This window comes from Mangrovibacterium diazotrophicum (assembly GCF_003610535.1).
Taxonomy (GTDB): Bacteria; Bacteroidota; Bacteroidia; order Bacteroidales; family Prolixibacteraceae; genus Mangrovibacterium; species Mangrovibacterium diazotrophicum.
In genome coordinates, this window is the sequence record NZ_RAPN01000001.1 from 576,716 (window position 1) to 634,386 (window position 57,671).

The following is a 57,671-nucleotide window of genomic DNA, read 5'->3' on the forward strand; positions in this document are numbered from 1 at the left end:
ACCGTCCTCCGGCTTCAAACTCAAACAACTTAAACGTGTTCGAAAAGCCGTCTGGCCCCCACCAGCGAGCCAATCGATCAGGTTCGCTTATCGCATCGAAGACCTGCCCTGGTGACGCTGAAATCTCGCGTGATGTCTGGAATGTTTTCATCTTGTTTTGTTTTCTTATAGAATACAAACCGCTACAATTCTGTTTTGCCTCCGTCAGTTTCTGTCCAAACCGTGGTTTTATTACTTCTTATAATTCCCCTTTTTGTAGTTTTTCATCAGCTTCCCGAAATCCTTATCCTTTTTGCGTTTTTCGGCCACCGTCGATTCAAAGTGCTGCTGTTCCCGCGTCATTCTCAGGTAATTTTCATACGAAGCCTGATCAATCGCTCCAGTTTCCAAAGCCGCCAATACCGCACAACCGGTCTCCGTGGTGTGCGAGCAGTCCTTAAAACGGCATTCTTCGGAAAGCTCCAGAATTGTTCCGAATGTTAATTCAATTCCGCCAACCGAATCCGCCATGCCCACCTCGCGCATTCCCGGATTATCTATGATAATTCCGCCGCTTTCGAGAACCTTTAACTCGCGGTGAGTAGTCACGTGTTTCCCGCGGTTCGTATGCTCGCTGATCACGTCGGTTTGCATCAGTTGCTGACCAAGCAACGTGTTTAAAAGTGTGGACTTTCCAACGCCAGAAGAGCCCAACAAACAATAGGTCTTCCCTTGGTCCAGCATCTGCTTTAATTCATCAATCCCCTGTTTCGATTCATTGCTGATTGTTAAAATTGGAACGTCTTTAACTCTTTTCCGAACGCTTTCCAATAATTCTACCGAAGCTGCGGCCTCAATCAAATCAATTTTGCCCAGGATGACGATCGGCTCAACATTTGAGTTGTGGCAAATCGCCAGATAACGTTCAATCCGATTAATGCTGAAATCACGGTCGACAGCCAGCACAATAAAAGCTTTGTCAATATTGGTTGCAATAATTTGCTTCTCCCCTTTTTTACCGACTGCCTGCCGCTCGATCACCGACTTTCGCGGCAAAACAGCATGAATCAGTGCTTTGTCGTCGTCGTACTCCGATACAGCCACCCAATCGCCAACAGCCGGAAAATCGGCCCGGCTTTGAGCCGAAAAGCGCAAATTACCGAGTATTTCAGCGTCGTATTCGGTCTCAGCTGTCTTCACTACATAGCGCTCCTTGTGCTCGGCAATTACCCGTCCAATGGTGAAAGTACCCAAACCATGTTCGGTTCGGTAATGCTCCAAGTCGCTGGTGTATCCTAAATCTTCAAGGGTCATCTTTCTATTTATTTCGGAGTAATTTTCACCATTTATTTCAACACTAAAATCCCATCAACTGCCGCACGTAATCGGCATTTTCTCTGGTGGTCAGATTTTCGAGTAAGAGCAACGCAACATTCATCGCTGTCGACGGATTCCAGGAAGTGATCAGCTGATCGTCCATGACGATAGGTTGATGAAGAACATTGACGCCAAAGCTGCTCAAAGCTTCCCTGCGAACAGGGTTGTTGTAGGTCGTTCCTTTTTTGCCAGCCAGCACACCACTTTTACCCAGAGGCAACGCCCCAACACATATCGAGGCAATGATTTTATTCTCGGCCTCAAACTTTCGGATCAAATCCAGAAACCGCTCGTCGTAAGCATCGTTGTAAAAACCGTAAACCTCAAATCCGCCGGGCACAGCCAGCGCATCGAATTGGCAGACATCAATTTCATCAATCACATAATCGACGCCAAAGCGCTGACTAAAGGAACTTTTAATCTCTTTTCGCAAAGCGCCCGTATACAATTTTGTGGTGCCGTCACCTTCTTCCAGGTTCCACCCCATCACGTCGATAAACACACTGGCTTCAAAAACTTCAAATCCCTCGGCTAGTAGTAAGAGTATATTTTTCATATCGGATCTTATTTCCATTCGTTTCGTGAATCATCCATCAAAACTAAGCCTCATCTTGGGTCTTTCCAATACCACCATTTCAGTTTTTCAGGCTCTTGCTCATTTCCTGGTGTTTCGGCAAAATAAACGGCACAACGGAAGACATAAAGCAGACAGCGATCCTGAACTACACCCGCATAGCGGTTCGATAAATCATAAAGCACTTCGGGATCTTTGCCCACCAAATCCGCGACCTTCAAAATCCCAATATTCCAAAGATCATCAGCAATTGATTTCCCGACACCGGGGATGGTTTTTAGTTCTTTTATCGACTGTTCTTTATTCATTGTCGTTTCCATTTCAAATTTCCTACCCACTTAAAATACAATATCAATATCTAAACCGTTGAAATAAGCCGTTGGAGAGTGAGAAGACAGGACGACTCCGTACTTCAGTTTCAGGGGAACAATATATTCCAGCGGAATCCGCAACCAGGTGGGCAAGTTATAATAATTGATGTTTAGCAGCGATCCAAACTGAACGCCAATTGAAGGCGTAAAAACAAATTCAGTTGCCCCGTCTACAAATTGAACACCGGCTTCGGTATAGTTCGACAAGCCCAAAAATCGTTTTTCGCCTACCCAAATATCGAGGTTATTACGAAGCCCCGCCTTCACCTGTTGTGCAAAATAGGGCGAAAAAGTGTCGTCTTTATATGCTTTTATATCCCCCAGGCTATAAGCCAGCGTGTAGCCCATCCAGTAATCAACGGTTCCTCTTTTACCGCCACGCTCATTATGCGTGTAAATACTCACCGGATTACCAAAATTCACCCTGAAATCCACCCCTTCGTAGTATCGTCCATGAAAAGCAGGCCCGTTGAAACCGATGATAAAAGAATTGGCAATGCGACTGCGTACAAAATTGCGGTAATACGGCGTTTGTCCGGCTTTCTGCATGCTATCGGTAATGGTAATACTGTCGGGAAACAAGGTATTCAAATCCGAATTAAAGGGAATCGGGACCAACTTCAATGCAGGAGTAGCCGCAATCAGGAAATCCGGCTGAAGCTTTTTGTCATCGGGAATAAGATTGTAAAAAGGAATGTGATTTTCATTCGAATAACTTTGCTCAAAGGCATTCCAAACATCCGACAGCGACAGGTGCACTGCCTTGATAATACGGTCGGCCTCATCAGTATATTCCTGGTGTTTGATCGCCAATAAACTGGTGTCCTTTTCCCAGGCATCGTGCGTGTGATTGAACGCTTTATCGCCATAAGCACGCCAGATATCGGCCTCGCGGTTAACAACCGTGCAACCTTCGTCATTATAAAAATCGTGCAAAGCCTTGTTGTTGGTAATGGAGGCAAATGAGGTACGCCGCACCACGAGGTGGCCTGCCGCGAAGCAATCTTCCAGAAAATGGTCGGCAAAGCCATTGAACAGAAATGCATAAAACAGCAGAACCTTCGCTTCTTCCGGATTGGTTTTGGCTAACCGGCCGCTTTGCTCTGCCAAATCAATGGCAACCGCATGCAAAGATACATACATATTAATGGCGTTGGTTCCATTCAATTCTTTAAAGATCGACCGCACTAATGACGGATTTTGACACTGTCGGATAAACTCCTTGTTGAAATGCCGCAATTGCTGCTGGAAGGTTTTATCGTATTCGTAAAAGTGCCCTAAGTTGACGGCTGCCTGCAGCGCATAGGCAAAGTCGGTGTGCGTCAGCTTTCCGTCGGGGGCGGAGGTGTAGCCCATATCCATGTACTGGTTGTGCAACAACAAAATCTGTTGCATGACCGAATTCTTTAGCCTCAGTTGCTTTTCCAGCAATAAGGGATTGGAGCAATGGTCACCACTCAGGCCGTTTAACACACCATACGAAATTTGCTGGCCTCCTTTGACCGACAAATCGGTGAAATACCAGACTGCTTCTTCGTCTTCCTGTATATTTAAAAATTGGAAAAACAGCGCCGTATTTCGTTGGTTCGAAACATCTGCCAACAAGCGGGAGAAAGCGACATCGCCAATATCCTTGTGTTCGGAATAGTTATAAGCAAACAGATTGCCGGTCCAGAAAAAAGCAATAAAGCCCCAAATTATCTTTCGCATAATCGATCATTTCTTTAAAGTTACAATCAATCAAGGCAACTACCGGCATGCATTAGAAAAAGATTAAAGCCCTTTGTACTTTAAAATGCTTCCCCGATCCTGAAATAAACGCCCCAATCATCCTGTCCTTTGGCCAGGTCGAGCCCAACCCGAATGCCGGTTTTCTCCAACAATACATATCTGAACCCCAGCCCTGCTCCCGGCAAAATCTTTCCGTTGTCACCATCGTTCACGCTGTCCAAAATCGAGGCAATTCCACCAAAACCAACAAAACCTACTTTATTAAATGGATTCCAGCGGTATTCAGCCTGCAAGGCCAATTGGTTGTTTCCCCTGTATTTTCCCTGGGTATACCCGCGGACATCGGTTCCGCCAATTACAAATTGCTGGTTAAACGACAAGTCGCCGATACCTACTCCACCATAAAAGCGGACAGCCAATACGTCGTTAAAAGATCGAACCGAAAAATATTGATTGTACTGCAGATCGATATTTCGCGACACAAAGTCGTTCCCCATCCACTCCGGGAAAGTGGTGAACTGAATCTTTGAATTGGACCCGCTAAATGGATTATATACGTTATTCCTCGAATCCAGTATCAGCTGAGCACCAACCGACTGTAATGCCGCTTCCAGATCGACAGGCGTATCCGCAAAATTTGTTTGAAAATCAACGTAGGTGTAACTCAAGCCCCCGTACAAATGCTCAACTATTTTCCGGTTAATAATGAACACGAAGAAATTGGCACGGGTATCGTACGGAATCCACCAATTCAACAGGTTCAGGAAAAACTGAAAGTTTAAGGTTCCCGTTCCAACCCCGGTTGAAATCCGCCAGGTATCTTCTTTCAGATAGAACATACCAAACGCTCCTGCCCCCCAACTTTCGTTTGCTGAATACAATCCAAGCGCACCAATCGTCGATAGCGGTGATAGCGTATCGTTTCTTAGTGGATTCAGCTGGATCATCGGAACAACACCTGTTATCATTCCTATTGACCGATTATAATTTACATACGGTAGGGGTATAAATTTGAAGTTATAACCGGAATGATCCAGTCGTTCTTTCTTTTCTTTTACGATTTGCTTTTCATCGTCGACAACTTCTTGGGCCACGACTGAAATAGACAATAACAGCAGGAGTGTTAGGCTAAGAATCTGTTTCATATTCTAATTTTAATCCAGAGAAGGACAACTCATTAGGTGGGTATCCCGGGGTTTCTTCTATTAAAGATAATTAGAAATGATGAAAATAGCAGCACACCAAACTGAATACAATTATTTTTTAATGGAACGCTAACTGCTGCACTTTAAGGTGTCGCAAAAATTCGAATGAATCAAAGCCAAAATCTTCAATTACGGCTATTTACGGGGCTTCAAAAAGAAGAGGGTAATCATCATCAGGGCAGCTACAAACTCGCAGCCGATACTGGTAAACATCAAAACCGACACATAAAGCATGTTATCGTGTGACAGGAAAGCAAATGCGCCGTCCATATAAACCAATCCAAAAATGATCAGCAAAATGCCAATGCCGATATATTCGCCTTTCCTGTTCTTGCTATTACGCCTGTTAGCCCGGATTACTTTGACGTAGGCTGCAATAAATACCAGCCGTATCGCAATGGCGAGTGAGATCCCAATTGTTGCTGATGTCGGATTTGCTCCAGGGGTCGTATCCTTGAGAATGCCCTGAATGACGGGAAACATCAGCAAAATTGACAGCACGACCAAGCCAACTGAGATCACCAAAATTCGTTCATTCCGCTGCACGTTTTCCATAGCCAGCTATTTACTTGCAGGACACCAAAATTGAAAACGTTCCAATTCGGCCCTCCCCTTTTAGCATACGTTTGCAAAGCGCAGCTGTTGCCCCGAAAGAAAAATGATTTCAGTTTTGTTGCCGGTATTCCTGCGGCGTCATTCCGGTTTTATTCTTAAACAGCCGGCTAAAATAGTGCGGATAGTTAAACCCCAAACGGTAAGCAATCCCACTAACCGATTCAGACTCACTCAGCAAAATTGTTTTGGCTTTGTCGATGATGTAGTTGTTGATCTGATCCTTGGCGTTGTAACCGGTTTCCTTTTTCAACAAATCACTCAAATAATTGGCAGAAAGGTGCACTCTCTGTGCGAAATATTCAATGGTGGGCATTCCTGTTTCAGCCAGTTTTCCACTTTCATAATAATCGGCTAACAACATCTGAAACCTGCTGACCACATCGGAATGCTGCGCCGACCTGGTGTTGAACTGACGCTCGTAATACCGTGTAGCCAGGTTCAGCAAAAGCTCCAGAGAAGACGCAATAACCGTCTGGCTGTGATTGTCGATTCTTTCCGAGATTTCGCCCCGGACAAAGTTCATGCAGTCCGTAATTGTTTTCTGCTCTGCCGGCGATAAATGTAATGCCTCGTGCACGTCGTACGAAAAGAATTTGTAGCTGTCGATGGTCTTTCCAAGCGGCATATTTCGAATTAAGTCGGGATGAAAGAACAGCATCCATCCCTGGATTTCGTCTTTCTTTTGCGCTCTCAAAACCGATTGCACCTGGTTGGGAGCCGTAAAGAAAAGAACACCTTCGTCAAAATCATAAGTATTTCGCCCGTATTGCAGGCCACAGCTTTTATCTTTTAAGCCAATCGAATACAAATCGGTTAAGGTTCTCATTCCCACCAAACTCTCGGGAATCGCCCACTCCGATACATCGATAATGCTGATGAGCGGATGCGTAGGTTTATGAAATCCGCACAACTCGTGCAAATGGCTCACTGATTTGATATGTACGATTTCGTCCATCATGAATTACAGCTCAAGATAGGATTTAATTCTATTTAAACTGGCTCATAATCATCTTGTCGAACACGCGATCACCAAACCATTTCCGGATTGCCAAAGCCGGCTTAGCCATGTAACCTTTCACATAACGGGTTTTCGGCTTTGGATCGGTTGCTGCCTGCGCGATTGTTTTTCCCAGCACATCAACATCGGTCAGCCGATCTCCGGTGTAGTTGATCTCCATGCTGTCAGCCACCTGGTTGGCAAAAGCTGCATAAACGCCTTTACCCGACGTTTCTCTCAGGTTATCGGCCGCAATCGTTCCCCAAGGTGTTTTAATGCCTCCGGGTTCCACCACCACCACATCGATACCAAATGCTTTTAGTTCCAGCCGAAGACAATCGCTCCAGCCTTCAACAGCATGTTTAGTTGCATGATACCAGGCACCCATTGGAGTGTACATTTTTCCGCCCATCGACGAGATGTTGACGATTCGCCCGCTGTTACTCATGCGCATACTGGGCAACACCAGCTGGGTTAAACGAGCCATTCCAAACAGATTGACTTCGAATTGCCGGCGAGCCTCATTCAAGGGAACATCCTCCACCGCACCATACGATCCGTATCCAGCATTGTTGATGAGAATATCAATTTTACCGTCCTGATCTATAATGGCATTGACAGCTTCAACCATCGAACGCTCGCTCGTTAAATCCAGCGAAATGACATTGATGCCACTTTCCTTCAGATCTTCCATTTTTTCGGTTCTCCGCGCAGCTGCATAAACGTTGTAGCCTTGCTTGTTGAGAATATGCGCGGCCGATTTTCCCATCCCCGAGCTTGCTCCTGTAATCAATACAACTTGTTTCATAGCTTTCCTGTTTTTTTTTATCACAACAATACAAAAGTAGACTATCGGCTCCACCTATTTCAACACAAAAAAGGGATGCTAGAACACTTTTTACGAAACTGGATTGGTATTTAAATTTAAGCCCTGTTTTTGACTTGGAAGGAGTTTCGAAGAACATTACAGCCTAATCCCCTCAGCATGAAAGACTAGTCCGTTAGGTTCGAAATCTAGTTTTTCACTCGCAATACAACCGTCCCGGCAATTAAGTCGTGTAAAGCCCGCCGGCGGCTATTAAAGAGCATGGTGACAATTTCCAAAAATGACCATAGTACAACAATCCAGATCATGAACGCTGCCGATGTGGATAAAAGATCATCACTGCCGAGCCAACCGTTAGCAAAAAATAAGCCGAGAAATAAACTCAATGTGAGCGGTACGCTATCGCGAAGAAATGCCTGACGGAATCGAATAACTGTTTTTTCCGATTTGTCGAATACTTTGACACCAAGTAGCATCTTACCAATAGTTTGCCCCGATATACTGTGCAGCAAGATGCTGTAAGCAAAAGGCAACAACAAGTCGACTGCTGCGAACATGTTGTTGCCTATCGCCGATTCTGTTATCGCGAAGTACCCCAAAAGTGTTCCTGCCATTCTCAGCAGAAAACCGTCAACCGAATTTGCAGCAGCCCGGCGCCAAAAAGTTTGATAGCGATCATTCTCTATTTCGGAGGGAGCGATGCGGCTAATATCCTGTTTCAGGGTCGACTTTAACCGACGATATTCTTCTGCCACTTCACCTCTTTCCTCCAATATTTCAAGCGCGATCAACTTTAACGTGTCGTCCTGTTCCGGCCGTTCCAGAACAGCCATCAACTCAGCACTCGTCTTTTTACTGTAAATTTTATAGTAGAAGTTATCTTGACTCATTCCGTCGGGGTTTATTAATTCTCTTCGCGACAACAAATGTGTTAGCTATTGCGGCTCTTCAATGCGTTTTTAACAGCCTTGTTTGGCTTCACGCCATGGGCGGGGTCGGCACAATAATCCAGGAATATTTCCCGCGCATTTGCGCTCAGCTGTTCCGAGGATTTGTCTTCAAACTTTTCGGAAACGGCAGCACTTGTAAGGGCAGCCATGTACACACCGGATAAATTAAGGTCTTTCCCGCAGAAATCGACAAAATCTGGACCAATGCCAAACGTGTAATCCGGGGTTCCTTCCATCCAGCGCATGATAAACTGAAGGCATTGTACCTTGCCTAATTCGTTTGCCTCAAGGGCCTGTCCCAAAATATAATCAGCGCATTTGCCAACCTGCTCTTCTACCGATTTATAGTCTTCGGCTTTTACTAATTTGATATCAGCCAATTTTGAAAAATCCTGCGCAAAAGCCCCCATTTGCAGGCCTGCAAGCACAAATAAAAAGATGAAATTCTTCATGTTTCCGTTTTGTTAGGTTATTCAGTAAATATTGATTGAAAGTAATTTTCACCAGCTCCTGCACGCCCGCTTCACTTTCCCCACTCTAACCAACATCACCAACTGCAATTATTGCCAGTGCGCTGCGCTGTTCTAATTTACAAAAAATACACTCCGCCCTTCCTACTGACTATAATTTAGTTTCAGTCTAAACAAAACAAGCGATGTAACAGCCGGTTTCCGGCAAGTCTTTCCGAAACTGCAGGCCAATTCGTCGTATTTAATATTCATAAGGAGATTAGCCGGTGGTAGTTATTCTTCATCACTCTGCTGAAGCAGGAGATCAATCAGCTAATGAATCACGGGGTCTTTGTTTGATATTGTTCAAACTGAAAGCGAAGTATTTGTAATTGTTCTTTCGTGAGGTTGTGGTCGAAACCGATACAATAACCTTCGGCATCCAGGTACACGTCCATGTAGTTCGTCTGGATTTCATAATCGGCACCGTTGGGATGGTAAGTCAGCACGCTCGTAATAAGGTAAGAGGCTAGTTCTGTTCCCTTGCTATTTTCATCCAACAGAAAATTTGATGATTCGATATCGCCGGGAAGTACACGCACTCGGCTGTAATATTCGTAGACGAACACTTTTCCGCCATCTGAAAAGACAATCTCTTCTACCGGAATTCCCAGTCGAGCTTGTACCGTAATCTCGTCCTGCCCGACAATGCCGGATTTGATGGCTTTGTTGGCCAATCGGATCGTGGATGAACAGGAGACGAAACAAAACGACAAAATAAACAGCAATGCGACAGGCTTCACAATTAGCTGATTTTATGGTTTTCTAACGGTTTTTTACGATAAAAACAGCTAAAATGTTGGAAGGCCGGAATTAACAGCAGAAACCTGTTCAATCTAAAGATAGCTCTGAAATAACCTCTCTATTTGGTCGGTTGATAGCGTTTAAATTGCTCCCGAAGTAACTGCAATTGTTCTTTGGTTAGGTTATGTTCAAACCCAACGCAATTTCCCTGTTTGTCCAGGTACACTTCCAGGTAAGTCGTATATTTTCCGGATATGGCATTGCTTGAATCGTAAGTCAGCGTGCTTATAACATCGCCAATGTCCAAACCACTTTGGTGTCCAAATTCATCTACCCGGAAACTTTTTGATTTGACATTCGCGGGAGCTTTGTACCCACTTCGGCTATAATACTCGTACACCAATGTTTTTTCGCCATTTGGTTTCGAGATCGTTCTTACCGGATACCCAAGCCTCGAATTAATCGTGCTCTCGTTCTGCCCAACAATGCCATTACTGATGGCTTTATTTGCCAATTTAGTAGTTGTTGCGCAAGCCATAACACAAAACGAGCATACAAGCACCACCACGATATTTTTCACAACTAGTTGATTTTATGGTTTTCTATTCCATTTTCTACGGAAAAAGAAACGATAATGTTGGCCGATTGAATTCCTCAGCTGCAAAGCATCAATATCGCTTTACTCAACGGTATAACCGATGTAAAAATTGATTTCAGTTTGTGTGTTCTTCGCGAACTTGATATCCTTCGCTTCTTCAATCAATCTCTCCCACTCTTCATATTGATATTGACATTTTATGGTGTAAGTTCCCGGCGCCATTTTCAGCGAATAATACCCGGTTGTATCGTTGGTTGTTTGCAAATCCGTGTGTTCGCCCCAAACCGTAAATTCATTTTCACGATAATATTCTTCACCAGGCCAATCGACGTGATAAATATGCCCAAAGACCAGGGTTGAATCGAGGAGTGTGGTATCTGAACTGGTACCAACTTCTGTCCATCCATCAACAAATTGGCGGTTAAGACATGAACCGGTAATTATTAGTAGCACTACGAATGGCAATAACATTTTGATTTCTTTCATAAGCTAAGTCTTTTGAATAGTTACCAGCGTAAAAACATGGCTTAAAGGATTCCTATCTTAACCCGATCATTATTTTGCGTTTGCTCTTTCGGGACTTAATGACTTCCAGTTTCGCGATAAACTCTTCTTTAATGCCAATCACTTCCGAAAAATCAACTTCATTGTCGTCAACGAATAAGCTGTAGTTCTCTTTAAGCGCATCGTAGTCCGGCAAGTTGATTTTCTTCTTTGATTTTGCTTTCACCATCTTATCCAGCTTTGTCCACACATACACTTTGCTGTAAATCTTAACAACTCCCCCGGGAGATTCGGGAAACAAGTTGTTTTCCGCCGTAGTTTTGAACACTTGAATACAGGCGATATCATTCGGCTGCACAGTATTGAGATCCAAACTATCGGCCTTTACGCCGTCAATAAAAATCGTGGGGTTAATCGGCTTTGGGCCTTTATAAACGTTCTTGTTCGTGTTATAACTGATCTTGATATCGTTGTTTTCCGTCGGTTCAAAATCCGTGAACGTCCAACTGAATTGCTTGCCGGATATTTCACAATTGGCCGGTGTTTGCGACAAAACAGAATCCTGCTCAATGTCTTTCAGGTTGACAATAATCTCGGCTTTCCCGATTGTCCCTTCCCAACCGGCTCCGGTACTTAGCAGGTAGGTGAAAAACCGTTCATTGCTTTTGTAACGCATTCCACAGGGCAACGAATACTGCACCTCAATCGTCTTCGATTCTCCCTTCTCAAACTCACTATTCCATAAATACCAGTCCTTTTCATCGGGAGATCCGCTCCCCTCAGCGCCTCCGGAGGCAGAAGTAAACGCGATGGTTTTACCATTTTCCTTTACGGCAAAACGGTCTCCGTTCTGATGCTTTTCCATGCTGAAATGGTAGAAACGCATGTCGGGAAAACCAATCTGAAGTTTTTCCGGTTCTCCGAGGTTTCTCATGTAAAACACACAGGTCACAACCGAACTGTCGTTGTACAGGTCAATCTCGACTCTCTCCGATTCCATGCGAATCGAAGTCGCAGCTTTCGGGCTGATGCTTTTTGCTTTAATGGGGTTAGGTGCAATGTCGGCAAACAGGCTTGTTTGCAAACAAATTAGTGCCAAAATTGCCAGGATAATTTTCGTTGTTTTCATCGTTTTCAGGGTGTTTGTTTCACTTGGTTTCGGGTCAGTATTTCCATCATCAATCACGTCTAGTACAACTTCATAATAAATTGAGCAGGAAGCAGCTTTTACCTGCTCTCAACGTAACTGAATTTATTAAATTTCGATGGTAGCTGGTTCGTAATTGTCAGATCATTGGATGTAATGGTCGGCTCAATTCGTATCACTTTTGTTTTTTCGTCGATCTCGATCCGATGGGAACTTTTGAACTTAAACATGTCTACATGCAGTAGTTTGAAATCATAGGTCCCGCTACCCAGTTCCATAATGGCATATTCACTGGCACCAACCTGCCCCATCGGCTTTTCATCAATCCACAGATTTAGCCTCGCGGTATTGTCAACCTTATGCAGGATATCTGCTCCGTTGTAGATCAAGATCCTTCCATTTCCTAATTGATCAAGGTCCACCGTCTCCGTTTTATTTTCCTGATAATCGTAGCTTGAAGTGATCGGTTGTAAGGCGCAGGCATTAAACGCAAACGCCACTAAAACGACAAAAAAAACTCTAAGCGCGGTTTTCATATTTTGGTTGTTAGTTGTTGTTTTATTTCATTAATTCCAGATAGTTTTTCACAAAATAAGCCCAATCATCCAACCTGTCATAAAGTTGATCAGTCGAAGGAAACGGTATTAATATATCAGGGGCAATTCCAATGTTATCAAAAGGATGCTCGGGTAACCTTTGCGATCGCGTCATTGGAAATATCAAATCAAAGTTCCCTGAAGGGAATTTTTGTGAAACAGCATTTGAATAATCAAGTACACCAGCTGTGTTGTGGTTCCCAAACAGGGTAACTTTTTGGCTATTTTTTGCAGCCAGCAAAAATTGTTCTGCCGATGAAGCATTCCTTTCATTGATTATGATCCCAACCTTTTTCGGATTTAAATAAACACGTTTTGTTTGGTCTACTTTATCATCGTCAAACATCGATACAGTCACAAAACCACCTACATTCTTTTTCATAGCATCCAACAATGATTCAGTCCATCGAATGCCCTCCTCACCGTCTATAATTTCGCCAGCTTTTAAAGCTTCTTCAAAGAACTCTATGTTTCCTTTACTTGCGTACCATTCAACTCCCTTCGTTTCATACGGGTTTGTATAAATAAGCTCGGCCAGCTTTTGAAAATAATTGTCCTGTCCTCCACCGTTATTCCTTAGGTCAATAATTAAGTTAGGCCGGGACATTATTTCTTGCCAGTGCTGGGTTACAATGCTATTAGAGTAATCTGATTCAAAATCAGTAATGCGCAGATAGTATGTACTGTCACTCAAAGATGTTGCTACCGGATAGGTGTTTGTTCCGTTCGGATTTTTCGGGGTATAAGAATATAGAAAAGCTTTGTTTAATGTTTCGTTTGATGATTGTCGGACAAACCATGTATCTCCATTTATTTCCAATATTTTATTGTCAATATAGAGCGCCGCTTTGCCTTTGTGATTGTAAGAATATGCAGGATTCACAGAAGTTACGCAAAACTCATTATTTCCCAATTCTGAAAATTCAAACATCACCTGATTACCTTCAAAATTTGGATATCGAATAGCAATTCCGACATAGCTTCCATCATTTTCTTTTGTTACAGCTATTTTACCTCTAAAGCCAATCCAGATTCCTTCTATCGATTGACCGGAATTTGAAATACTGTCAATCGTGATATCATAATATTGTGCCTGTGTTTTTGCTTGTTCAACTGTACTTCGACTTATACTGCGTCTTTTAACTCTCAAATGATTGTCTTTAAACCAAAAAGTATAGAGCCCCAAACATTTTCCGCAGGAATCCGGATATTGAATAATTCGATTTCTCAGATCATGTTCCAAAGCTTTTAGATCTGCCAATGTTTCATCATTTACTTTATCCTTGTATCCGGGATAGTCATTTTTAATTTTTTCAACGAGGTAATCGAAATCGTTTAGGCATTCGTTTTCCTGTGCACTCCCGACTAGTGAAATGGCTATTACGAAACTTAAAAACAATACTTTTTTAATCACAGTGTGTTTGCTTAGAGTTGACTAAAACGGTTACCTACAAGTTGTCGCGTTTGATCGAGAGTCCGGGCGTCGAACCGCACACCCCCAACCATACCACCGTTCAACCGTTTGCTAACGCCTCCGGCCTTTTCAGAACTTTCCGAAAAAGTTGGAAATATCAAAATAGATACTCTTTGCTTCACCATCGGAAGTGATGATATCGATGATGTCGTAGGGTTTCTTTTGGTCATAAGTGAGTGACTGGCCTTGTGATTTGTATCCGGGATAGTTTTTCCGGAGCCATTCGTATTCCGCACCCACTCCTTTTGATTCACTCTTTTCAGTAATCACGATCGCTTTTTCAAAGGAAGATCCATCTCTTCCCGACGATATTGTCGTATTCTCCGGTGAAGGTGCATTGTTCGACAATTTATTTGTTGTCGAACAGGAAGCCATCGTTAAGGTGATTGCCAGTAAAATTAAAATCTTTCTCATTCTCGTTTGGGTTAATTGGTTTCTGATGGTGTCAAATTGGTTGGAGTTCGCATGCACATTGGTGCTAGCGGCTCGAACGATTAATTATTACCACACGTTTTTTATTTTTTTTCTTTCCATTCCATTGCTCTTTTTTCAAGATTCTCGAGACCGTATGGTTGTTTGTCAATATCGAATTCAGTTTCATATTTTCCCCATCCCATAAACACAAAGTATTTTGTCATGGCGTCGAAATGGGAATCAGCATAAAAAGAGTGGATAATTTTAGAGTCCGGTTCTAACAAACTTCTTGATTCTTCTCCTAAATCTCCAGAGAAACATAAAGAAGTTAATCCTTCTCTATATTGCCAAATATCATGTTTGATGCTTGTCATATTTCGTTCTTCAAAATTCTGACTAACGGTTGGTACATGTTGTCGGGGCGGATTTCCCTGTCTGCCGCCAGGCAGGGGAGAGCGTTCCTGTTCGAAGGACACGGAACTGCGATGCGAGAATCCCTGTCTGACTGCGCAGCCAGGCAGGCACAGTTGGCGTACCACAGAACCCCGCCCTGCAATATGTACTGTGTTATCTACATGGTTTTTCATTTTCAAATATTTCTTCATTGTATGCTCTTTGATAAAGTTCAGGCAATACTTCTCTGTCTTTTTTTCTGAGTCTGTTTGCCTTTTTAGTCGATACAAAGTCATAAATTACGAACGGTAATAGAATAACTTCGTAATTATTACATTCTTTTGTGATTTTTACTTTCTCCCACTCCATTCCAATCCACCCAATCAATAATTCATTGGTTTCATTAGAAACCTGAATTTCAAATTTTCCATTCTCATTTGTTGTTCCTAATTCGATTGAATCAGTAGATAAAATTTTTGCTTCGCGAATAATAAAAAACTCATCATATTTACTTTTACAATCACACGGCTCTGCACCAATAACTTTCCCAGTAATGGTTCTTGTTTGCCCAACTGAAGTTGATGTGCAAAACAAAAGTATAGTAATAAATAAAAGTGGATATTTCATATTTTTAAATTTTTGCCAACGGCTCGTGTATGGTGACGTAAGGGATTGCGGGCTTCAAACCTATCAAGTTACCATCCAAAATTGACGCGGGTGATACCGCTCGAAAACCTCTGAAACCCTTATGCACTATACACATTGTTATCGGCTTTTTTTCATCTTCGTATTAATTTTCAACAATAAAATATCGTTGTCATTTTCTGTTTCAAGTGCTAAATTTGATGAGAAAATTATCCTTTTTGAGAATCTCCCCAAACCAACAAGTTTATTATCAATTTGAGAGTATCTCATTTCCCAAATTTCTGTCATTCCCTCACCAGGCAACATGAATGCTTTATTTATTTTCCCTCTTTTATTTATTTTAGCAATAAATCCTTTTCCCTCTTGTAATGTATTTTCAAGCAAGTATTTTCCTATTTTAATATCATCGTAAAAATACCCTGCCAAGTAACAATTTCCTTTAGAGTCTATTGTTACAGATTGACCTAAATTACTACCTGTTGATTTGAATTTTTTAAACCAAACCAATTTAGAGTCACTTGAATATTTTATCAAATATGCATTTGAATGGCAATTAGGTTCAGGTAAGATGATTTTCCCTTCCACATATATTGAATCAATAAAATCTCCTGTTACATATATATTATCTAAATTATCAATTGCCATATCCCACACTCTATCAAAATGTCCACCTCCAAAAGATTTAATCCAAATTAACTTACCACTTTTACTGAATTTTGATACGAAAACATCATCATATTCATTTGCTACAATAGTTTTATCGTCAATCGTAATTTGATTTCGAATTTCTCCAGATAATACTATTTCTCCCTTACTATCTATCAAGACAGCTGAAGGACTATCATCATCATTTCCTCCAATATTTCTAGTCCAGAGGAAATCTCCATCTTTATTAAGTTTTGTTAAGAAAATATCTACCTGTCCATTTGATGTAAGTAAATTATCATCGAAATCTATGTTTTCAAAACGCCCAGAAAAAACAATATTATTTTCTTTATCAGTTGTTAACGTTTGGCTATCTGCAAAACTTTTATCTTGATATAATTTGTGCCATAATAAATCTCCATTTGTATTATATTTAACTAAAAAGATTCCACCTCCTCGATTATTTTCATATTCAATATTTTCAATAATTGTGGTTAGTCCAGCACCTCCTGTTAAAACAATATTATCTTCATTATCGACAACTACACAGTTTCCTGTTTGTCCCCATTTACCTCCTATAGTTTTAACCCAAAGAAAATTACCATCTTTATCTGATTTTGCTAAATAGCAATCACTATCAAAGGAAGATGATACAACAATATCCTTCCCAAAATTAGCTGTCCCTGAAAAATTACCAGTAGAGTAAATATTTCCTTTGCTATCAATAGCAACTGAAAATCCATTATCCCCTCTTTGGGTATCTCCCGCTTGCTTTATCCAATCAATTTGTGCCCAAATGGGACTAAATTGGATAGAACAAAATATGGTTAATATGTATACTATGTTTTTCATTTTTAAATTGCCGATAACGTTGAGTATAAGAAACGTAAGTGATTTCGAAGTACTTACCTATCAAGTTGCACCGAGCCAAATTTGCGTTTTGACACAAATTTAAAATATTTAATAAACCCGTCAAATCGCAGATTTGGCGGAGCTGATTAAATGCTCGAAAGTCCCGTAAACTACTGAGCCACTTATGTTTTTTATACATTGTTGTGCAAAGTTTTTATTTCATCAATGTCCTTTTTTATCTTGTCAAGTTCAATGATTTCGTCCTCAATCTGCACTTTACTTGTCGTCTTTTTCCAATACGGAAATAACCAAGTCATTGCTGTACCGATGTTATAAATTTCATTGTCCGCAAGAAGTAAGTCTGTCCGATGTTTATATGAAAAATCTCCCTTGTAAAATTTCGTGATTTGTTTCTTGCACGTCAAAAGGTTGAAAAAAAGGTCTACAACTTCGCTTAAATCATCATATTTTGGGTCGCAATGAATATGGGTCAATCCGTATCCGACTGTCAATTCACGACTGTCAGACATAATCCAAATGCCAGTGTCACCAATAGAAATATGGTTTTCTTCCTCAATTTCAGTCAGCTCATTTGGAAAAAGTCGAATCAATAATTCTTTTATCTTTTCAAATATCTTTTCGTGTTTTTCCATTCTGCTGTTTTACTTATTTAATTTTCATTTTATTTTCTGGCGTGAAGCGGGGGACTCGAACCCCCATAACCCTCAATCCTAAAAAGTCAGTTTAATTCCAGTTATATTCTAATCCGAAGCTTTGGCTCCATTCTTCACACGAGGGTTGCTTCACGAATAGTCATTTTCAATTTTTCCATAATTTCAGATTTTATTAATTCAACAATCAGAATTCCAATCGTTAAGAACAGAATCTTACTTAGGTCAAAAAGATAACTGGTCATAAATTCAACTTTTTCACTTAGGCTCTTATATTTTTTTCATATTTCTATCATTTGCTTTTTGTTGCTATCTGCATTTTCGAATGTTAGCAGGCTCTCTTTAAATTTTGCACAACGTCTGTATATATCCCCCTGTATTATATATCGCTTATAGCGACACTGTACAAAAGCCACGCCAATTGGGCGTTTCAGCGGCTTTTTCGGTCATTTCAATTGCCGCGCTCTTGCAAATAATGGATTGATTCATCGGGATAACAGGGCTTGGTTGTTGTTTTATTTTTTCGATTTTCAATTTAGCATATTCTAACTAAACATATACAAAACAAGCCACGAATTTATTAACAAAAGTTCAACCGTTGTGCACACAGCCAACTGGCTGCCAGTCTAAAAGTCCTCTTTCGTGCACACGAATCCATTAGTTGGCTTATACCGTGACTATTTTGTTACGCGCTCCCTGCGCGTGGTCTCCACAACCGCACAATCATATCGTGTGCCGATACACAATACCGCGAGAAAGGAATCGTATGATTGCAGTTTTTTTAATACATCGACGAAAAGGTGAAGATGTTTTGCCAACTACCAGCGCTAATGTCCGACGACAACCGAAATACTCCACCAAAGCCGTTGCGCGGACAAAATCGATTCATATCCTTTTTACCCGGGGCGTTACCCCGGGCTATTGCTTCACAGCCCTTCAGGCTGAACTCGCGACTGGCAGCCCCAACGGGGCATAAGCAATAGCCCCGTGCATCGCACGGGGTAGGAATATCGAAAAACGAGGATCGTCCGCGATCGGTGTAATACATCGCATTTTGATATTGCGGACGAAAAGGCGTATAGGCGAATCTGCTGCATTAAGACTATGAACTCGCTCGAAGCGCACGACTGCACGCAGTCCCGATGAATCGGGATGAACGAAAACACGGAAGTGCGACGCGTAAGCGTCAGGCATGGAGTGTTGATAGTGAACGGTGCGTAGCAATTGCCTCGGGCAGTCTTGATCTTTTGGTTCGTTTTGTATTAAGACAAAATGAACAGCCCGTCCGGCTGGAGGACATTTAAAAGGGGCAACGATGAGACTACCAACTTTGCAAAAATTCCACATTAATGTTTTTTGTTGTCTTCAGGCCAGACAGGCCGATACTTTTCCAATCAATGAAAAGTATCCAAAAATCTTGTCAAAACGAACCCTCGCCCGCCCGTCTGGCTGCGTTAGCCGGACAGGGGCGTTTTGACGGCCTGCGCACCGCTTCGAAAAACATTTGACAAATTGTCCGACAACAACCCAATCACTTCCCCTAGCCGGTACGCGGACAAAATCGATTCATATCCTTTTTACCCGGGGCGTTACCCCGGGCTATTGCTTCACAGCCCTTCAGGCTGAACTCGCGACTGGCAAGCCCCAACGGGGCATGAGCAACAGCCCCATGCATCGCACGGGGTAGGAATATCGGAAAAACGAGGGTCGTTCGCGATCGGTGTTCTGCATCGCGTTATGATATTGCGGACGAAAAGGTAAAGGTATTTTTCCTCGATTCCTCCGCTACCGCGCGACCATATAATGTGGCGATGCACGATACCACGCGAAAGGAATTACGCGTTTACAGGGTTAGTGTGCCAACACAATTTTTCCGTATTGGTATTTCATTTAAACCCTCAAGTTGTTCTCCATTTGTACCAATTCGTTAGAATCTTCTTCCAGGATACCAGGTCTCCACAACAATTCTGCAAGGGTTTGTCATCGGTTAAACTGTAAGAAAAACCAGCGCAGTTATCAATCATACCACCTAAAAGGAATAGTACATGCTTATGTTCCTCGGGAACACAGACAACGGTTAAAATTGAACCTTCAGATTTTAGCATCTCGTTTGCTTCATCAACTGAGATCTGATCTGTCAACAAATTATTGGCGATAATCTCCAATTTCTCGCGATTGTTATAGACATAGATTCTTTCTCTCAGTCCATTTACGCCCCAGATAATCGGCAACACCGACACGTAAAAAATAATTCCTGTCAGGATTGTCAGTATCTTTCCTTTTAATCCTTTTGCTGCAACCAGATATACTATAAATCCAATTAGTCCGACAATTCCTCCAAGCAGAAAAAGGATTAGCATGACAAATGGGTTACTTTGCCCCAATTTTGCAGAAAATGCTACAATCAAGATTAAAAGTCCGGGCGAGAAAAACAAGATTTTGCCAATCAGGGCGGCTATTGATCCATCTGGTTCCAGGATCTCCTGTTCGCTTTCTCTATTTTCTTTACCTGTATACATGATCATTTATTTAGCGACTATTAAACTTGATATCGAACCGTTGATTTAAAAGCATCAATTCCTGGTTCTTTGAATAGTTCAAGCGAATGCGCCGGTTGTCAACAAAGTCGATCACAAGCTGTTTGCGCCATTCCTGCATCTTCAGCTTTTCGATATCTTTCTTATCGAATTTCTCCGTCACAATTTTATCCACCAGGTTATAGTAAGTAAATGTTAAGGAGGATTCCTTATCGTCCCACGCGAGATCAATGAGCTGATAGATGTCGGCGTAACTGAATATCATTAACGCTTGAATAACAACAATCCAGATCAAAATAGCCCACGAAAAATCATAGCGCAGGTATGCAACAAGGCAATAAACAGCAACCGCAATGGCACACGATACAAGTGCCTTCAGATAGGTCTTCTTATTATACGTTCTAACCAAGGCTAAATCCCGGGTATATTCTGACTCAATTTTATTGTGCATCCGATTTGCATTAGTGAAGGCGTGATTAGTGGCAACGTTCTGTCCGGTCAGCGAGCACGATAACCAAGGCCATTCGTTCTATTTTTCGACTTTCAATTTAGCATATTCTAACTAAACATATACAAAAGGCTATGTTTACTTATCAACAAAAGTTCAACATGATCCGATGACTATCGAAACACTCCTCCCTGGCCCGGTGCGCGGACAAATTCCAATCTCATCTTTTTACCCGGGGCGTTACCCCGGGCTATTGCTTCACAGCCCTTCAGGCTGAACTCGAGACTGGCAAGCCCCAACGGGGCATAAGCAATAGCCCCGTGCATCGCACGGGGTGGAAATATCGAAAAAAGAGGATCGTCCGCGATCGGTGTAATACATCGCATTATGATTTTGCGGACGAAAAGGCGTATAGGCGAATCTGCTGCATTAAGACTATGAACTCGCTCGAAGCGCACGACTGCACGAAGTCCCGATGAATCGGGATGAACGAAAACACGGAAGTGCGACGCGTAAGCGTCAGGCATGGAGTGTTGACAGTGAACGGTGCGTAGCAATTGCCTCGGGCAGTCTTGATCTTTTGGTTCGTTTTGTATTAAGACAAAATGAACAGCCCGTCCGGCTGGAGGACATTTAAATGGGGCAACTATGAGACTACCAACTTTGCAAAAATACCATATTAATGTTCTTTGTTGTCTTCAGGCCAGACAGGCCGATACTTTTCCAATCAATGAAAAGTATCCAAAAATCTTGTCAAAACGAACCCTCGCCCGGGCGTTTTGACGGCCTGCGCACCGCTTCGAAAAACATTTGACAAATTGTCCGACAACAACCCAATCACTTCCCCTAGCCGGTACGCGGACAAATTCCAATCTCATCTTTTTACCCGGGGCGTTACCCCGGGCTATTGCTTCACTGCCCTTCAGGCTGAACATACGACCGGCTTCTTCAGCATCTCTGCGGTACTGTTTTTCAAAAACAAAAAGGGATGCCACCTCTAAAAAATGACATCCCTTCCCTTGTCAATCGACAAGATTTATTCCTTGTAAACCGTCACTCCTTCTTTGATGGTTTCCAAAACCTTCGTGTTTTTCACTTCGTCGATCGTGGTTTCGTCCAGGTCAAGTGGGTTTTTATCCAGAATGACCAGGTCGGCCAGCTTGCCTGCTTCCAGCGTCCCCTTACTGGCTTCTTCATGATATTGGTAGGCTACATTCGAGGTCAGCATCTGCAGCGCCTGGTAAACCGTAGCCCTTTCTTCGGCCCCCAAAATGCGGCCACTGCGGGTTTCGCGTTTCACGGCGGTCCAGATCGTCATAAACGGATCGAGCGGCGTCACCGAATAGTCGGTATGGTTGGTTGGGCGCAAACCTTTGCCGTAAGCCGTTGCAATGGGCGACAAATGCTCGGCAGCCTCCTGCCCGAAGTTTTTAATGTGCACATCGCCCCAATAAAAGGCGTGGTTGGTAAAGAACGAAGGCACCAGGCCCAGCGCGGCAATCTGATCCAATTGCGGATCGGTCACAAACTGGCAATGAATGGAGCACCAACGCAGATCCTTGCTCTTGTCGTAATTAATTTGCTGCATACCATCGATCATCTCCTGGATCGCTTCGCTGCCATTGGTATGCACATTCAACTGCAGGTTATTGTCGTAGCAAGTTTGCATCACCTTGAAGAAAACGTCTTTCGGCACAAACGACACACCATGCCAATCGGCTTCGCCGTTGGGACCGGGCGTCAAATAGTGCTGCATGGCCGTTCCACCCTGTGGTGAACCATCCAAAAGCACTTTGATACCTCCCAGCTTCAAGTGCTTGCTGTAGCTGCCAAAGCTGTCTTTCCCGACAATCTTTTCCATATCGATAAACAGCGGGTACGAAATAACATCGATAACCAGCAAACCGTCGGCGCTCGCTTTCTTCAACAGCTGCAAATCATCGAAAGTAGTAGCCCCCTCCTGCGCCGTGGTGTATCCCCATTTCGTATATTCTTCCTGCGCTTTGGCAAAGGTCTTCAGCAGCTCCCCGGCTGTTGGCTTCGGCATGCTTTCAAAAACCGGCATAAAAGCGTTCTCCATCAACAAACCCGAGGGTTTCCGCGAGTTGGGCATCCGCGAAATCACGCCGCCATCCGGATCTTTGGTCTCGGCTGTGATGTTGGCCGCTTCGAGTGCCTTGGAGTTGAGCAACGCGCCATGCGCCGAAACATGGATAATCAACACCGGATTATCGGGCACCACCTCATCCAGATCCAAACAGGTAGCTTCGCGATCTTCAAACATCGTTTGATCGTATCCGTAGCCCACCAGCCACTCGCCTTCTTTCAGCGGTTTCTTTTTTATGAAATCAGCAATCGTCGTTTTTAGTTCGGCAACACTGTTAACCTCCCCAACGGGCCGTGGCGACGCGTTCACCCAAGTCACCAGTTGCGTGGCATTGATGAAATGGCTGTGCGGATCGATAAAACCGGGCAAGAGCGTTTTGCCATCCAGGTTTCTCACTTCGGTTGAATCACCTTCATATTTTTGAGCGTCGATCTGCGAACCTACAAAAAGTATCTTGCCGTCTTTTACCGCCACGGCTTCGGCATACTGCGGCGAGTCTCCCGCCATGGTAACAATGGTTCCACCCCAATAAATGGTGTCGGCCGGGTTTTCAGGAGCCGATTTGCAACCAAACAAGGCTAGCAGTGAGGCATAGAAAAGTAATCTCTTTTTCATGATTTTATTTGATTTTTTAAGGTCATTTGTTCTGTGTTTACGGTGATCAACACGTGTCATTAGATGGAATCTTCCGGTTAGGAAATCGGGTTAAAAGACGCGAAACAGAACGCTTGTCCGGGTAAGACACAAGTCCTTGTCTATCTGCTCTGTTTCGCCATTCAAGTTAAGCCATTTAAATGAATTTAGCAGCTACAGAATGCTTTAATTTATCAATAAATTTTTGGTGATTTTTGTGCATGAACCGGTGATAAAACAGGCTGACATTTCAATCCGTTACCTACTTCTGATAATGTATTTCAGAAAAGACTGAAGTTAAACCTTCGCCAACGGGCGATTGCGACGCCAGGCCGATGCGAATTGGCAGATCGGAATTCAGGCGAAAATACCGGATATTCACCCAATTCTCTTCATCCAGCGAATACGAGAAGATGATTTGCTTTCCCTTCTTGCTTATCCGCATATACACCCAATTGTCGGGAATATAATCCGAATAAGCATCGTCCGAAATTTCATTGGTTACCACGGTTACCATCCTGTTTTTCGTGGGCGACTCATTTTCAAAACAAAACTTCGCCCAATAGGCTTCATCAATGTAAACAACCAACATGGCGGCGTCCCATTTCGAGCGATGTTCGGCAGATGACTTAGCCGAGAAGGTAAAATCGTCATCGGGGCTGAAAAGCAGTTTGGGCATGTTACTCACCCGGAAGTGGCCGCTCGGCGAATAAAACATGTTTGTTCCGGGAGCAGCGCTGATGGCTATAGTTTCGTTGTGAATTGCAAAACTGTCGGGTTCGATCACCCACTCCAATGGGCAGGGAATCCCATCCAATTCAATTGAGGCTGCTGCTGGTTGAGAAAAAACGCTTCGGGCAAGAACAGCGAACAAGGCAAATAAAAGGTATTTCATCGTTTTGGGGTTTTGTTGGGTTTTAGAAATAAAAAGGCCTTTAAAACACTGGTTTCAAAGGCCTATACAAGTTACTTTATTTTGAACCCAAATGAAATATCCGCCGTCAATTTTTCAAGAACAAGAGAAGCTGTTTTTCTATTTCAAATGCTGAATAAAAAACCCTGCTTGTGCCCGGCTTACCTGGTCGAAGAGTTCGCTAGGGTAAAACAGCAATCCGAAATGACCGCCTTCAATCTCCTGCAGTTCCTTGGGCTCGGGTGTCTGTTGATAGGCATAGCGGGCAACCTCGGGGTTGGCTCCCGGCATTTCGTCGTCGTAAGCCACCTGCATCAACACAGCCGCTTTAAGGTGCGGCACGCAAATAACCGAGCTGAATTTGACCGGAACCATCGGCACCACATAGGTGGCATGGTTCACCCACCCGGTATTGTGCCGCGCGCCGTATTCCATAAACCAGCGATAAGCTGTTAAAGGTTTCAACAGCGATGGAATGGTTTGCTGATCGAAGGACACCACCGGCATCGGTCCAATCGTGGTTTCCGGTACGCTGATGTCGCCTTCGTAAAAGGTTGTTTTTAGCTGTTGAAACAGGCTTCCATCCGGATCAGGAGGTGGCAACTCGCGCCCTAAGGCAGGAACCTGCACAACCACTGTCTTCACCCGTTGATCCATGGCCGCCACAAACAACGCAACATCGCCGCTCATGCTATCGCCCCACAGCCCAATCCGGGCGCTATCGAGCTCCGGCAAGCTTACACCATAGTCAATGGCATCGCGAAAACCCCGAGCCTGCGTCCAGCGGTTGATTTCCAGCCGCGGCTCACCATCGCTGATTCCCAGGTTGCGATGATCGTATAAAATAACAGCAAAACCAGCGTCGCGGAATACCTCTGCAAAGCGATCGGCAACCATGCCTTCAATGGTGGCCGAATAGCCGTGTGCCATGACGACAACCGGCAATTTCCCGGCGTCATTTTCGGGCAAATAGAGTCTCCCTCTCAGAGTAGCTCCTTCGGATTGAAATTCGATGGGTTGATACATGGGCTTTGTTTTTGGTGTTTCTGTATTGGGTTGACGTGAATCTTGTGCCGCCAAAGGATAGCCCACCAACAAGAGCGCAACAAGCATTATCGTCTTGAAGCTGGCACCGCTTCGGCCTGTATTTCGAGGGTTGGGCAATTCGATCATGTACTTTCCTGCAGATTGGTGTTTAGCTGAGCTTTTGTCCTGCCTTCTTCGCAAAAAGCAATATTGGATATACTCGCTTATTTGAAACAGAGTTACAACGCTGGTTTCTACGGTAGTCATTTGACAAAAAAAAGGCACCCTCTCGGATGCCCTTCATATTCACCTTTTAAAATACAGCATTATTCAACTGCTATCGTTACGTAGTTGATTTTTCCGTTGAACTTGTTCTCGCCAACCTTGTAGCGGCGGCTCACATTGGTTGCTTCGTCAAAACCAACGTCGGCGCCTTCATCGAGCGAGAACATGTTACCGTTGGTATTGTCGATGCGGGCCTCTCCTACTTTTTCGCCATCGATAAAGAGGGTTCCGTTTCCACCTTTCCCCATTCCGCCACCATCGTAGGCAAATTCAAATTCAATGGTGTGCTTACCAGCCGAAAGGGCTTTGCTACTGTTCACATCGTACTGTTTCAAACCGACCCAGTTGTAGGTAAAAACAGGCTTTCCTTTGTCAACCCAAAGACTGTAACCGCCAAACAAACCGCCCATGGCCAGGATAACACCGTTGGCTCCCGGTTTCACTTCCACCTCGGTCGTGAATTTGCTGCTGGTATTTTTAATGTTGATGAATGCATTCTCGAGCATACCGCTCATGCCTTCATACACAGTCAACGATTTCCGTCCGTTCATCAGGTCGGGGCGCCCTGCAGTTGCCGGGTCGAAACGCTCGATCGTACGGTCGTCGATTGGTAGCACGTGGTATTTTACCGCTTCATCCATAAACACCTGCTTGAGCTCTTCCACTTTTTCGGGGTTGTCAGCCGCTAAATCGGTACTCTCGCTGAAGTCTTCATTGACATTGTAGAGTTCCCATTTATCGTCAACCAATTTGCCGCGAGGACCGTCTTCCCAGGGTGCTTTGTGGACAGTCGAAGCCACCCAGCCATCCTGGTAGATCGCACGGTTACCGACGATCTCAAAATATTGTGTGTTATGGAATTCAGGCGTTTTCGGATCATCAAAAGTCTTCAGCATACTGAAACCTTCAATCGGCTTCTGCTCTACCCCGTTTACACTAACCGGTTCCGGCACATGTGCGGCTTCCAGAATCGTCGGCACAATGTCGATGGCATGACAGAACTGATCGCGAACCACGTCGGTCTGTTTCAATTTTCCCGGCCATACCATGATCAAACCATTTCGGGTTCCACCAAAGTTACCGGCTACCTGTTTGGTCCATTTAAAAGGTGTATTACCGGCCACAGCCCATCCGGCGGCAAAGTGACCATACGATTCGCGGGTACCCAGTTTATCCAGGTTTGCAGCCATCATGTCAATGTCTTCCGCAACACCGTTGAAGTAGGTATTTTCATTCAGCAGGCCATTGGCCATCCCTTCGGCACTGGCCCCGTTGTCACCTAAAATGTAGATGAAAAGCGTATTATCTGCTATCCCGAGATCCTCAATCGACTGATACAACCGACCAACCTGGTCGTCAACATGCTCACCAAAGGCAGCAAAGATTTCCATTTGGCGGGCAAATACTTTTTGCTCCGTTGGTGACAGTTTATCCCAATCTTTGATGTAATCGGGTTTGGGAGCCAGTTTGGTTCCTTCGGGCACAATACCCATTTTAATTTGACGGTCCAATGTTTTCTGACGGTAGGCATCCCAACCATCATCGAACTCGCCTTTGTATTTATCCAGGTACGATGCCGGCGGCTGGTGAGGCGCATGCGTAGCCCCTGGTGCGAAATACATAAAAAAAGGTTTATCGGGAGTTAATGATTTCTGAGCTTTCATCCACGATATGGCATGATCAGTCATATCCTCGGTAAAGTGGTAGTTTGGATCTTCTGAATCCACTTCCACTTTTGTAGTTCCGTCGTAGATTCCGGGGTAGAACTGGTTGGTTTCACCGCCCATAAAACCATAAAATTTTTCAAATCCTTTGTATACCGGCCAATGGGTGAACGGCCCCGATGGACTGATTTCCCAGGCTGCTGTTTCGTGGTTCTTTCCGAAGTGAGCCGTGTTGTAGCCATTTAGTTTCAGGATTTCGGCAACGGTTGCGCAGCTTTGCGGTGTTAGCCCCGTGTTTCCTTCAAAGGCCGTGGCAACTTCGGTAATCCCACCCATGTTGTTAGAATGGTGATTTCGTCCACTTAACAAAGCCGTACGCGTGGGCGAACAAAGCGCGGTGGTGTGGAAGCGATTAAAGCGAATCCCTTCGTCAGCGAGCTTATCAGCTGCCGGCATGCGAATAGCTCCACCAAATGAGCTACTTTGGCCAAAGCCCATATCATCAATCAAAACGATAACAACATTGGGTGCTCCATCGGGAGCTTTCACCGCCCAGGGTTTGGGTGCTGTGGCATCACGGGCATCCAGTGCCGTGATTACAGGAACCTCAGGCGGAGTCATTGGTAAATGTGTCCGGTCGAAGCCATCGGCACCAACTGCCGAACTTGTCTTGGCTTCTTCTTTGGGGGCTGGCTGGCAGGCAAACAAGAGCACTGCAAGCAACGGAACAGAAAAGAGGAAACAACTCCATCGTTTCACCAATTTCTGATTTAACTGAACAAGGAAAGGTTTTTTTGACATCATAACTTCGTATTTAGGATTGTTTCAGTAAAACTTTCAACCATTCCACGTAAAGCTATCTTCGCCTCGTCCTCTCCCAAAAAAGCACAGCAAAATTCCAGGGAAATTTGTTTGACTGGTTTGTCAATGAGTAGTCAAGTTACGACATCCTTGGTATAGTGTCAATACTATTGAACAAATAGCTACAACAAATTAAAACATTCAATATCAGACATGAATCAGGAATATAAAAAGAAAGGCACCTGTTAAGTGCCTTTCTTTTATCAATTGATTGGAATAATTTATTGTCGTGTATCTGATTGCAGGATGGCCTCGATGGCTTTATTGATATCCAACGAAGCTGAGGCTTGTCGCGGTGGGAAATCCTGGAAACTTTCCAGGTGCTCGGTCAGCGCGCCAATCGCAGGCTGGAACACCCAGGATTTATGCATAATCAATTCGAACGCGTAGATGTCGTCATATTTTTCAAAAGGGTCTTTTCGTAGATTGAAAAGTTGTGGCATTGTACGCGGCACCATGTTATCGAAATAACGTTGCTTTGTTGCAAAATGCATTTTCCACGGGCCAACACGCATGGCTGTCAGACTGGATTCGTAATAATAGAAGAAGTAGTTGCGGGCCGATTTGTCGGTTTTTCCTTCCCAGTAATCCAGGTTGTTAAAACCGTCGATATGTACTTTATAAGTCATATCCCCAAATTTCTTACCCTCCTTCAGTTCTTCGATAATATCGGTATCGCCCACTGCTGCCATCACCGTTGGCAAAACATCTTCATGAGCCGAGATGCCATTGCGAATCAAACCAGCAGGTATTTTTCCCGGCCACCGAACCATGAATGGTGCACGAACACCACCTTCATAAGTGGTCATTTTTTCACCGCGGAACATCGTTACACCGGCATCGGGCCAGGTACTTTGCTCTGGTCCGTTATCCGTTGTGTAAATCACGATGGTGTTATCGGCGATTCCCAATTCGTCCAGGTAGTCCAGAATTTCACCAACCTGTCCGTCATGCTCCATCAACCCCGAACCAAACAAGTCCATATCGGTACTAATTGGTGTGGCCAGATTGCGGTGTTCTTCTTTCAGGTGTGTGTAAACGTGCATGCGGCTGGTAGCATGCCAGATAAAGAACGGTTTACCAGCATCGTGTGCCCGTTTGATAAAATCTTCGGTTTTGGCAACCAAAGTATCGTCGAAACTTTCCATCATTTTCGAAGTCAGCGGGCCAAGGTCCTTCACTTTTTGTTTGCCTACAACGCCAAAGCGTGGATCTTCTGTTGAGTCATACTTATCAGATGCAAAAGACTGGATAATCCCGCGAGGGCCGTATTTGTTGTAGAACTCTTTGGTTTTCGGATAGTCAGCTTGCTCTTCTTCTTCCGACACGTTCAGGTGATACAGGTTTCCGTAGAACTCGTCGAAACCATGAACTGTCGGCAAGTGCTCGTTGCGGTCGCCCAGGTGGTTTTTACCAAACTGCCCGGTCATGTAGCCCATCGGCTTCAGCAACTCGGCCAGCGTTGGGTCTTCTTTTTTCAAACCAAGCGGGTTACCGGGTTGGCCGACGGTTGTTAGCCCCGTACGAACCGGTTTTTGGCCGGTAATAAAGGCCGCACGACCAGCAGTACAACTGGGCTGCGAATAGTGGTCCGTAAACAAGACGCCCTCTTTAGCGATGCGGTCGATATTTGGTGTTGGGTACTGTAGGCCTAAACTGTAACAACCTAGCGAGTTTGGGGCGACGTCATCAACCATGATGACCAAAATATTGGGTTTGTCTTGCGCAAAGCCGGTTAAGCTGAACGCTACAAGCAAAAGCCCGAAAAAAAGAATCGAGAAAGGTTTTCTGTAACTCATAACTTTGTGTTTATAATTTGTGAAAATCAAATTCTTCCTTGTTCCACGTACAAAGCAGTATGTTCTCCTCTCTTAACTTCCAATTCGAAAAACGGGGCGCAGCAATATTTCCCGGGAATTAGGAACAACAGGTTCGTTGTTCGCTAATCAATTTACAACATTCTTTTTACAGGACATATCGTTAAATAACGATTTTTTACTCTCTGTTTACGATTATTTAGCCGTATAGACGGCATAGCCATTTCAGGTTTTAATTGAATCCAGAAGAATAAAATACTTATTTTCTGTTGGTTATCGCGAATTTTTCATTTTAAATCCGAAACGATAATTATAGGAAAGCAGCAACGACTTTCGATTGCCGATGAAGCCCACTTCGCCGCGAAACTGGTGGTGCTTGTTTAGCTGGTATTGACCACCGACAATCATGTTCCACTTTTGCTTCGGACTTTTTCGGATTCGGTAGTGAATCATCCCCGAACCGTCGGCAGCTTCCAACTTATTCACAATGGGGGTCAGCGTTTTATCAGCCAGCAGTTTTTGTGCAATGGTGGCTTCATTATCGTACCAGTTCCAATAGGTATCTACAATTTCATCGCGCTTCTCCCAGGTTTCCGTCGGGATCACGCTGGCCAAAGGAATATTCCCTTCGGTGACTCCGCCCATATTTACGCGCATGGTACCGACCCACCAGGCCAGGTTCGAACCGGGCTTCTGCGACACCTTGAAGGCACGTCCCACCCGCATCGAAAATATTCCGGTCTTCACCGGTTCCTTAAAATTGCTCATGTTTGTCCACACCCAGTTGCCATCGAGCACAATGAAGTATTTCCCCAGTCCACCGGCTCCCGTAACACCAAATCCAAGGCTGGTTCCCTCCAGCTCAGCAACCGTTTTCATTTGGATAGGATAAGTCAACTCGACTGTGGTTTCGGCATAGGCTTTCCCGAATATTCCATAAACATCTAAAAAAGGCAACACCCAGAGATCGGGCCTAACATTGATCGACGTGGCCTTTGCATTCAAGGTTCCAAATTCAATGAGGTCGGTCAAATCAGTGACGGGTACGTCGGGTATCATTCCCTCGGAAAAGCCCACAGCCACCTCCGGAATAACAATATCCTGCTTGGCGGTGAAGAAATTGAACATCCCGCCCCAGGGATAAGGCATATCAAATCCTTTATCGTAGGCCTTATCGCCCAAAAGCGGGAATCGGTACGGATACTCCGTGTGGATCGTGTCACCTTTATGAAGGCTGGAATACTGGGCCGACACACACGTTGAAAAAAACAAAAGGAGTAGAAAAAGGACGATCCGATTCACCGGATGAAATACCCTTGCAGAATTAATTTTCACCATACTGCCGATTTTTTTCGTTCAAACGTTCCTACAAGTTATGACAAAAGCAGTTACCGGAATAGCACTCTCCGCCGATACTTGCTAACCGGTGTTTGTTCAAAACACCTCATTGATACCGAAATAGAAGCCACCGGCACCATATTTGCCAAACGCGTAGTCGATCGCCAGATTCGCCCGCGACTTCTTGTTGATCATCACGCGAAGTCCCGTTCCGTAGGCATAATCCAGGTATTTAAAAAGATTGATGTCGGCGCCGCGGTTACTGGCGGTTGTGGTATTCAGGAAGACGACGCCACCAAATGTTTCCTTATTTTTCTGAAGCGGGAAACGGTACTCCACCTCGCCGTACATCAGATCCTCCCCACGAAAACGCCCCTGTGTGTATGCCCTTCCCGACCGCCCAAACTGATCCCAGCCCAGCGCCGGCAAATCCATGTACGGCACTTCTCCCGAAGTCACAAACCAGCCGTAAGTCCAGAAACCAATCAGGTGACGCGGACGCTGTTCATCCAGGTGGAGGTAATCGCGGTATTCGAGCCAAAGCATGGTCGAGCTCTTGTCGCTGCCGAAAAATTTCGGGTTCACCCTCAAATTGACATAGGCGTAGCGGCCGCTATACGGATTCACGGCATTATCGCGGCTATCCAACAGCGCATTCAGAGAAAGCCCCGACACCGTGTATTTTTCGGCCGAGAAACCCTTATTCGTTTGATAGGCATAATGGCTGGTGACTGTCGGTTCTTCGGAGTCCAAATCCAGCAAATTATCTTCTATTTGGGAATGAATGTCGAGGTGATAGCCCAACCCCAGAAAGTAGCGGGTATCCTCAATCCGTTTCAGCACGGTCTCGTGGAAGCGCAAATAATGAAAGTCCATCATCTGCGCATCGGGAATGGCTTTCGAAAACTGTCCTTCAGCGTATTCAATTCCGGTGCCAACCGGTTTGCCCGATTGTGGCCCGGTTCCCAGTCCGTAGGTGGGTGCCGACGAAATAAAGTAGCGCCAGTCGCCCATCAGGTTCCAGCGGTCGCCATCCAGAAAAACATTGGTTTTTGCGGTAAACAGAAACTGATGTTTGGTGGTGTAAATTAACGTTCCCAAACCCGACGAAATACTGGTGCTATCCGGACTTCCCATAAACCAGCTAGCACCGGGAGCCACTCCCAGCAGCCAGCCATTCGTTGGATTATAGGCAATAGCCGGTAGCGGTATGATGGAAAGGTTCTTTTCCGACTTGTCCTTTTTCTTTTTTTCGGTGTTCTTGTCTTTCGCCCATGCAACAGCGGTTGCCAACAGCAAAAGTACCAGTAGCGGTAGTTTTTTCATAAGCGGATTTTTGGGTTTTGGGATGAACCGACAACGGATGGAGACCCCAAAAACCGCTGCCTTTTCGAATCGCTTCTTTAAAGGTATGGAATTCAATCCGAACCGGCTTTCAAAAAAAACAACATAATTTAATTGAAATGCCGTTTTTAGTTTGAAGCCGGAGAAACCCTTTCAAAAATCCGCTTGCAAATTTGATATGCTGAAACTACCGGTTAGCATCAATTGCCGCTAGCAGGCTTGGTGAAATGCTCCAAAAACATTTCGTTTACCGGAACTGCCAAACCGTGTTTTTTGCCCAGCGCCACAATTGTTCCGGCAAACAAATCCACCTCGGTTGGGCGTCCGGCTTTTACATCCTGCGCCATCGACGGGCTCTCGTCCGGGGACAGTGAATCGATAATCTTCAACCAATAGGCGATGTCGTCGCCGGAAATGCCTACACCTTCGCGCTGTCCCACTTCGATTACTTCCTCCATGGCGGCAAGCATCATTTCGCGGGGTTTTCCGGGTTGCTGAATGAGCTTATTCGTGGCATTGAAATAGCCGACAGTCTGGTTAACACCGACATTAATCATCAGCTTGCTCCACAATTTATCGTGCATCCGGTTGTTGATTTCGTAAGGCAAGTCCACCTGATCGAAAAAGCTTTTGACCCGCTCCACCTTTACTGAGTTTTCGGTCGCATTCAATTCGCCAAAACAGAGTATTCCTTTGCTTTTGTAGCTCATTTGGTTGCCCACTTTGGCAGCTGTCATTCCCTGTGCCACGCTGTAAAGCAAATGCTCTTTACCGTACACCGCGCCGATCTCTTCCTCGCTGACTACTCCGTTCAACACCGAAAGAATGATAGTATCCGGACCAACATGGCCTTTGACCATCCGGATGGCTTCCGGCAACGTAGTATATTTCACGGCGAAGATGATTAAGTCAGCCGGTTCAACTTTTTCCTCCGGTGTTACATAGTTAAAATCGCAGGCTTTCCCATTACAAAAAATGCCTTCGCTTTTGTAGCGGTCAACACGATCCGAATCTGCAATGATGCGCAAATCATCGGCCGGCATTTTCCGTAAAAAATGTTCGCCGTAAAGGATACCCAAAGCACCTAAGCCAATAATCGAAACTTTTTGAATTGGTTTATTCATTATCAAGATCTCCATTCCTATAAATTAGAAGTTCGGTGCAAGGAAAGTCGTTTGGATGACTGATTCAATCAGTTCGACCGTAAATTTAGCAAAATCGTAGGTTCGAGAGATACATCAGAAGCGATGACTAGCCCAATAAACACAGGCTTAATATTTGAATTGGCAGCTTCTTCCAAAAACAAGTCAGGGAATGGCATAAAACGCCCCAAACACCGCTAGAAGATTGTTAACTCATCAAAATGAATGTAGATTTTACCGGTGACCAGTTTGGTCGAGTCTGCACGTTCAATCTGATCCGACTTTCCCAGAAATTTCAGGGGCACCGAAAACTTACTGGTCTCGAAAGCGACTTCTGTCTCCGAAGGGAATTTATCTTCTAAATAAGTGTGATTTAAGGTGAAAATGCCGGCATCGCGGGTAGTCAGCACCACCTGGTCAATGCGCGGCTCGTTTTTATTGATTTGCAAATCAGCCGTTACCCAATCGCTTTTAGCATCTAGCGAAACCAACTTGTATAAATGCTCCTCGCCGCTTTCTCCCATGTCAATCCAATGAACTTCCAAGCTCAGCAAGTCGTTAAACTGGCGCATCAGCCCTTTCTTTGGTAACAGAATGAGTCCTTCCCCTTTTATCTTGGGTGCTTTCCCGTTCTCCCCTTTTATCTCGATGGTTTTATCGGGAGCCTTTATTCCGGGAACATCCACTCGAAGCGTCACCACTGCTTCAAAACCATTGGGCATTGCATAACGCTGCTTCAGCTGCTCCAACACATCCGGTTGTGCGAAGGCCGCTAAACTGCAGTTAAAAAGCAGAAATATAAATAGAAGATATTTGATCATTCGGTAATTTTTAGTCGGTTAAAACGCCAAATTGAAACCACGATACAAAGCAGGGAAAACAAGACCAACCAGGACGCCGCGAATACAATATTTGCCCAATCGGGCGTGGTGTAAAAGAACAGTTGCCATTGTGCCAGCTGATAAGTAATCAGGAAATTCTCCCAGCCGTGAAACAGCCCGGACGCCAGGGTTTGCAACAAGGTGCTGATGACGATCGCCCCCAAAGTAATGAGGATGGTAACCAGCGACCGCCGCGTAAAAAAGCTAACCGTAACTGAGAAAACAGCCAAAGCGCTCATTCCCAGAAATCCGAAGGCAAAAGCAGCCACAAAACGCCAGGGCAACACCGATTCTTCCAAAATCTGCAGGCCATTAAACAGCACAACAAGATCGCCACCACCAAACAACGAGAAGCTCGGCAGAACAGTAAGCAACGACCAAAACAGCACAAACAAAAACACAAAAGCGATGGCGGTAAGATGTTTTGCCAGCACGAGCGACGAGCGCCGGATTGGACGAGTTATAATCAGCCGAATCGTGCCGCTTTCCAGTTCCGAACTAAATAAATCGCCGGTAACGATAATTATTAAAATGGGCACATGAATCCAAAGCGTGTTCAGCGTAAAATAAATGACCAGCCAGGCATTCAGCAAACGACCTTCGAGAACGAAATTTGCTTTCAACGCTTGTAAAAGGTAATCGATCGCAACTTCGCCTTCGCTTTTTAGTCCCCAAAAAATGAGTAGAACAAGTACGCCAACCAGCGCCATGCTCAGGTATGTGCGAGGTTTGTAGAGCAATTTGTGCAGTTCAAAATTAAGCAGTCGCATCATTGGCTATTTCCATGTATTTATCGTGAAGAATACTTGAGCGTTCAATTTTGAAAGGAACCAATCCGGCAGCGGTTAGTTGAAGAAGCAACGACTCCGTCTCGGCAATTGTAGCATTAAGCTCCAATCTGTTATCCACCCGTCCCAATTGTCCAAAATCTGACGGCAATTGAGGCGGTAGTTCCCGAAAATGCATCCGAACATGCTGCCGATTGCTGTTCACCACATCCATGGTTCCTGACAACTGGACTTTCCCTTTATTCAGCAGCACAAAACGATCAGCAACGGTCTCCATATCAGCCAGCAGGTGCGTAGAAAGAACGATGCCTTTGCCCGCCTTTTTCAGGTCCAACAAAAGTTCCAACATCTGATCTTTTACTTCCGGATCGAGGCCGTTGAAGGGTTCATCCAGTATCAGAAACGGACGGTCGTCGGCCAAAATCTGGGCGATTCCCAAGCGCTGTTTCATGCCCCGCGAGTACTGTTGCACTTTTTTATGGGCATCCCGGCTCAAGCCAACCCGTTCGAGCAATTCGTCGACATGCGCTTTTGCACCGGTTAAGCCATTCAGCAGTTGCAGGTTTTTCCGGCCGCTCAGGTAGCCGTAAAAATCGGGTGACTCGAGCAAATAACTGCAATAATCCCGCAAGCCTGCAAAGTTGGCCAGCTTTCGGTCATCTACAAACACCTGTCCATGGTCAGCCCGAACCAAACCGGAGAGAATTCGGAAAGTAGAACTTTTGCCAGCGCCATTTGGTCCAATTAAGGCCGTAATCTCCCCAGATTCCAGTTGCAGTTCAACCCCATCCAGAATCTTTCGTCGTCCGTAGTGTAAATTGATGTTTTGTGCTTTGATAGTCGTCACCAGTGAAAATATTTGCTTGGATAATAATGAACGAAAAACGTGGTTGCCCAATACCCCTTGGTCAGCAACAAACCGGGCTTTTTTAAAATCGGTGTCGGTAGAATATGATACCAACGATAGCCCAGCTTTTTGAAATATTTTTGAGTTTGCTCTGCGTAACTCAATTGTTTCGCCGCTTCCCAAACGGCATCGCGCTGGCAACGCGAATGCGAAAACGGCCCCAGCAGTAAAGCTCGGAATCCGTGCAGATACAATAAATCTTTCACTTGCTTGTAGTTTTGATAGCGACTATAGGCGTCCAGTTGGGTGGTCACGACTAAAGTTGCAAAAAGCAAGGTCGGCAGAATATGCCAACTCCAATACCAATGTTCTGCCTGTAACAAACGTTTCAAAAAGACCGAGGTCAAAAATAAACTGATCAGGCAAAAGAGATGGAGCATCCGCCCGGCATTCAGAAAAGACAGGATCTTTCTGAATAAAACATACGAAATGGGGACACCAGGTTGTTCTTGCTTAAACATGGTAAATTTCGAATCGCTTTGGTTTAAGATCGCAGTAACTAAGTCTCGCAAAAAAAAGATAAACCATTTACCGCTCTTAAACAATAATTCCGCAGAGAACTATATCAGCCATTGTTCTTTTTGTCTCAATAATCTTTTCGTTGTTCAGTTACAAAACATTTATTGGAATGTGGCGGGTATAAAAAAACCCCTATCCTCGCGGACAGGGGCATCGATTGATTGCAGATCGGTAGTTTTAGCACGTGGGAAGGGACTAAAACGAGATCCAATCGATATCTTTCTTCAATAGATTCAAAGTTTCTTCTTCACGCGAACCGGCTTCCGGCTTGTAGTCGTAAGTCCACGATGCCATTGGCGGCATGCTCAGAAAAATCGACTCTGTTCGGCCGTTCGATTCCAACCCAAATTTGGTACCACGATCGTACAACAGGTTGAACTCGACGTACCGGCCTCTTCGCAGGTACTGCCACTTTTTTTCGCTCTCGGTGAACGCTTTATCGCGATTGGCGTTCAGCAACTGCACGTAAATACGCGGATATGCTAAAGCTAAGTCCTTGGTATAAGCAAACAACTGCTCAAAATCCGAATCGCTTGCAGCCGGCTTATGATCAAAAAAGATACCACCAACGCCTCTTGTTTCAGCACGATGTTTCAAATAAAAATAGTCGTCGGCCCATTTCTTAAAATTCGGATAATAATCGGCGTCGAAGCGATCGCAAACTGTTTTTAGTTCGCGGTGAAACCAAGTGGCTTCCTTTTTATCGACATAATGAGGAGTCAGATCGATACCGCCACCAAACCAGGCAACGCCCGAACTGAGTTCGAAATAACGGACATTCATGTGAGTGATTGGCGCATGCGGGTTTCTGGGATGAATGATCGACGAGATTCCACTGGCAAAATATTCCTGTCCCTCATCGATGTTCAATGCCTTGCGCATGCTCTCGCTCACCGGACCATTCACCGCAGAGAAGTTCACCGCTGCCTTTTCGATCGCGTGTCCGTCCTCGAAAACCATGGTAAAACCTTCGCCAATTTCCTTTGTCCAATGGTCGGTCATAAATTTGGAGCCACCATCTGCTTGCTCCAAAATACTACATATTTTTTGCTGTAAAGCACGGTAATCCGCTGCTACTTTGTCTTTTCTCATCGTCCTGTTTACACCTTTTTGCTGACTAGAACAGCCATTTCGCGACCTTGTTTAATCCGGTCCGCCATTCCAATACCATCACGCAGATTGCCAGCCAAATAAAGCCCCGGGAACTGATTCTCCAGTTTTTCCACCGCTTTCAACTTGGCTTCCGACTCAACGCCGTATTGCGGAATTGCATGCTGGTATCGGTTAATAACGATCAAATCCGGATTCCATTTTGTGAGCCCCAACATTTCTTTTAGTTCAGCCTCAACAACAGCCTTTAACTCGTCATCGCTTAATTTCACCATCTCCGGTTTACGTACTCCTCCCAAGAAAGTTGAAATCAGGGCCCCACCCTCCGGGGCACGTCCTTTCAGAAAAGATGACAGGAACAAAGCACCCAGCACGCGGCGATTCTCGCAAAACGGCACCAATCCACCAAAGGCCTTGAGTTCCGTTCCTTCCCATTGGCGAAATCCAACCGACACCTGTACAACCTTGGCATAAGGCAATTCGGTGATATCAGCCAGATCTTGTGCAGGTAAAAAAGGAAATATTTCAGGTAAGGCCCAGGCACCAATTGTTGAAATAACCCGATCGAACGGCAACTCCACCTGATTGCCGTATGATAGCGAATAGCCCGATTTGGCTTGTTTAATTTGAATATTATGTGCGTTTAGAATGACGTTCTCTGCTCCGATTTTCTGCACCAAAGCATCAATCAATGTTGAAAGTCCACCCTGCATGGAAAACACCTCGCGAGTCGCTTTCTTATCACGATCCGATTTGGGTTCTTTGGCTTTCTTCATGCTGCCGCCAATAAAACTGCCGTAGTTCTGCTCCAAATTGTAAAGTTTGGGCAAAGCGTATTTGGTAACCAGTTTTTCCGGGTCGCCCGAATAAATTCCGAGGATGAACGGATCAACAGCATATTTCAGAAAGCTTTTTCCCATCCGGCGACGTACAAGGTCGGCCAGCGATTCGTTGGGATCAGTTCCCGGTTTACGGAAAGGCTCTCCCAATAGACGAAGCTTGTCGCCAAAGGTAAACAGCGGTGTCGTTACGCCACCAATCAAGCCGGAAGGCAGTGCCACCCAGCGGCCTCCTTTCCAGATCCAGCGGTATTTGGCATCTTCATCTGCAATTTCCAACCGACAAAGATCACTCAATTCTTCAATCAACTCCGCGGCTTCGGGCGATCCCAAAACCCCGGTACTCGGGCCATTCTCATATACAAAGTCATCTTCGCGACAGGTCTGAATGACTCCGCCTGCACGATCAGCTTTTTCAAAAACCGTTACATCAACACCTTGTTTTCGCAAGTAATACGCCGTGGTTAAGCCCGTAAGTCCGGCTCCAATAACAGCAACTTTTTGACTCATCAGACTGATTTTGAAAATTTGCGATTCGGATCACCAACGTGGATATCGAAAATGGCGGCAATGTTCCGCAATACGAAGCGTCCCAGGTCGTAGATAATAATTTCGTCGTCGTTGTATTCGAGCAGATTGTCAGCTACAAACGGATCGAGTTTCTCATTACTGAAATTCAGCAGTTTTTTGATCTCTTTCGGATCCTGGTTAAAATAGGCCCCAATCTTCGTCCACGACAAATATTGATTACACATAATTTCGTTGATGATCTGGCGAATAACTTTCTCGGTCGGTGTCAGCGAATAGCCTTTCACCACAAGGAATTCACCTTTATCAATGTATTCGAGGTATTCTTTCACAGTGCGGGCATTTTGTGCATAAACGTTCTCCAACTGGCTAATTCCGGTTACGCCGAAAGCATAAACCTGCCCGGTCGTTTCGCGGGTACAATAGCCTTGGAAATTTCGGTGCAATGTGCGTGTTTGCAGAGCTTTGCTCATATCATCCTCAGGACGGGCATAGTGATCCAAACCGATCGGCACATAGCCCGCGGCTTTCATCTGCGCCCAGGAAGTTTCAAACATTTTCACTTTCTCATCAGCTGAAGGCAAACCATACTCTTCCAGCTTTTGCTGCGCTTTTTTCACCCAAGGCACGTGTGCGTAGGAAAATGTCACCAAACGATCCGGCGATATCTCAATCGCACGGGCAATTGTTTGAGAGAATGATTCACCGGTTTGAAACGGTAAACCATAAATAAAGTCGAGGTTGACAGACATGCCCGGATGCGATTTGATCATCTTAACAAGATCTTCAATTGGAATGACGGGCACTTCGCGATGCACTGCATTCAGCACATCCTCGCGAAAGTCCTGCACGCCCATACTAATGCGGTTAAACCCGAACGAAGCCAAATCGGCAATGTACATTTCATCCAGCGAAGCAGGGTTGCATTCAATGGCAATTTCCGGTTTGTCGATAAACTCGAACTCAGAAGTCAGAATGTCCATGATTTCGCCGATTTGTGACGACGGCAACGCGTTCGGCGTTCCTCCGCCCCAATGAATCTGCGAAACTTTCCGGCTTTTGTCCAGCAGTGGACGAATCATGCGAATTTCTTTTTTCAACGCATCAACATAACTACGCATGAGCTCACGATCGCGCGTGATGTGCGTGTTACAGCCACAATACAGGCAAAGCTGGGTGCAAAACGGAACGTGTATGTAAATGGATATATTCTCCGGTTTTTCCCCGTTCGATTGCTCCACCGCTTTCAGGTAATCGGCTGTGCCAAAAGAATCTTCAAAAAAGTTAGCAGGCGGATAACTGGTATACCGGGGCACCGGAACATTATATTTCTCAATCAGGTCGACAGGTATCTTCATAATTTGTCAAATTAAATAGGCTTAAATCTCCGCAAACGCATAAACAGCAAGCGAAATGCGGTAGTTAGGCTGTTCTGAATGGGCTTAAAAATAGGAAAAATAAAAGAGACAGGGAAAGACTTTACTGAAGATAAAAATTGAGATGAATCAAGCTTTTTAGCCCAAAATAAAAACTATTGCGGCACAGAATTATGAAGATCAAGACCGATGACAAACACTTATGATCCAAATACTGACGGGTTGTATCATTTTTATTGCGCCATTCGTCACAATAAGCAGACTCTAAAAGAGAGGCGGACTATTCAACAGAGAACATGTGCTTTCTAAATTATCAAAAAGTAGTGTATCCTAATGTTTGATTCTGAATTGACTTAGACCTTGAGCACAATACGGTACCTGGCTTTGCCCGCTTCGAGGTGAGCCATCGCTTCGTTTACCTTCTCGATCGGAAACTCTTCAACCATCGGGTAAATAGTGTGACGCACACAGAACTCGAGCATCGTTTTGGTCAAAGCCGGGCTGCCGATTGGACTACCTCCAACCGATTTCTCACCCATGATGAGCGAAAAGGCAGGAATTTCCATCGGTTCCAGCACTGCTCCAACCGTGTGAAGCTTTCCTTTTGGAGCCAGAGTTGACAAATAGGAATTCCAGTCCAGCTTCACGTTCGTCGTATTCAAAATGAAATTCAAGCTTCCGGCAATACTCTCCAGCTCTTTCGGGTCGCGGGAGTTAATGACTTTGGTGGCTCCCATCGCCAATATCTGTTCTTTCTTGTCTGGATTCGAACTAAAAGCGATGACTTCGCACCCCCACTTGTTTAAAAACTTCAGTGCCATGTGTCCCAACCCGCCAATGCCGATAACTCCAACTTTATCTGTTGGCTTGATACCAGCTATAATAATTGGATTGAAAACAGTGATACCACCACACAGTAACGGCCCGGCTTTTTGCAAATCAATTCCTTCAGGAAGTGAAATAGCCCAGGACCAGTGACAACGGACAAAATTGGCAAAACCGCCATGCCTTCCAACAATGGTACCTTCAAGACTTCCACAAAGGTGGTGGCTGCCATCCATACACTGTTTGCAATGCATGCAGGAGGAAGATGCCCAACCAAGACCGACGAAATCGCCAACTTTTAGACCTTTAACCTGAGAACCAACCTCTACAACTTCCCCTATAACTTCGTGACCGGGAACCAAAGGATATTGAGTCATGCCCCACTCGTTGTTCAGCATACTCAAATCAGAGTGGCAAATGCCGCAATAATGCACTTTAATATCGACCTCTTCACTACCAATATTCGGTAACTCGTAACTGAATGGGTTCAATTTTCCACCAACTTCACTTGCTGCATAAGCTTTAACTGTTGTCATAATAATCCTATTTAAGCGTTTCGAGAGTATTTCTTATAAAGTTATCGCAATAATCAATAAAACACAAAAGAGTCTTAATTTAAATTCTGACTTTATGTTTTGTATTTCAATGCTTTACAACAACGAAGATCAAATTATCATTCACGCGATTACATCCGACAGTAGCATTGCAAACCAACTCTCGCGCTGGTTGTTTTTTTAATGAATTCATTTTAACCTTGTAGGCAAACTAAAAAGATAAAGCTATGAGAATAGAATATGACGTGAAACTTGGGTTTAAAGATGTGATGTTCCGCCCCAAACGATCGACCTTAAAAAGTCGCTCGATGGTTAGTCTGGAGCGCACCTTTAAACTGATGCACAGCTCCGCAACTTGGACAGGCATCCCTATTATGGCAGCCAACATGGATACTGTCGGTACCTTTGAGATGGCTCTTGCCCTTCAGGACAAACAGCTTTTCACAGCTCTGCATAAACATTACACAATTGAGGAATGGAATTCGTTCCTCGCACAAGCGCCAACCGGGATCGAAAACTATATTGCGGTGAGTACCGGAACCGGAGCAACTGACGCGGACAAGGTCGCCGAAATTTTCAAACAAAACCCGCACTTAAAATTTATTTGCATTGATGTCGCAAACGGCTATTCCGAGCATTTCGTTCACTTTGTCAGCGAAATGAGACACAAGTTCCCGGACAAGATCATCATGGCAGGAAACGTTGTTACCGGCGAGATGGTTGAAGAGCTGTTGCTGGCTGGGGCCGACATTATTAAAGTTGGAATTGGACCGGGTTCGGTGTGTACAACACGCGTGAAAACGGGTGTTGGCTACCCGCAACTTTCTGCCATTATTGAATGCGCGGATGCAGCACACGGACTCGGCGGCCAGATCATCAGTGATGGAGGCTGCACAACTCCCGGGGACGTATCCAAAGCTTTTGGTGCCGGAGCCGATTTTGTGATGTTGGGTGGCATGCTGGCTGGTCACGACGAAAGTGGCGGCGAAACCATTGAACGAGGCGGAAAAAAGTATCGGCAGTTTTATGGCATGAGCTCGGCAACTGCCATGCAGAAACATGTTGGCGGTGTGGCCGATTATCGTGCCAGTGAAGGAAAGACCGTTGAAGTGCCCTACCGCGGACCTGTCAGCGAAACAGTTTTGGATATTTTAGGTGGAATCCGGAGTACCTGTACCTATGTGGGTGCAGCGACTCTAAAAGAACTGACCAAGCGGACGACTTTTATTCGGGTTGCAGAACAGGAAAACCGCGTGTACAAAGAATAGCTAACAACAATCTTCAAAATAAATCAGGCAGCAAAACGTAAAATTTGCTGCCTGATATTTTTAGTGTTTATGCTCTAAATAATGCTCTTTCAGGATGTCTTCCCCAAAGTCGTTTCCTTTCTCCCGCCATATGGAATGAATATGATTCCCATTTCTCTGAAACCCCATGTTGTCGTATTCAATTAGAAAATCGGGCGTATTGATGACATAGTAATGTGGTTTCCGGGACACGTAACTGCCAATCCACGCGAAATAGACGCTATCCAAACTTGTAGCATAAAACTTATCCAGATATTCGTGAGCTTTCTCGTGCTCCAGGTTATCGATATATTCCTCAATGATGTATTTCAGAAACTCCTGCTGCCTCGGATTCAAATCACTCGCTTTAATCCCCTCGTAAGTTGTTATCCTTTGCTCACTCTTCGGATTAGTAATGATATCGCCGGGAACATCTTTGCTTAACGTTGCAATAGCTTGTTGCTGCTCTGAAAGCGAATTAATCAATCGAAAACCATAATCTTCCTCTTTACTTAACACCCTAATTCCAGCGTATTTCGTTGTGTGAACTTCAGAAGGATCAGTTCCAAGGAAGAAAGGCGTGACTGAGAAATGCCCGTCAATGGCCGAACAATTCAGTGAAATATGATGTCCCTCCAGTTTAAATCCCCATGGCTCCGAATGCTCCGGTTTCCCCCAAACCGACACATAATAATTGGTATAGTCCCACTTCAGGTCTCTGATCTCGTTGATTACATCCTCATCAATTTCTTTGTTTCGGTAAGCTGATTCATAAATTACATTCAAAATATCATCCAACTGCATAATACCCGTGATCTTTAAATACCCTTGGGAACTTAGTAAAGTGGTCAGGATGCGATGAAATTGCAGCTTGCTTACCTCGGACAATTCTCCATACCGGATTCCAGGGCGTGAAGCAATACCAACCGGAAGGTTCGTCCATTTAGTTCGACTGGTATCGATGAAACTATAACTAATCTCCTGACGTTGTTCGTTGCTCAGGGTATTCAGAAATGTAGTCAACCGATCTCCAATATCCTTAACGGATTGTCCGTTTGATCCAACGGTAACAGATAAAATAGCTAATAGTCCAATGACCACTTTTTTCATGGGATTTGTTTTAAGATGAAAAGAAAAACGATAGGGAATGTATGAATGCTGTATTTATCACTCCCCATCGTTTTTTTTTTGCAGCACAGCTGCTATTTACCGCACCATCATTTCAAGCCGTCCAATTTTCAACTCTTTCCATTCTCTTGTTTTCAATCCTTCATGTACAGCTATTTGCGTCATCATATCCATCTCACCTCCCGAACCGTTCATGAAATCTGCCAACTGATTCATATCAGTGTAAAAGCTGTAAGCAATATGAGTGAAATAGGCTTCATTGCCAACCGGAAGAATTTCTCTAATCAATCCCCAGTGCCCTTTCCCACCATCGTTTACAATCTGTTGGTGCCACGGTTTAAAGATTTCGGACTCGGCTTTTTCATAGTTATCCTTGGTCTGCTTCATCAGATCCAGGGTAACAACCATGCCAACCTTCATTTTGAAATCATCATCTGTCTGGTCAACACCAACGAGCAGATTCTGGTACACCAGCTCCCGGGATTGAACCGTTTTATCCATCATTTCAGCCAGTTCTTCGTCGGTTTTGTCCGGATAGGCTTTCTTGGCGTAAGCCATCACATCCCACGAATTAACGGCATTGAGCATGTCCTTGAGGCTTTTAAAGATGGTTACGGTCAGATAGTTGGGCCCCTGTTTGGTTCCTGAGGGTAGCAAAGCCCACATGTCCCAGCCCACAATCGACTGATCAGCCACACGTTGCTGGTGAATGCCGGACCAGAAATCCTCAACGGCATAATAATCTCCCCATTGTCCAGGCTGAACTTTCATAAATTCAAATAACAAATACTCCTTGGCATCATTTTGTTGAGCACTTGCACTAAATGCCCACAATACCAAAAGTGCGAAGGTCAAGATTTTCTTCATAATTCTAATTTTAGGATTGATCAATTAACCGCCTCGATACAAAATCGAAGCCTAAATCATTAGCCGAAAGGCTAACCACATACTTAAGTTTGGGGTGGAAATAGAGAGAAGATCCGGCTGTACTACGGATTTATAATTGTTGCGGTGTCCACAGCCTGATAGAAATGAACAGATTTGCCGTCCTTCATCGTCCAGGTATGGGTGGCCTGCGCGTGAAATTTCTTGCCGGTGGCTTTGTAGGTTCCGTTATAGTAACCAACCATGACAATTTTGTCACCGCCATCAACGAACTCTCGAATCTCTAAATTGAAACCATCAATGTATTCGGGAATTTTGGCGAGTATCTTTTCAAGAACTGCATTTCGGCCAACAATTTTTCCATCACCTTCAACCATTGGCATTCCGGGGCATTCTTCCCAGACAATATCTTCAGCCCAAGTCGACAACACGGCCTCAATATTCCCCTCTGCAAAGTTTTGATATCCTTTCTTCAGAATTTCTAAATTTTTCATCGCTTCATTCTTTTAATTGAATTTTTCGGGGTGCTTTGATACAGTTTCAGCAGGCCTTTCAACACCTGCATCTATTCACTTTTAGAAGTTTGTCCGCCATGGTCACCAATCAAAACCCACTTGCCGTCTTTCTTCATCAGAATATCGGTCCACTTGCCGGAGCGTGCTTTGTTCTTACCTGTTTCGTTGTCTGTTACCACTTGCTCATAGAAATAGTCAACAAAAGCAAAGTCACCTTTCACCCAGATCGCCACGGGTGAGAGCGTGTAAAAAACAACTTTACCGCGTTGCATACCATATTCAATCCACTTACCGGTGCTCGCTTTATTTTGAGGAACTTTCGACTGATATTCCCAGCCCATGTAACTTTCGTCGAAATAAGCCAAAAAGGCCTGTGCATCTCCGCTTGACGATGCTTTCCAGTATTTTTCCACGCCAGCCCAAACATCTTGTTGCTCGGCAGTCCATTGCTGCGCGAAGCTGGTTACAGTTGCCATTAGCACGATAAATACGACAATCGAAATTGAACGATAGATTCTTTTCATAGTTCTTGGTTTTAAATGAATATATAAACCGAATGGCCAATTAAATTCCCAATTATAAAGAAGTTAAAAGCCACACTAATTTCAACTGTATCAGCTTGATTTCTGGAATTTTTCAGGGAAAGAGTGATTACTCGCTACTACGAACAAAGCAATCGAATTAGTTACATCTTATTTAGATTTATTCAAAATAAATTTCAAGGAAGGCTAATTGCTCTGAGCCGGATAACGAAAATTGAATTTGAAGTAATTTGCATTGGCTACAAAACGCACATTACTTCCCTTTTAGCTTCTCAACGTAGCTCCCTTTTACCTCGGTGATGTTTTGAATGAAAAAGAAGGCATTGGGATCGATTTTAGTAACGGCTTGTTTAATCCGATGAATCTCGAGCCGGGTAATAACGGTGACCACAATATCGCAATCATAATGAATATCAAACGAACCGGGCAGGTAGCCTCGTTCTCCCTTGTACACCGAAATTGGCTTACCAAAATCATTAACAATGAGTGATTTAATCGCCTGATCTTCCTTCGAAATGATACTCATGGCTGTAAATCCTTCAAAACCATCGACCACGTAATCCGATGTTTTCATGGCCGTGTAATAAACGAGGATTGAATACATGGCTGGCTCGATGCCGAATTTTATAGCCAATCCCAGGATGACCAGCGAGTTGAACAACATGATGATTTCGCTTGTCGTGAAACCAACTTTCCGGGTTGTGTAATGGGCGATGATTTCCAGGCCATCGACTACGCCACCGCCACGAATCACCAAGCCAATACCGAGCCCCATGAGGAAACCACCGAATACAGCGATCAACACTTTGTCTTTCGTGAATGCGGGGATATTAATGACCAGCAATAAAAGAGCCATTACCAAAATGGCTAATAGCGACTGCATGGCAAAAGTTTTACCAATTTTCTTGTAGCCAATAATCAGAAACGGAATGTTAATGGTGATGAGCAAGATTGAAATATGAATTTCAAAAACCTTGTTAAAAAGGATGGACACAGCTGTAACACCGCCGTCCAGAAAGTTGTTCGGAATCATAAAACCCTTCAACGCAATCACGGCTATCAAGTCGCCAAGCAAAGTAAAAACGATTGATGGAAGTGAGAAAATGGAACTCCAGTCTATTCCTTTTGATTTTGGCATATCTAATTTCTTTTCGTTTCACAATTAGTCGTTCCACGACCATTTATCCAATATTTGCTGCAAGTGCAACTGTTTAACGGGCTCCCTGTGTTCCCGTGCAAATGCTGTGTGGTACCGATGGGATTTCAGAAATTGCACCTGAAGACGGTCCCACTCTTCCCGATCCGACAGTTTGCCATTGGCCACAAGTTCATGAAAAAGTGTTTCTCCGGTTTCATAAAACGCGGTTGTTCCCAGGTAATCCAAATCAGAGTCACCGATGATCTTTTCCAAAACGGTAGTCGGCTGCTGGGGAATCTTCGTCGCTCGGATTATTCCGGCAATCACAGCGATCTCGTCATCTGAATAACCCAAACCGGGCAACGTTTCCTGAGCAATATCCACACTGTGTTCCTCGTGATTGTTGTAGCTACGAGTAAACCCTAAATCGTGAAAAAGTGCAGCTGTCCGCAGCAAATTAGCATCGGGCTCTCCGACACCCATTCGATCAATGTACTGCCCGCAAACTTCCAAAACGTTCAGGGTATGGTGCATGCCATGATAGCTTAAATTCTCCGGAATACATTGCTGGAAATTCTCCAGAATATAGTTCTTCAATTGATTGATATCCATATCTCAATATTCAGGCTGAAACAGTCAACCTCATTCTATAACTTCATAAATATTTACCGGCGCCAGCTTGTTTTTCAAATTCATTTCACCCACCTCGGTGCATTTAAAGAATTCCTTTACCTTTTCCCACGACTGTTCTGTGATGAGTATTTGCCCCGGTCCGGCCAGTGCTTGCAGGCGCTGTGCGATATTCACCGCATCGCCAATCACGGTATAGTCGAGACGCCGTAAGCTGGATGAACCAATATTTCCCGACACCATTTCCCCGAAATTAATTCCGATCGACACGTTTGGTTTGAAGTTCATTTGCCCGTTCAGAGCCGGCAAAGCCGCTATTTTGTTACGGACAGCCAAACAGGCGTCAATGGCACGATCAAGTTGATATTCTCCCCTAAAAACCGCCATAACCGCATCGCCAATAAACTTATCGACAAAGCCCCCATGTGCGATTATCTCTTTGACCATCAAATCGAAAAATTTATTCAGCAGCTCCACAACCGTGTCGGGCGCTTCGGTTTCGCTGACTGCAGTAAACGAACAAATATCAATGAAAGCCACCGCAGCCTCAACCGTTTCGTTTGCCATTAAGGTCGATTCAAACTCGCGGGATCCCATAAAATTGAGAACTGTCTCGTCCACATACATCTTCAGAATATTGTTTTCCTTGATGGCCCGTAGCGTTTCGCGCATTTGCTTAACAAACAAAATGGTCTTCTCCAGAGTCAGTTCGAGGTCGTTAAAATCAACCGGTTTGGTAATAAAGTCAAATGCGCCGCGATTCATCGCCGTTCGGATATTTTCCATGTCTCCGTATGCCGAAATAATGACTGACTTCAATATTGAATGCTGCTCACTGATTTTTGTCAACAGCGTCAGTCCATCCATCTCGGGCATGTTAATATCGCTTAGCACAATATCCACGTCCGAATGTTTCTGTAGCTGTTCGAGCGCATGCACCCCATTATTGGCGAATATAAACTCATACTCCTGCTCCCTTATTTTCTTCCGGAACTTTTGCTTTACCAAAGCTTCCAGATCCGCTTCGTCGTCAACTACCAATATTTTTGTCATGTCTCCAAACTTTTTATTTTGTTCTTCAATTCATTAAAATCCACCGGTTTGGTCAGAAAATCATCTGCACCAAGCTGCATCGCTTTGTTGTAATTATCTGAATCTCCGTAGGCAGTAATCATCATGACAACAGGTGGCGGTGTATGGTGATGTTTTTTTATACGTTCCAACAATTGCAGTCCGCTCATGCCGGGCATATTGATGTCAGAAAGGATTAAAATGGCTTCATGTTGGTACAACTCCATACACTTTAACGCTTCCTCGCCCGAATAGGCAAACACAAACTCAATCTCCCCGCTTTTGATTTCCCGTCTGAACCGTTGTTGAAACAAAGGTTGAACGTCCAATTCATCGTCAACTACCAGTATCTTTGTCATCATGCTATGGGTATTAATATTTTAAACTCTGTTCCGATTCCTTCTTTCGAGTCAACTGTTAAGCTGCCCCGATGTCCCTTGGTGATAATGTCGTAGCTCATACTTAAGCCCAGGCCTGTTCCCTGCCCTGCCGGTTTCGTGGTGAAAAACGGCTGATATATTTTATCGAGCACGTCCTTCGGAATACCGCTACCATTATCTGAGACCCCGATTTCAACCCTATCGCCACGCAAAGCAGTCGAGACCACCACCCGGGGCTGGTAATCGTATGGGTGATTTTTCCGTTTTTCGGACACGGCGTAAAAAGCATTGTTGATGAGGTTCAGCAACACCCGGCCAATATCCTGCGGAACGACATTCACCAATGGAAGGTTTTCATCAGCCTCTAACTTATAATCGGCGTTGAACGATTTATCCTTGGCACGCAAGCCGTGATAGGAAAGACGCAGGTACTCGTCGGCCAGTTTGTTAATGTCGCTTGGTTCTTTTTGACCACTGCTGCTGCGACTGTGCAAGAGCATTCCCTTCACAATCGCTTCAGCCCGCTTACCGTGATGATTGATTTTTAGCTCGTTATCTTTCAGATCCTGTATAATGGAACTTATTTCTTCTAGGTTTCCTTTTTCGACTTCCTCTTCCAGTTCGGTAATCAGTTCACCGTTCACTTCCGAGAAGTTATTGACAAAGTTGAGCGGATTCTGAATTTCATGCGCGATGCCGGCTGTAAGCTCACCCAGCGAAGCCATTTTTTCGGCCTGCACCAGCTGCTTTTGAGTGGCTTTAAGATTTTCGTGCGCCCGTTCCAAGTCGAGGTAGGCTGTTTTCAACTCGGCTGCTTTCTGAAGTTCTACTTCTTTTCGGGCATTTTCAACCTTTAATTCGGTTGTCCGTTTTTCCTGTTCAAGGGCTTTCTCCGATAGCTGTTCAACTTCCATAATCCGGTTTTCCAGATCAATCCTTGTCCTGGCCCGTTCGCGCGCGAGGTAAATAAGCATGGTAAGCGGTAAACTCAAGACACCGGAAAAAATCACGCTGTTTCCAAAAAACTTTGAAATTGAATTAGAAAAAATAGCGTCGGCTACGAACAATAGCAGCGATATAGAGAAAATTGAGACACCGGTTCCAATGACTATTGCGTTGCGTTTTTTCTGAACAATCGACTTAATGACCACCCTAAATCCTTCTACCAGTAGAAGCAAAATAAACGGTACCAACAGATAAGTAAAATCAAACTTCGCTCTTAGTGGTGTAATACTAACGATTGAAATAATTGTTCCTGAAAAGACAATCGGCCAAAACTGCCGGGGCATTTTTTTGTAAAAAACCGTGTAAAGGAAAAATACATAACTCGCCATGAGTAGCGGAACCAGCATAACAATAAGGAGCTGCATGATGTATGTTATTTCCGAAATCTGACGAGTAAAAAAAGCATATGCTATTATCCCGAATATGATGGTGGCCGAACCGGTGTACAAGGCGATGAAAAAGTTTTCCTTTCCCTTAAAATAAAAGAAAAACATCATGAGGTTCAGAATGGTGAACGCCAGAAAGAAAACCGGAAACGAAGTCAATAAAACAGCACTATCCATGAAGTCAGCGCGCGTTGATTCGCGAAGTTTTTCTTCGCCGCCAATGGCAAAATTGAAGCCGATATTTTTTGCGGGATTGCCATACCTTCTAAAATGCTTCAAGGCATTTTGATTGGAATAGCGAATAGCAATCACTTGAGTGGCGCAGGTGTCCAGAACACCAAAAAAGGGTTCGAAATTGGGATTATACAGCATTTCATTTATTGAATCATTACCGATTTGTCCATAGCTTTTAATCAGTTTACCATTCAGATAAATTTCCGAAGCGGCTGTCTGTCGCAAACTAAACCCCACCCTTTTGCTATACAAGGTTGAATCGATCTTAATTTCCCGGCGAAACCATCCAATTCCCTTCCATGGTGTTCCTTGTAAACTATCTGCGTAAAAAAAACTTCTCACCAGAGGCCATGAACCGTCATCAAAGGTTTTTGCCGCCCATGCCAAATCATCTCCTGCGTGATAGCTCCAATTGTCACTCAAACTAATTCCATATTTCAAAGTATCAAGCCTGTTATTCGAAATCATCCCTTCTGCCGGGATCAGGTCTGTCAACTGACTTCGAACAGCATAAACACGCTCAGGGAGATAATCTTGTGCCGATTTTTCGATGGTCTCTGCATCCAAAATCCCTTCATAAATATTGAAGGCATCGATTGATCCAAGCCAGGTTGGATTACTGTCATAACCACTTTTGCACAAGTAAGCGACCTGTTCTCCCAAATTTGACAGAATGTTGACGGGAAATGGCTCGTTTGACTGTGAGCCAACTAAAAGCCCATCAACATAAAGTTTCAATACCTGATCGTCAAATGTCGTTACAACATGATGAGGTTGTCCGTCATCCAAGGCATTGCATCTGACTGACGTGGAAGTCATCCAGGGGTTCGAATAGTTTTTACAGGCAATAACCGACCGTGTAAAACCCCGACTTTTTACCGATTGAAAAAAATAATTTGCTATCCGTTGGCCATCCGAGCGACCAAAAAAGGATAACATCGTGCTGATGTTATTGTCCTTTCCCGCAACGATATAGGCCTCGAATGACAGTGATGAATACGTATTTAATTTGATTAACTGAGCAGGAAGCTCAATATACTGGCCATTCGCACTGGTGATGTATTTCCCGTTTTCAATTTTACCGCCGTGCATTTGTCCGTCGGCATTACCTACCTGATCGTTCGCCGAACCATCGTCGAACGTGTAGGAATGCGTCAACACAGCCACTTGAGCCAGCAGTTCCGCGTTACTGAGACATACGATCAACACAATCGAAAACAACATTTTTATTGCTATAATTACTCTCATGCAACGGGTGTATTGAGGGTTATTCTGAATGTTGTTCCGACACTCTCAACTGACTCGACTTCTATCTCTCCGCCATGTGCCTTTACAATATCGTAGCTTAGACTCAACCCAAGCCCGGTTCCCTGCCCAGTTGGCTTGGTAGTGAAGAAGGGGTGAAAGATTTTTTCTTTGACCATTTCCGGAATACCTGGACCATTATCCATCACGCTGATTTCGATCTTGTCAGCCTTATGTTTTGTACGAACAATAACTTGCGGCTGGTAGTCCGCGAAGTGAAGTTTCGATTTTTCTGCAACTGCATAAAAAGCATTGTTGATCAGGTTCAACAACACGCGTCCGATATCCTGAGGAACGATCTCAATGTTAGGAATACTGTTATCTGCCTCCAACTCAAATTCAGCATTGAACGACTTGTCCTTTGCACGCAGCCCATGATAGGAAAGCCGCAGGTATTCATCCGCCAGCTTATTGATGTCGGTGGGTTCCTTTTTTCCTGATCCGGCACGACTGTGTTGTAGCATTCCCTTTACAATCGATTCGGCTCGCTTCCCGTGGTGATTTATTTTTTCAAGGTTCTTTACAACGTCTTCGATAATCGCTTTCACTTCTTCCATTTCACCATTTTCAATTTCCTCTTGCAACTCCTCCAGTAGTTCAGTACTTACCTCTGAAAAATTATTCACGAAGTTGAGCGGATTCTGAATCTCGTGAGCAATACCGGCAGTTAACTCTCCCAACGAAGCCATTTTTTCGGATTGAACTAATTGCGATTGTGCCGCCTTTAATTCATTCAGCGTAATTTCAATTTTATTTTTGGCTTCTTCCAGCTGCTTAAAATCTTCGTAACGGGCATAGGCGATAGAGAAAGCTTCGGACAAGGTTTTCACCAATTCAATGTTTTCGATTGATAAATGTTCCCTGTTACCCACGTACAACATTCCTTGTTTGAACGGCACAAAATGAAGGTCTAGCGATTCAGGTGCCGAAGCCGCACCCTGGTAGCTTTCAGCGGTTTCAATTTGTCCGATCTCCATCATCGATCGGGTCCACTCGACGAATTGCTCGCGATTCCAATGGGTATGGAAGATTAGTTTATCACGCCAGTGTTCAAGCGTATTGCGGGTTAATTCGTTCGCATCAAAAGCAAGGTTTAAAACAGCGAGAGCCTTGCCTTCCGGGGTCGACAAATACACTTCAAGTTTCTGCTTATTTTCATTAATGATAAAAACACCACAACGGATAAACGGAACTTCCAGCGCTTTCAACTCACGCCAGATTACCGGCGTAATTCGGTTCAGGTCTTCGGAAGTTCTCATACTGGCTATTTCTCCGCGTATTCGATCCAGAGATGCTTGTCTCAAGGCTTCTTTCGCTTGGATCTCCGCCTTTTGGATGTCGAGAAACCGAATATAAGCCTGCTCAAACACCTGGGCGAACCGTTTTAAAACTTCTTTTTCACTATCTGTGGGAACATATCCGGTATGCGAAGGAATAAGCAAGGCTGAATTCTTCGACCATGCAAAGCTCAGTGTATGGTGTTTTTGCACAAACATCCATTGCTTAAATTCTTCCGGGAAATACCGGTAATCGGAATTTTCAAAAGCGTATTCAAAGAAGCTGTTCTTTTCAGCGACCGAATAAGCCTTACTAAAAAATTCGTCGCCTCTAAGCTTTGAACTCCAGGAATCCTCAAAAATAACATGATCGAAATATGGAAGTAGGTAACTTCCGGAATAGGAAAAATCAGGTGCTGCTATCCAGTGCCTGACATCTTTTGAGTCTGGAAAATAGGTACAAATAATCACACCACCCGCATCAACTATAATCCCTAAATCGTTTAAACGATCGGCAACGGTCGTTACCACTTCCTGCAATTCATTACTTTTCCGCATAGACATTGTCCGTGAACGCACTCTTTCCAATGCCGCTTCAATCTGCGCTTCACGGGTCTGTGCTTCAGCTTTTATCAAATCCTGATACCGGCGGAAGGTGAGCGAGAATACTTTCGTAAACCGAAGAAAAATAGTCAGTTCCTCCTGAGAAATCGGTTTTAGAGTGTAAGCAAACAACATTCCTTCGCTGAAATTGAACGTATTAATTATCTGCCGCTCAGGATAGTTTTCGACCAAAGGGAAACGATACTCCGATTGTTGTTCGAGCAGATGGTAGTAACTACGAATTTGATCGTTACCCACCATCTCATAGGAATAGAAAGCTTGTTGTTGTTGCCAGCTTTCCATCGAGCCCGCAATCATTGGGTGAAATGAAAAATCCAGTTGACCGTTTATTACGTCCAACACTTGTTGGCTTTCGGGTGACAGTGGTGTTGACCAAATATCAAAAACTGATCCTTTAACATGAGTCGCGATTCCGCACCTCTCCATTTTGATTCCCAGCCGGCCCAGTTCGTTAAAAACAATGGCGGTAGCATCCGAAATATCCTCGCTGTTTCGCATCGCCATTGCTTTGGCACGCACCCGTTCCAGCGAAGCTTCGATTTGAGCTTCCCGAGCCTGTTTTTCTGCCCTTTGGAGATCAAGAAATCGGGTGTAGGTTTGTTTAAACTCCTTGGCAAAACGTATGAAAATATCGTGCGCGCTTTTATCATGCTCATAAGTGATAAACAGGAGATGGCCAATCTCGAAATAAGCTACATGGTCAATTTGTGAATCAGGAAGAGAAATTCCCGCCTTTTTTAAATCACGCAACGCATCTCCCAACGCCGGAAGAGATAACAGGTATTCGTAATGCGCAGCACACTCTTCTCCGTTGAATTCCTTTACATACAACTTTTCTCCGCTGTTGCGATGATCGAAATACTCTTTAAAAAAACTTTCACGGGGTGTTTTATAGAAAGGCAGGTATCCCTTTTCGTTGCTGAACCATTCGTAATCGCCCTCTTCATCGTCAGCATAAATATGAAAGGCGCACCCCCACGCTTTAATTCCCAAGTCTCGTACTTGTTTGGCCATCAAAAAAGCAGCATCACTTAATTCCTCACTTTTTTGCATCGCCATTGTTCGGGCGCGCACCCGTTCCAGCGCCGCCTCAATCTCAAGTTCCCGGTTTTGCCGTTGTAGCTCAGCCGTTTTTTCATCGACTAACCGCTGCAATTCCTCATTTTTCTTTTTCAACTCGTCCTTGTGCCAGGTATCGCCTTCCGTTTCAACGGCTTTCGATCCATGAACATGTGCAACTTTCCAGGTGTTCCCGTCAAACTCAAATACCGAGGTAAGCCGAAGCGGGATGACCTGCCTCGAGCCATCCAAATTCATCGATATTTCAAATTCGTCGGTATAAATCGCAGCATCTTCGTCGGGGCTAATTCTCCGATGGATCGGTTTTCGAAGAAATTCAATTTCAATGCCGGCACCTTGTTCCCGCTGATCAATAACCATTTGTCGAAACCGTCCAATATCCAAAAACTTTTCATCCAGGGTCGATCCAAATCCCTTCAAATCCTCAACTACAAAATCACTCATTCTTTCGATGGGAAAATCATAGGCGATTAAATTGATGTAATCGTCGAATGCTTGCTGGAGTTGCTTGGCTTTTGTCGGATTCATGGTCAAATCAGCTTTTAGGTAATTGAACGAAAAACTTAGTCCCCACTCCCTCTTCGGTTTCAACTTTTAGTTCCCCTCCATGCGCCTTCACAATATCGTAGCTCAAACTCAATCCAAGGCCGGTTCCCTGCCCGGTTGGTTTGGTTGTGAAAAAGGGTTGAAAGATCTTCGTCTTGACGGATTCCGGGATTCCGTTCCCGTTGTCTTGTACTTCAATTTCCAGATTATGGTTCGCCATCCGTAAACTGACAGTTACCGCCGGTTTGAATTCCGGGCTTTGCCGGGCTTTTTCAGCGACGGCATAAAAGGCATTATTCATCAAATTGAGCAGCACCCTGCCCAAATCCTGGGGTACCACTTCAATTTTCGGAATATCGTCCGCCGCTTCCAGTTTAAATTCGGCATTGAAGTTTTTGTCTTTTGCGCGCAGACCATGGTAAGACAAACGCAGATATTCATCTGCCAATGCGACCATATCAGTTAGTTCCTTTTTCTGATCCCCCATGCGCGAATGTTCCAGCATCCCGCGTACAATACTGGCCGCACGGGTTCCATGGTGGTTTATTTTTTCGAGGTTTTGGCGGATATCCGTCGCAATTGCTTTTACTTCGTCCAGATCGCCTTTTTCAAGTTCTTCATGCAGTTCCTCCATCAACTCGTTGCTAACCTCAGAGAAGTTGTTTACAAAATTCAGCGGGTTTTGAATCTCGTGCGCAATTCCGGCAGTCAATTCACCCAGCGATGCCATTTTCTCGGATTGAATTAATTGCGACTGAGTGGCCTTTAACTCGGCCATGGTCATTTCAATCTCGCGGGTGCGCTCCCTGACTTTCTCTTCGAGGTTTCCGTAAAGCCGCGCATTCTCAATCGATATGCCGATTTGCCCGGAAAGCATTTGGAGGAGTTCGATCCGGTTGGCATCAAAAACGCCTTTTAGCAAACTGTTTTCGAGGTACAGCAGACCACTTAACTGCCCCAGTGCCGTAATGGGCAAACACAGAATTGATGCTGATTTTTGCTGTTTGATGTAAGGATCATTTTTGAAACGATCCTCCTGCTGTGCATCGTGAATGACCACGCTTTCTTCGGTACGCCAGCAATAGTTCACGACCGCTATCGGCACAAAATTTTGCTGACTAACCGGCAACGATGGTAGAATCTCTATTCCTTCATTTCCGGAGATACCGACCGCCTCAACACAGAGTTTTTTGTCTTTCACCAGCAACAGGCAACCGCGCTCGGCACCCGCATTTTCAATGGTAATATGCATGAGCTTTTTCAACAGGCCATCATACTTCACTTCCTCGGCAATGCTCTGCGAAGCTTTGATAGCACTCGCCAAATCGAGTGCCGACTTAGTCGATCCTCCGGTGAAAGTTGAAGTTGCTGCTCCCCAAG

52 protein-coding genes (2 of these 52 running past the window's edge) are annotated in these 57,671 nt (G+C 44.4%); 1 reads left to right on the forward strand and 51 read right to left on the reverse strand.

Translation table 11 applies throughout. From position 1 onward, the window contains the following. The 40 genes from BC643_RS02495 to ahr form a co-directional block, all read right to left on the reverse strand. On the reverse strand, positions 1-151 hold the 5' portion of the coding sequence (locus BC643_RS02495; RefSeq protein WP_120271592.1) for an SRPBCC family protein. 272 nt of this gene lie to the left of the window's left edge; only the first 151 of its 423 coding nucleotides appear in the window; the start codon lies at positions 149-151; the stop codon falls past the left edge of the window. 80 nt (positions 152-231) lie between these two features. After that, on the reverse strand, positions 232-1,293 hold the full coding sequence (gene rsgA / locus BC643_RS02500; protein WP_120271593.1) for a ribosome small subunit-dependent GTPase A: 1,062 nt from the start codon (positions 1,291-1,293) through the stop codon (positions 232-234). A gap of 43 nt (positions 1,294-1,336) precedes the next feature. After that, a complete protein-coding gene (locus BC643_RS02505; protein WP_120274109.1) occupies positions 1,337-1,912 on the reverse strand; it encodes a DJ-1/PfpI family protein in 576 nt (191 codons plus the stop codon). 50 nt (positions 1,913-1,962) lie between these two features. Beyond that, complete coding sequence (locus BC643_RS02510; RefSeq protein WP_120274110.1) at positions 1,963-2,238, reverse strand: helix-hairpin-helix domain-containing protein; 276 nt, start codon at positions 2,236-2,238, stop codon at positions 1,963-1,965. 30 nt (positions 2,239-2,268) lie between these two features. Next, positions 2,269-4,011 (reverse strand): hypothetical protein, encoded by a 1,743-nt coding sequence (locus BC643_RS02515; RefSeq protein WP_120271594.1) that lies wholly within the window; start codon positions 4,009-4,011, stop codon positions 2,269-2,271. An 80-nt stretch (positions 4,012-4,091) separates the two neighbouring features. Next, positions 4,092-5,177, reverse strand: a complete 1,086-nt coding sequence (locus BC643_RS02520) for a BamA/TamA family outer membrane protein (protein WP_120271595.1) — start codon at positions 5,175-5,177, stop codon at positions 4,092-4,094. A 195-nt stretch (positions 5,178-5,372) separates the two neighbouring features. Next, complete coding sequence (locus BC643_RS02525) at positions 5,373-5,792, reverse strand: hypothetical protein (RefSeq protein ID WP_120271596.1); 420 nt, start codon at positions 5,790-5,792, stop codon at positions 5,373-5,375. Positions 5,793-5,901: 109 nt separating this feature from the next. Further along, entirely contained in the window at positions 5,902-6,810 is a 909-nt protein-coding gene (locus BC643_RS02530; RefSeq protein WP_120271597.1) for a helix-turn-helix domain-containing protein, read from the reverse strand. A gap of 28 nt (positions 6,811-6,838) precedes the next feature. Continuing rightward, on the reverse strand, positions 6,839-7,657 hold the full coding sequence (locus BC643_RS02535; protein ID WP_120271598.1) for an oxidoreductase: 819 nt from the start codon (positions 7,655-7,657) through the stop codon (positions 6,839-6,841). A 206-nt stretch (positions 7,658-7,863) separates the two neighbouring features. Then, positions 7,864-8,565 (reverse strand): RDD family protein, encoded by a 702-nt coding sequence (locus BC643_RS02540; RefSeq protein ID WP_120271599.1) that lies wholly within the window; start codon positions 8,563-8,565, stop codon positions 7,864-7,866. 41 nt (positions 8,566-8,606) lie between these two features. Then, a complete protein-coding gene (locus tag BC643_RS02545) occupies positions 8,607-9,077 on the reverse strand; it encodes a hypothetical protein (protein ID WP_120271600.1) in 471 nt (156 codons plus the stop codon). A gap of 338 nt (positions 9,078-9,415) precedes the next feature. Then, complete coding sequence (locus BC643_RS02550) at positions 9,416-9,877, reverse strand: hypothetical protein (protein WP_147377113.1); 462 nt, start codon at positions 9,875-9,877, stop codon at positions 9,416-9,418. Positions 9,878-9,996: 119 nt separating this feature from the next. Beyond that, on the reverse strand, positions 9,997-10,458 hold the full coding sequence (locus BC643_RS02555; RefSeq protein ID WP_147377114.1) for a hypothetical protein: 462 nt from the start codon (positions 10,456-10,458) through the stop codon (positions 9,997-9,999). 99 nt (positions 10,459-10,557) lie between these two features. Next, positions 10,558-10,962, reverse strand: coding sequence for a hypothetical protein (locus BC643_RS02560; protein ID WP_120271603.1), 405 nt, complete (start codon positions 10,960-10,962; stop codon positions 10,558-10,560). Between the two features lie 52 nt (positions 10,963-11,014). Then, a complete protein-coding gene (locus BC643_RS02565) occupies positions 11,015-12,109 on the reverse strand; it encodes a DUF4424 family protein (protein ID WP_147377115.1) in 1,095 nt (364 codons plus the stop codon). Between the two features lie 98 nt (positions 12,110-12,207). Beyond that, positions 12,208-12,663 (reverse strand): hypothetical protein, encoded by a 456-nt coding sequence (locus BC643_RS02570; protein WP_120271605.1) that lies wholly within the window; start codon positions 12,661-12,663, stop codon positions 12,208-12,210. Between the two features lie 22 nt (positions 12,664-12,685). Next, a complete protein-coding gene (locus BC643_RS02575; protein ID WP_120271606.1) occupies positions 12,686-14,137 on the reverse strand; it encodes a S41 family peptidase in 1,452 nt (483 codons plus the stop codon). Positions 14,138-14,266: 129 nt separating this feature from the next. Continuing rightward, the gene (locus tag BC643_RS02580; RefSeq protein WP_120271607.1) at positions 14,267-14,611 is read right to left on the reverse strand and encodes a putative periplasmic lipoprotein; all 345 of its coding nucleotides are present in this window, start codon (positions 14,609-14,611) and stop codon (positions 14,267-14,269) included. Positions 14,612-14,712: 101 nt separating this feature from the next. Continuing rightward, entirely contained in the window at positions 14,713-15,216 is a 504-nt protein-coding gene (locus BC643_RS23475) for a hypothetical protein (protein ID WP_211337953.1), read from the reverse strand. After that, entirely contained in the window at positions 15,179-15,631 is a 453-nt protein-coding gene (locus BC643_RS02590) for a hypothetical protein (protein WP_120271608.1), read from the reverse strand. The genes BC643_RS23475 and BC643_RS02590 overlap by 38 nt, the downstream gene beginning before the upstream one ends. A gap of 138 nt (positions 15,632-15,769) precedes the next feature. Then, the gene (locus BC643_RS02595; protein ID WP_120271609.1) at positions 15,770-17,146 is read right to left on the reverse strand and encodes an SBBP repeat-containing protein; all 1,377 of its coding nucleotides are present in this window, start codon (positions 17,144-17,146) and stop codon (positions 15,770-15,772) included. 191 nt (positions 17,147-17,337) lie between these two features. Further along, a complete protein-coding gene (locus BC643_RS02600; RefSeq protein WP_120271610.1) occupies positions 17,338-17,799 on the reverse strand; it encodes a hypothetical protein in 462 nt (153 codons plus the stop codon). A gap of 1,916 nt (positions 17,800-19,715) precedes the next feature. Then, positions 19,716-20,336 carry a DUF3810 domain-containing protein gene (locus tag BC643_RS02610; protein ID WP_147377116.1) on the reverse strand — a complete coding sequence of 207 codons (621 nt, stop codon included), beginning with the start codon at positions 20,334-20,336 and terminating at the stop codon, positions 19,716-19,718. A 10-nt stretch (positions 20,337-20,346) separates the two neighbouring features. Further along, positions 20,347-20,805, reverse strand: coding sequence for a hypothetical protein (locus BC643_RS02615; RefSeq protein WP_120271613.1), 459 nt, complete (start codon positions 20,803-20,805; stop codon positions 20,347-20,349). 1,033 nt (positions 20,806-21,838) lie between these two features. Continuing rightward, entirely contained in the window at positions 21,839-23,524 is a 1,686-nt protein-coding gene (locus BC643_RS02630; protein WP_170154429.1) for an amidohydrolase, read from the reverse strand. Between the two features lie 280 nt (positions 23,525-23,804). Beyond that, positions 23,805-24,437 carry a DUF1349 domain-containing protein gene (locus BC643_RS02635; RefSeq protein ID WP_120271617.1) on the reverse strand — a complete coding sequence of 211 codons (633 nt, stop codon included), beginning with the start codon at positions 24,435-24,437 and terminating at the stop codon, positions 23,805-23,807. A 138-nt stretch (positions 24,438-24,575) separates the two neighbouring features. Next, positions 24,576-25,628, reverse strand: a complete 1,053-nt coding sequence (locus BC643_RS02640; RefSeq protein WP_170154430.1) for an alpha/beta hydrolase — start codon at positions 25,626-25,628, stop codon at positions 24,576-24,578. A gap of 179 nt (positions 25,629-25,807) precedes the next feature. Continuing rightward, positions 25,808-28,234, reverse strand: coding sequence for an arylsulfatase (locus tag BC643_RS02645; protein ID WP_211337954.1), 2,427 nt, complete (start codon positions 28,232-28,234; stop codon positions 25,808-25,810). A 278-nt stretch (positions 28,235-28,512) separates the two neighbouring features. Next, entirely contained in the window at positions 28,513-30,090 is a 1,578-nt protein-coding gene (locus BC643_RS02650; protein ID WP_120271619.1) for an arylsulfatase, read from the reverse strand. 291 nt (positions 30,091-30,381) lie between these two features. Next, on the reverse strand, positions 30,382-31,446 hold the full coding sequence (locus BC643_RS02655; RefSeq protein WP_147377117.1) for a hypothetical protein: 1,065 nt from the start codon (positions 31,444-31,446) through the stop codon (positions 30,382-30,384). 96 nt (positions 31,447-31,542) lie between these two features. Continuing rightward, a complete protein-coding gene (locus BC643_RS02660; protein WP_120271621.1) occupies positions 31,543-32,772 on the reverse strand; it encodes a BamA/TamA family outer membrane protein in 1,230 nt (409 codons plus the stop codon). Between the two features lie 218 nt (positions 32,773-32,990). Continuing rightward, the gene (locus tag BC643_RS02665) at positions 32,991-33,929 is read right to left on the reverse strand and encodes a ketopantoate reductase family protein (RefSeq protein WP_211337955.1); all 939 of its coding nucleotides are present in this window, start codon (positions 33,927-33,929) and stop codon (positions 32,991-32,993) included. Positions 33,930-34,129: 200 nt separating this feature from the next. Further along, on the reverse strand, positions 34,130-34,753 hold the full coding sequence (locus BC643_RS02670) for a hypothetical protein (RefSeq protein WP_120271622.1): 624 nt from the start codon (positions 34,751-34,753) through the stop codon (positions 34,130-34,132). Then, positions 34,750-35,586 (reverse strand): ABC transporter permease, encoded by an 837-nt coding sequence (locus tag BC643_RS02675; RefSeq protein WP_120271623.1) that lies wholly within the window; start codon positions 35,584-35,586, stop codon positions 34,750-34,752. Before BC643_RS02675 ends, BC643_RS02670 begins: the two co-directional genes overlap by 4 nt. Further along, positions 35,570-36,448 carry an ABC transporter ATP-binding protein gene (locus BC643_RS02680; RefSeq protein ID WP_170154431.1) on the reverse strand — a complete coding sequence of 293 codons (879 nt, stop codon included), beginning with the start codon at positions 36,446-36,448 and terminating at the stop codon, positions 35,570-35,572. Before BC643_RS02680 ends, BC643_RS02675 begins: the two co-directional genes overlap by 17 nt. After that, on the reverse strand, positions 36,445-36,969 hold the full coding sequence (locus BC643_RS23365) for a hypothetical protein (protein WP_170154432.1): 525 nt from the start codon (positions 36,967-36,969) through the stop codon (positions 36,445-36,447). The genes BC643_RS02680 and BC643_RS23365 overlap by 4 nt, the downstream gene beginning before the upstream one ends. A 253-nt stretch (positions 36,970-37,222) precedes the next feature. Then, on the reverse strand, positions 37,223-38,119 hold the full coding sequence (gene hemF / locus BC643_RS02690) for an oxygen-dependent coproporphyrinogen oxidase (protein ID WP_120271626.1): 897 nt from the start codon (positions 38,117-38,119) through the stop codon (positions 37,223-37,225). A gap of 8 nt (positions 38,120-38,127) precedes the next feature. Further along, on the reverse strand, positions 38,128-39,486 hold the full coding sequence (hemG, locus tag BC643_RS02695; protein WP_211337956.1) for a protoporphyrinogen oxidase: 1,359 nt from the start codon (positions 39,484-39,486) through the stop codon (positions 38,128-38,130). Beyond that, positions 39,486-40,862 carry an oxygen-independent coproporphyrinogen III oxidase gene (gene hemN, locus BC643_RS02700; protein WP_120271628.1) on the reverse strand — a complete coding sequence of 459 codons (1,377 nt, stop codon included), beginning with the start codon at positions 40,860-40,862 and terminating at the stop codon, positions 39,486-39,488. Before hemN ends, hemG begins: the two co-directional genes overlap by 1 nt. 371 nt (positions 40,863-41,233) lie before the next feature. Continuing rightward, positions 41,234-42,241 (reverse strand): NADPH-dependent aldehyde reductase Ahr, encoded by a 1,008-nt coding sequence (gene ahr / locus BC643_RS02705; protein ID WP_120271629.1) that lies wholly within the window; start codon positions 42,239-42,241, stop codon positions 41,234-41,236. 245 nt (positions 42,242-42,486) lie between these two features. On the opposite strand from ahr, the gene BC643_RS02710 reads away from it, so the two are divergent. Next, entirely contained in the window at positions 42,487-43,527 is a 1,041-nt protein-coding gene (locus tag BC643_RS02710) for a GMP reductase (RefSeq protein ID WP_120271630.1), read from the forward strand. A gap of 60 nt (positions 43,528-43,587) precedes the next feature. On the opposite strand, the gene BC643_RS02715 is transcribed toward BC643_RS02710, so the two are convergent. From BC643_RS02715 to BC643_RS02765, 11 genes are all read right to left on the reverse strand, one after another. Further along, complete coding sequence (locus BC643_RS02715; RefSeq protein WP_120271631.1) at positions 43,588-44,655, reverse strand: DUF3500 domain-containing protein; 1,068 nt, start codon at positions 44,653-44,655, stop codon at positions 43,588-43,590. Between the two features lie 96 nt (positions 44,656-44,751). Continuing rightward, a complete protein-coding gene (locus BC643_RS02720; RefSeq protein ID WP_120271632.1) occupies positions 44,752-45,540 on the reverse strand; it encodes a hypothetical protein in 789 nt (262 codons plus the stop codon). Between the two features lie 122 nt (positions 45,541-45,662). Next, positions 45,663-46,052, reverse strand: coding sequence for a nuclear transport factor 2 family protein (locus BC643_RS02725; RefSeq protein WP_120271633.1), 390 nt, complete (start codon positions 46,050-46,052; stop codon positions 45,663-45,665). 71 nt (positions 46,053-46,123) lie between these two features. Further along, positions 46,124-46,597, reverse strand: a complete 474-nt coding sequence (locus BC643_RS02730) for a YybH family protein (protein WP_120271634.1) — start codon at positions 46,595-46,597, stop codon at positions 46,124-46,126. 271 nt (positions 46,598-46,868) lie between these two features. After that, positions 46,869-47,753: a YitT family protein gene (locus BC643_RS02735; RefSeq protein ID WP_120271635.1), complete on the reverse strand. Its 885-nt coding sequence runs from the start codon at positions 47,751-47,753 to the stop codon at positions 46,869-46,871. Positions 47,754-47,777: 24 nt separating this feature from the next. Continuing rightward, positions 47,778-48,365, reverse strand: coding sequence for an HD domain-containing protein (locus BC643_RS02740; RefSeq protein WP_120271636.1), 588 nt, complete (start codon positions 48,363-48,365; stop codon positions 47,778-47,780). Positions 48,366-48,395: 30 nt separating this feature from the next. After that, positions 48,396-49,436 (reverse strand): response regulator, encoded by a 1,041-nt coding sequence (locus BC643_RS02745; protein ID WP_120271637.1) that lies wholly within the window; start codon positions 49,434-49,436, stop codon positions 48,396-48,398. Continuing rightward, positions 49,433-49,816, reverse strand: coding sequence for a response regulator (locus BC643_RS02750; RefSeq protein WP_120271638.1), 384 nt, complete (start codon positions 49,814-49,816; stop codon positions 49,433-49,435). Before BC643_RS02750 ends, BC643_RS02745 begins: the two co-directional genes overlap by 4 nt. After that, on the reverse strand, positions 49,813-52,707 hold the full coding sequence (locus tag BC643_RS02755; protein ID WP_120271639.1) for an ATP-binding protein: 2,895 nt from the start codon (positions 52,705-52,707) through the stop codon (positions 49,813-49,815). The genes BC643_RS02750 and BC643_RS02755 overlap by 4 nt, the downstream gene beginning before the upstream one ends. Then, complete coding sequence (locus tag BC643_RS02760; RefSeq protein WP_120271640.1) at positions 52,704-56,273, reverse strand: ATP-binding protein; 3,570 nt, start codon at positions 56,271-56,273, stop codon at positions 52,704-52,706. Before BC643_RS02760 ends, BC643_RS02755 begins: the two co-directional genes overlap by 4 nt. A 7-nt stretch (positions 56,274-56,280) precedes the next feature. Then, positions 56,281-57,671 carry the 3' portion of a trifunctional serine/threonine-protein kinase/ATP-binding protein/sensor histidine kinase gene (locus BC643_RS02765; RefSeq protein WP_120271641.1) on the reverse strand. The gene runs 3,940 nt beyond the window's last position, so the window shows 1,391 of its 5,331 coding nt (coding positions 3,941-5,331); its start codon lies beyond the right edge, outside the window — the gene reads right to left on this strand; it ends in the stop codon at positions 56,281-56,283.

Coding starts and splice junctions, on each gene's coding strand:
- rsgA (WP_120271593.1), bottom strand. CDS start 1,293: ATGACCCTTGAAGATTTAGGATACACCAGCGACTTGGAGCATTACCGA.
- BC643_RS02505 (WP_120274109.1), bottom strand. CDS start 1,912: ATGAAAAATATACTCTTACTACTAGCCGAGGGATTTGAAGTTTTTGAA.
- BC643_RS02510 (WP_120274110.1), bottom strand. CDS start 2,238: ATGAATAAAGAACAGTCGATAAAAGAACTAAAAACCATCCCCGGTGTC.
- BC643_RS02515 (WP_120271594.1), bottom strand. CDS start 4,011: ATGCGAAAGATAATTTGGGGCTTTATTGCTTTTTTCTGGACCGGCAAT.
- BC643_RS02520 (WP_120271595.1), bottom strand. CDS start 5,177: ATGAAACAGATTCTTAGCCTAACACTCCTGCTGTTATTGTCTATTTCA.
- BC643_RS02525 (WP_120271596.1), bottom strand. CDS start 5,792: ATGGAAAACGTGCAGCGGAATGAACGAATTTTGGTGATCTCAGTTGGC.
- BC643_RS02530 (WP_120271597.1), bottom strand. CDS start 6,810: ATGATGGACGAAATCGTACATATCAAATCAGTGAGCCATTTGCACGAG.
- BC643_RS02535 (WP_120271598.1), bottom strand. CDS start 7,657: ATGAAACAAGTTGTATTGATTACAGGAGCAAGCTCGGGGATGGGAAAA.
- BC643_RS02540 (WP_120271599.1), bottom strand. CDS start 8,565: ATGAGTCAAGATAACTTCTACTATAAAATTTACAGTAAAAAGACGAGT.
- BC643_RS02545 (WP_120271600.1), bottom strand. CDS start 9,077: ATGAAGAATTTCATCTTTTTATTTGTGCTTGCAGGCCTGCAAATGGGG.
- BC643_RS02560 (WP_120271603.1), bottom strand. CDS start 10,962: ATGAAAGAAATCAAAATGTTATTGCCATTCGTAGTGCTACTAATAATT.
- BC643_RS02565 (WP_147377115.1), bottom strand. CDS start 12,109: ATGAAAACAACGAAAATTATCCTGGCAATTTTGGCACTAATTTGTTTG.
- BC643_RS02570 (WP_120271605.1), bottom strand. CDS start 12,663: ATGAAAACCGCGCTTAGAGTTTTTTTTGTCGTTTTAGTGGCGTTTGCG.
- BC643_RS02580 (WP_120271607.1), bottom strand. CDS start 14,611: ATGAGAAAGATTTTAATTTTACTGGCAATCACCTTAACGATGGCTTCC.
- BC643_RS23475 (WP_211337953.1), bottom strand. CDS start 15,216: ATGAAGAAATATTTGAAAATGAAAAACCATGTAGATAACACAGTACAT.
- BC643_RS02590 (WP_120271608.1), bottom strand. CDS start 15,631: ATGAAATATCCACTTTTATTTATTACTATACTTTTGTTTTGCACATCA.
- BC643_RS02595 (WP_120271609.1), bottom strand. CDS start 17,146: ATGAAAAACATAGTATACATATTAACCATATTTTGTTCTATCCAATTT.
- BC643_RS02600 (WP_120271610.1), bottom strand. CDS start 17,799: ATGGAAAAACACGAAAAGATATTTGAAAAGATAAAAGAATTATTGATT.
- BC643_RS02610 (WP_147377116.1), bottom strand. CDS start 20,336: ATGTATACAGGTAAAGAAAATAGAGAAAGCGAACAGGAGATCCTGGAA.
- BC643_RS02615 (WP_120271613.1), bottom strand. CDS start 20,805: ATGCACAATAAAATTGAGTCAGAATATACCCGGGATTTAGCCTTGGTT.
- BC643_RS02630 (WP_170154429.1), bottom strand. CDS start 23,524: ATGAAAAAGAGATTACTTTTCTATGCCTCACTGCTAGCCTTGTTTGGT.
- BC643_RS02635 (WP_120271617.1), bottom strand. CDS start 24,437: ATGAAATACCTTTTATTTGCCTTGTTCGCTGTTCTTGCCCGAAGCGTT.
- BC643_RS02640 (WP_170154430.1), bottom strand. CDS start 25,628: ATGATCGAATTGCCCAACCCTCGAAATACAGGCCGAAGCGGTGCCAGC.
- BC643_RS02645 (WP_211337954.1), bottom strand. CDS start 28,234: ATGATGTCAAAAAAACCTTTCCTTGTTCAGTTAAATCAGAAATTGGTG.
- BC643_RS02650 (WP_120271619.1), bottom strand. CDS start 30,090: ATGAGTTACAGAAAACCTTTCTCGATTCTTTTTTTCGGGCTTTTGCTT.
- BC643_RS02655 (WP_147377117.1), bottom strand. CDS start 31,446: ATGGTGAAAATTAATTCTGCAAGGGTATTTCATCCGGTGAATCGGATC.
- BC643_RS02660 (WP_120271621.1), bottom strand. CDS start 32,772: ATGAAAAAACTACCGCTACTGGTACTTTTGCTGTTGGCAACCGCTGTT.
- BC643_RS02665 (WP_211337955.1), bottom strand. CDS start 33,929: ATGGAGATCTTGATAATGAATAAACCAATTCAAAAAGTTTCGATTATT.
- BC643_RS02670 (WP_120271622.1), bottom strand. CDS start 34,753: ATGATCAAATATCTTCTATTTATATTTCTGCTTTTTAACTGCAGTTTA.
- BC643_RS02675 (WP_120271623.1), bottom strand. CDS start 35,586: ATGATGCGACTGCTTAATTTTGAACTGCACAAATTGCTCTACAAACCT.
- BC643_RS23365 (WP_170154432.1), bottom strand. CDS start 36,969: ATGTTTAAGCAAGAACAACCTGGTGTCCCCATTTCGTATGTTTTATTC.
- hemF (WP_120271626.1), bottom strand. CDS start 38,119: ATGAGAAAAGACAAAGTAGCAGCGGATTACCGTGCTTTACAGCAAAAA.
- hemG (WP_211337956.1), bottom strand. CDS start 39,486: ATGAGTCAAAAAGTTGCTGTTATTGGAGCCGGACTTACGGGCTTAACC.
- hemN (WP_120271628.1), bottom strand. CDS start 40,862: ATGAAGATACCTGTCGACCTGATTGAGAAATATAATGTTCCGGTGCCC.
- ahr (WP_120271629.1), bottom strand. CDS start 42,241: ATGACAACAGTTAAAGCTTATGCAGCAAGTGAAGTTGGTGGAAAATTG.
- BC643_RS02710 (WP_120271630.1), top strand. CDS start 42,487: ATGAGAATAGAATATGACGTGAAACTTGGGTTTAAAGATGTGATGTTC.
- BC643_RS02715 (WP_120271631.1), bottom strand. CDS start 44,655: ATGAAAAAAGTGGTCATTGGACTATTAGCTATTTTATCTGTTACCGTT.
- BC643_RS02720 (WP_120271632.1), bottom strand. CDS start 45,540: ATGAAGAAAATCTTGACCTTCGCACTTTTGGTATTGTGGGCATTTAGT.
- BC643_RS02725 (WP_120271633.1), bottom strand. CDS start 46,052: ATGAAAAATTTAGAAATTCTGAAGAAAGGATATCAAAACTTTGCAGAG.
- BC643_RS02730 (WP_120271634.1), bottom strand. CDS start 46,597: ATGAAAAGAATCTATCGTTCAATTTCGATTGTCGTATTTATCGTGCTA.
- BC643_RS02735 (WP_120271635.1), bottom strand. CDS start 47,753: ATGCCAAAATCAAAAGGAATAGACTGGAGTTCCATTTTCTCACTTCCA.
- BC643_RS02740 (WP_120271636.1), bottom strand. CDS start 48,365: ATGGATATCAATCAATTGAAGAACTATATTCTGGAGAATTTCCAGCAA.
- BC643_RS02745 (WP_120271637.1), bottom strand. CDS start 49,436: ATGACAAAAATATTGGTAGTTGACGACGAAGCGGATCTGGAAGCTTTG.
- BC643_RS02750 (WP_120271638.1), bottom strand. CDS start 49,816: ATGATGACAAAGATACTGGTAGTTGACGATGAATTGGACGTTCAACCT.
- BC643_RS02755 (WP_120271639.1), bottom strand. CDS start 52,707: ATGAGAGTAATTATAGCAATAAAAATGTTGTTTTCGATTGTGTTGATC.
- BC643_RS02760 (WP_120271640.1), bottom strand. CDS start 56,273: ATGAATCCGACAAAAGCCAAGCAACTCCAGCAAGCATTCGACGATTAC.